This is a genomic window from Pseudoxanthomonas sp. CF125 (assembly GCF_900104085.1).
Taxonomy (GTDB): domain Bacteria; phylum Pseudomonadota; class Gammaproteobacteria; order Xanthomonadales; family Xanthomonadaceae; genus Pseudoxanthomonas_A.
The window spans coordinates 224,048-281,718 of sequence record NZ_FNLD01000001.1 but is presented as its reverse complement, the minus strand read 5'-3'; the positions used below and the strand labels follow the sequence as shown (position 1 = coordinate 281,718).

The 57,671-nt window shown below is 61.1% G+C and carries 52 protein-coding genes and 1 pseudogene (2 of these 53 running past the window's edge); 16 read left to right on the top strand and 37 right to left on the bottom strand.

Going from position 1 to position 57,671, the window contains the following annotated elements:
- From BLR66_RS19350 to BLR66_RS01330, 3 genes are all read right to left on the bottom strand, one after another.
- Positions 1-861 carry the 5' end (the start) of an RHS repeat-associated core domain-containing protein gene (locus BLR66_RS19350; RefSeq protein WP_093279836.1) on the bottom strand. The gene continues 2,325 nt to the left of window position 1, outside the view, so 861 of the gene's 3,186 nt are visible here — the first part of the coding sequence; the start codon lies at positions 859-861; its stop codon lies beyond the left edge, outside the window.
- A 47-nt stretch (positions 862-908) separates the two neighbouring features.
- Positions 909-2,855, bottom strand: coding sequence for a hypothetical protein (locus BLR66_RS18760; RefSeq protein ID WP_143014517.1), 1,947 nt, complete (start codon positions 2,853-2,855; stop codon positions 909-911).
- Between the two features lie 595 nt (positions 2,856-3,450).
- Positions 3,451-3,798, bottom strand: coding sequence for a helix-turn-helix domain-containing protein (locus BLR66_RS01330; protein WP_093279835.1), 348 nt, complete (start codon positions 3,796-3,798; stop codon positions 3,451-3,453).
- Between the two features lie 991 nt (positions 3,799-4,789).
- Between BLR66_RS01330 and BLR66_RS19345 the strand changes: the two are divergent.
- Positions 4,790-5,026 (top strand): annotated as a pseudogene (locus BLR66_RS19345) (energy transducer TonB); the annotation flags it as partial.
- Between the two features lie 824 nt (positions 5,027-5,850).
- Here the strand turns inward: BLR66_RS19345 and BLR66_RS01320 are convergent.
- Positions 5,851-6,471, bottom strand: a complete 621-nt coding sequence (locus BLR66_RS01320) for a hypothetical protein (RefSeq protein ID WP_143014516.1) — start codon at positions 6,469-6,471, stop codon at positions 5,851-5,853.
- A 600-nt stretch (positions 6,472-7,071) separates the two neighbouring features.
- Positions 7,072-8,154: a hypothetical protein gene (locus BLR66_RS01310; protein WP_093279832.1), complete on the bottom strand. Its 1,083-nt coding sequence runs from the start codon at positions 8,152-8,154 to the stop codon at positions 7,072-7,074.
- A gap of 1,464 nt (positions 8,155-9,618) precedes the next feature.
- On the opposite strand from BLR66_RS01310, the gene BLR66_RS01300 reads away from it, so the two are divergent.
- On the top strand, positions 9,619-9,966 hold the full coding sequence (locus BLR66_RS01300) for a hypothetical protein (protein ID WP_093279831.1): 348 nt from the start codon (positions 9,619-9,621) through the stop codon (positions 9,964-9,966).
- Here BLR66_RS01300 and BLR66_RS01295 read toward each other — a convergent pair.
- From BLR66_RS01295 to BLR66_RS01225, 14 genes are all read right to left on the bottom strand, one after another.
- Positions 9,963-10,307, bottom strand: coding sequence for a hypothetical protein (locus BLR66_RS01295; protein WP_093279830.1), 345 nt, complete (start codon positions 10,305-10,307; stop codon positions 9,963-9,965). The genes BLR66_RS01300 and BLR66_RS01295 overlap by 4 nt on opposite strands.
- A gap of 169 nt (positions 10,308-10,476) precedes the next feature.
- Complete coding sequence (locus BLR66_RS18755; protein WP_143014515.1) at positions 10,477-11,220, bottom strand: hypothetical protein; 744 nt, start codon at positions 11,218-11,220, stop codon at positions 10,477-10,479.
- A 631-nt stretch (positions 11,221-11,851) separates the two neighbouring features.
- Positions 11,852-13,063, bottom strand: coding sequence for a site-specific integrase (locus tag BLR66_RS01285; RefSeq protein ID WP_093279828.1), 1,212 nt, complete (start codon positions 13,061-13,063; stop codon positions 11,852-11,854).
- A 205-nt stretch (positions 13,064-13,268) separates the two neighbouring features.
- Complete coding sequence (locus BLR66_RS01275; protein WP_093279827.1) at positions 13,269-14,522, bottom strand: glutamate-5-semialdehyde dehydrogenase; 1,254 nt, start codon at positions 14,520-14,522, stop codon at positions 13,269-13,271.
- Positions 14,523-14,662: 140 nt separating this feature from the next.
- Positions 14,663-15,808 (bottom strand): glutamate 5-kinase, encoded by a 1,146-nt coding sequence (gene proB / locus BLR66_RS01270; protein ID WP_093279826.1) that lies wholly within the window; start codon positions 15,806-15,808, stop codon positions 14,663-14,665.
- A gap of 10 nt (positions 15,809-15,818) precedes the next feature.
- Positions 15,819-16,091, bottom strand: coding sequence for a YciI family protein (locus BLR66_RS01265; RefSeq protein WP_093279825.1), 273 nt, complete (start codon positions 16,089-16,091; stop codon positions 15,819-15,821).
- A gap of 82 nt (positions 16,092-16,173) precedes the next feature.
- Complete coding sequence (gene argH / locus BLR66_RS01260; protein ID WP_093279824.1) at positions 16,174-17,478, bottom strand: argininosuccinate lyase; 1,305 nt, start codon at positions 17,476-17,478, stop codon at positions 16,174-16,176.
- Positions 17,475-18,434 (bottom strand): N-acetyl-gamma-glutamyl-phosphate reductase, encoded by a 960-nt coding sequence (argC, locus tag BLR66_RS01255; protein ID WP_093279823.1) that lies wholly within the window; start codon positions 18,432-18,434, stop codon positions 17,475-17,477. The genes argH and argC overlap by 4 nt, the downstream gene beginning before the upstream one ends.
- On the bottom strand, positions 18,424-19,047 hold the full coding sequence (locus tag BLR66_RS01250) for a GNAT family N-acetyltransferase (RefSeq protein WP_093279822.1): 624 nt from the start codon (positions 19,045-19,047) through the stop codon (positions 18,424-18,426). Before BLR66_RS01250 ends, argC begins: the two co-directional genes overlap by 11 nt.
- Before the next feature lies 1 nt (position 19,048).
- Entirely contained in the window at positions 19,049-20,365 is a 1,317-nt protein-coding gene (locus BLR66_RS01245; RefSeq protein ID WP_093279821.1) for an acetylglutamate kinase, read from the bottom strand.
- Positions 20,366-20,369: 4 nt separating this feature from the next.
- On the bottom strand, positions 20,370-21,458 hold the full coding sequence (locus BLR66_RS01240) for an acetylornithine deacetylase (RefSeq protein ID WP_093279820.1): 1,089 nt from the start codon (positions 21,456-21,458) through the stop codon (positions 20,370-20,372).
- Positions 21,459-21,617: 159 nt separating this feature from the next.
- On the bottom strand, positions 21,618-22,856 hold the full coding sequence (locus tag BLR66_RS01235; protein WP_093279819.1) for an argininosuccinate synthase: 1,239 nt from the start codon (positions 22,854-22,856) through the stop codon (positions 21,618-21,620).
- 69 nt (positions 22,857-22,925) lie between these two features.
- Positions 22,926-23,951: an N-acetylornithine carbamoyltransferase gene (locus BLR66_RS01230; protein ID WP_093279818.1), complete on the bottom strand. Its 1,026-nt coding sequence runs from the start codon at positions 23,949-23,951 to the stop codon at positions 22,926-22,928.
- Positions 23,952-24,166: 215 nt separating this feature from the next.
- Positions 24,167-24,598 carry a glycine zipper 2TM domain-containing protein gene (locus tag BLR66_RS01225; RefSeq protein ID WP_176943718.1) on the bottom strand — a complete coding sequence of 144 codons (432 nt, stop codon included), beginning with the start codon at positions 24,596-24,598 and terminating at the stop codon, positions 24,167-24,169.
- Between the two features lie 190 nt (positions 24,599-24,788).
- Here BLR66_RS01225 and cysS point away from each other — a divergent pair, with 190 nt between their 5' ends.
- The 4 genes from cysS to BLR66_RS01205 all read left to right on the top strand — a co-directional run bounded on the left by cysS (position 24,789) and on the right by BLR66_RS01205 (position 28,666).
- A complete protein-coding gene (gene cysS, locus BLR66_RS01220) occupies positions 24,789-26,156 on the top strand; it encodes a cysteine--tRNA ligase (RefSeq protein ID WP_093279816.1) in 1,368 nt (455 codons plus the stop codon).
- Positions 26,157-26,281: 125 nt separating this feature from the next.
- Positions 26,282-26,719: a SufE family protein gene (locus BLR66_RS01215; protein WP_093279815.1), complete on the top strand. Its 438-nt coding sequence runs from the start codon at positions 26,282-26,284 to the stop codon at positions 26,717-26,719.
- A gap of 14 nt (positions 26,720-26,733) precedes the next feature.
- Positions 26,734-27,969 (top strand): MFS transporter, encoded by a 1,236-nt coding sequence (locus tag BLR66_RS01210; RefSeq protein ID WP_093284135.1) that lies wholly within the window; start codon positions 26,734-26,736, stop codon positions 27,967-27,969.
- Between the two features lie 55 nt (positions 27,970-28,024).
- Complete coding sequence (locus tag BLR66_RS01205; RefSeq protein WP_093279814.1) at positions 28,025-28,666, top strand: CDGSH iron-sulfur domain-containing protein; 642 nt, start codon at positions 28,025-28,027, stop codon at positions 28,664-28,666.
- Between the two features lie 372 nt (positions 28,667-29,038).
- Here the strand turns inward: BLR66_RS01205 and dksA are convergent, their stop codons facing one another.
- On the bottom strand, positions 29,039-30,142 hold the full coding sequence (dksA, locus tag BLR66_RS01200; RefSeq protein WP_093284131.1) for an RNA polymerase-binding protein DksA: 1,104 nt from the start codon (positions 30,140-30,142) through the stop codon (positions 29,039-29,041).
- Between the two features lie 107 nt (positions 30,143-30,249).
- On the opposite strand from dksA, the gene yidD reads away from it, so the two are divergent.
- The 3 genes from yidD to BLR66_RS01185 are packed head-to-tail and all read left to right on the top strand — an operon-like array spanning position 30,250 to position 32,674.
- A complete protein-coding gene (gene yidD, locus BLR66_RS01195; RefSeq protein ID WP_093279813.1) occupies positions 30,250-30,501 on the top strand; it encodes a membrane protein insertion efficiency factor YidD in 252 nt (83 codons plus the stop codon).
- Positions 30,501-31,847, top strand: a complete 1,347-nt coding sequence (locus tag BLR66_RS01190) for a dihydroorotase (protein WP_093279812.1) — start codon at positions 30,501-30,503, stop codon at positions 31,845-31,847. The genes yidD and BLR66_RS01190 overlap by 1 nt, the downstream gene beginning before the upstream one ends.
- 14 nt (positions 31,848-31,861) lie before the next feature.
- On the top strand, positions 31,862-32,674 hold the full coding sequence (locus BLR66_RS01185; protein WP_255402366.1) for a M23 family metallopeptidase: 813 nt from the start codon (positions 31,862-31,864) through the stop codon (positions 32,672-32,674).
- A 293-nt stretch (positions 32,675-32,967) separates the two neighbouring features.
- Here the strand turns inward: BLR66_RS01185 and folE2 are convergent, their stop codons facing one another.
- From folE2 to efp, 6 genes are all read right to left on the bottom strand, one after another.
- The gene (folE2, locus tag BLR66_RS01180; protein ID WP_093279810.1) at positions 32,968-33,900 is read right to left on the bottom strand and encodes a GTP cyclohydrolase FolE2; all 933 of its coding nucleotides are present in this window, start codon (positions 33,898-33,900) and stop codon (positions 32,968-32,970) included.
- A 77-nt stretch (positions 33,901-33,977) separates the two neighbouring features.
- Positions 33,978-34,697 (bottom strand): phytoene/squalene synthase family protein, encoded by a 720-nt coding sequence (locus BLR66_RS01175; protein ID WP_093279809.1) that lies wholly within the window; start codon positions 34,695-34,697, stop codon positions 33,978-33,980.
- Positions 34,698-34,796: 99 nt separating this feature from the next.
- On the bottom strand, positions 34,797-35,501 hold the full coding sequence (locus BLR66_RS01170) for a phosphoglycolate phosphatase (RefSeq protein ID WP_093279808.1): 705 nt from the start codon (positions 35,499-35,501) through the stop codon (positions 34,797-34,799).
- Entirely contained in the window at positions 35,491-36,228 is a 738-nt protein-coding gene (ubiG, locus tag BLR66_RS01165; protein ID WP_093279807.1) for a bifunctional 2-polyprenyl-6-hydroxyphenol methylase/3-demethylubiquinol 3-O-methyltransferase UbiG, read from the bottom strand. The genes BLR66_RS01170 and ubiG overlap by 11 nt, the downstream gene beginning before the upstream one ends.
- Before the next feature lie 25 nt (positions 36,229-36,253).
- Positions 36,254-37,591, bottom strand: coding sequence for a TRZ/ATZ family hydrolase (locus tag BLR66_RS01160; RefSeq protein ID WP_093279806.1), 1,338 nt, complete (start codon positions 37,589-37,591; stop codon positions 36,254-36,256).
- A gap of 208 nt (positions 37,592-37,799) precedes the next feature.
- Positions 37,800-38,366, bottom strand: coding sequence for an elongation factor P (gene efp, locus BLR66_RS01155; RefSeq protein WP_093279805.1), 567 nt, complete (start codon positions 38,364-38,366; stop codon positions 37,800-37,802).
- A gap of 101 nt (positions 38,367-38,467) precedes the next feature.
- On the opposite strand from efp, the gene epmB reads away from it, so the two are divergent.
- Entirely contained in the window at positions 38,468-39,505 is a 1,038-nt protein-coding gene (gene epmB / locus BLR66_RS01150) for an EF-P beta-lysylation protein EpmB (RefSeq protein ID WP_093279804.1), read from the top strand.
- Positions 39,506-39,613: 108 nt separating this feature from the next.
- Positions 39,614-41,689: an EAL domain-containing protein gene (locus BLR66_RS01145; protein WP_093279803.1), complete on the top strand. Its 2,076-nt coding sequence runs from the start codon at positions 39,614-39,616 to the stop codon at positions 41,687-41,689.
- Positions 41,690-41,761: 72 nt separating this feature from the next.
- Here the strand turns inward: BLR66_RS01145 and htpX are convergent, their stop codons facing one another.
- A complete protein-coding gene (gene htpX / locus BLR66_RS01140; protein ID WP_093279802.1) occupies positions 41,762-42,643 on the bottom strand; it encodes a protease HtpX in 882 nt (293 codons plus the stop codon).
- Between the two features lie 132 nt (positions 42,644-42,775).
- On the opposite strand from htpX, the gene gluQRS reads away from it, so the two are divergent.
- From gluQRS to phbB, 4 genes are all read left to right on the top strand, one after another.
- On the top strand, positions 42,776-43,687 hold the full coding sequence (gluQRS, locus tag BLR66_RS01135) for a tRNA glutamyl-Q(34) synthetase GluQRS (protein ID WP_093279801.1): 912 nt from the start codon (positions 42,776-42,778) through the stop codon (positions 43,685-43,687).
- 48 nt (positions 43,688-43,735) lie between these two features.
- A complete protein-coding gene (locus BLR66_RS01130) occupies positions 43,736-44,476 on the top strand; it encodes a beta-ketoacyl-ACP reductase (protein ID WP_093279800.1) in 741 nt (246 codons plus the stop codon).
- Positions 44,477-44,818: 342 nt separating this feature from the next.
- Positions 44,819-45,319 (top strand): polyhydroxyalkanoate synthesis repressor PhaR, encoded by a 501-nt coding sequence (gene phaR, locus BLR66_RS01125; protein WP_093279799.1) that lies wholly within the window; start codon positions 44,819-44,821, stop codon positions 45,317-45,319.
- A gap of 97 nt (positions 45,320-45,416) precedes the next feature.
- Positions 45,417-46,157: an acetoacetyl-CoA reductase gene (gene phbB, locus BLR66_RS01120; protein ID WP_093279798.1), complete on the top strand. Its 741-nt coding sequence runs from the start codon at positions 45,417-45,419 to the stop codon at positions 46,155-46,157.
- Positions 46,158-46,227: 70 nt separating this feature from the next.
- On the opposite strand, the gene BLR66_RS01115 is transcribed toward phbB, so the two are convergent.
- Genes BLR66_RS01115 through BLR66_RS01105 form a run of 3 tightly spaced genes read right to left on the bottom strand, consistent with a single transcriptional unit; the run spans position 46,228 to position 49,591 of the window.
- Positions 46,228-46,770: an SRPBCC family protein gene (locus BLR66_RS01115; protein ID WP_143014514.1), complete on the bottom strand. Its 543-nt coding sequence runs from the start codon at positions 46,768-46,770 to the stop codon at positions 46,228-46,230.
- Positions 46,767-47,705, bottom strand: a complete 939-nt coding sequence (locus BLR66_RS01110) for a M48 family metallopeptidase (RefSeq protein ID WP_093279796.1) — start codon at positions 47,703-47,705, stop codon at positions 46,767-46,769. Before BLR66_RS01110 ends, BLR66_RS01115 begins: the two co-directional genes overlap by 4 nt.
- Positions 47,706-47,719: 14 nt before the next feature.
- Positions 47,720-49,591, bottom strand: coding sequence for a formylglycine-generating enzyme family protein (locus BLR66_RS01105; protein WP_093279795.1), 1,872 nt, complete (start codon positions 49,589-49,591; stop codon positions 47,720-47,722).
- Positions 49,592-49,693: 102 nt separating this feature from the next.
- Between BLR66_RS01105 and rnd the strand changes: the two genes are divergently transcribed.
- The gene (gene rnd / locus BLR66_RS01100; RefSeq protein ID WP_255402365.1) at positions 49,694-50,776 is read left to right on the top strand and encodes a ribonuclease D; all 1,083 of its coding nucleotides are present in this window, start codon (positions 49,694-49,696) and stop codon (positions 50,774-50,776) included.
- 10 nt (positions 50,777-50,786) lie between these two features.
- On the opposite strand, the gene BLR66_RS01095 is transcribed toward rnd, so the two are convergent.
- The 7 genes from BLR66_RS01095 to BLR66_RS01065 all read right to left on the bottom strand — a co-directional run.
- Complete coding sequence (locus tag BLR66_RS01095; RefSeq protein ID WP_093279793.1) at positions 50,787-51,722, bottom strand: MlaA family lipoprotein; 936 nt, start codon at positions 51,720-51,722, stop codon at positions 50,787-50,789.
- 299 nt (positions 51,723-52,021) lie between these two features.
- On the bottom strand, positions 52,022-53,452 hold the full coding sequence (locus BLR66_RS01090) for an efflux transporter outer membrane subunit (protein WP_093279792.1): 1,431 nt from the start codon (positions 53,450-53,452) through the stop codon (positions 52,022-52,024).
- A 91-nt stretch (positions 53,453-53,543) separates the two neighbouring features.
- On the bottom strand, positions 53,544-54,359 hold the full coding sequence (locus BLR66_RS01085; RefSeq protein WP_093279791.1) for a MipA/OmpV family protein: 816 nt from the start codon (positions 54,357-54,359) through the stop codon (positions 53,544-53,546).
- 156 nt (positions 54,360-54,515) lie between these two features.
- The gene (locus BLR66_RS01080) at positions 54,516-55,871 is read right to left on the bottom strand and encodes a HAMP domain-containing sensor histidine kinase (protein ID WP_093279790.1); all 1,356 of its coding nucleotides are present in this window, start codon (positions 55,869-55,871) and stop codon (positions 54,516-54,518) included.
- Positions 55,864-56,544, bottom strand: a complete 681-nt coding sequence (locus tag BLR66_RS01075; RefSeq protein ID WP_218119609.1) for a response regulator transcription factor — start codon at positions 56,542-56,544, stop codon at positions 55,864-55,866. Before BLR66_RS01075 ends, BLR66_RS01080 begins: the two co-directional genes overlap by 8 nt.
- Before the next feature lie 49 nt (positions 56,545-56,593).
- The gene (locus BLR66_RS01070) at positions 56,594-56,803 is read right to left on the bottom strand and encodes a hypothetical protein (RefSeq protein ID WP_143014513.1); all 210 of its coding nucleotides are present in this window, start codon (positions 56,801-56,803) and stop codon (positions 56,594-56,596) included.
- 39 nt (positions 56,804-56,842) lie between these two features.
- Positions 56,843-57,671: the end of an efflux RND transporter permease subunit gene (locus BLR66_RS01065; protein WP_093279787.1), read on the bottom strand. 2,285 nt of this gene lie beyond the right edge of the window; the window shows 829 of its 3,114 coding nt (coding positions 2,286-3,114); its start codon lies off the right edge, out of view; its stop codon occupies positions 56,843-56,845.

Below are 57,671 nucleotides of genomic sequence, written 5' to 3'. Positions count from 1 at the left end.
GGCTGCCAGTTCGCTGTCCTGGCTTACCGCAGTCACCCGTCCAAGTGCGTCATAGCTGGTCCAACTGCCAGTAGTGGGGTTGTCGACCGTACTGGGATACGAGGCGAAAGTCACCCGTCCGTCGTGATCGTAGGCAAAGCGTTGGAAGCGCTGAGTAGCCGGAATATCTGCGTCGTCATACTCGCGCACCACCAACGGGCGCCATAGCGCATCGAAGTAAGTGATCTTGTAAGCGTTACCCGTGCTAACCGTTTGCCGCCAATGACCGGCAGGAACGCCGTACTCCGCCGTGGTAACCGGCTCAAAAATCTGCGCTGTAGCGTTCCAATCGGATGTATCGCATGCACCCCACTCGGTGATCGGCGGCTGCACTTCAGAGGTATAGACAACCCGAGCAGGCCGTCCCATTGGATCGTACTCGTAGCACGTCCTCGCTCCGGCTTCATCTATATGGGAATAAATAAGACCTTCGGCGTTAACTGCCGCCCTCTCTGTTGTGCCGTCCGCATATTCAATAGATTGGGGAATTCCCCGCATCCAGGCGCGAAATATCGTGCGATTATTGTTGCCGTCCAGAACGTGAGAGATGGTGCCGTCACTCGTATAATATCCAATCGTCTGCTGAAGCTTGCCGAAAGCATATGTCTTGGTCGGACTTGCTTTCCATGCGTACTCTGTCCGAGAAGTCTCAGTGCCATTGGTGGTGGTGCGCTTGACCTGACCGAGCACCCATAGGGAAAGGTCATCGTGGTACTCGATCGTCTCTGTCTTGCTGTAAGTTTGGGCCTGCGAGACCAAGGGCAACGCCAGTGTTAGCGTGTACAGCAGCAACCCAAGCATCGGCCGTCGTGCATAAATCATCGCCTAGTCCTCGTGTTTAGTAGAACGGAGTTCGAGAATGTTGCAGCTTATGGAGCTGGCGAACTACTTCTAGTGACACTGGTAGGTCTGGCTAAACTGTCGAGACAAGGCGCAGCACCGGTATCGGAGCAGTTGTTGTTGACAGCCCATTTGAACAGGGTGGATTGCACGATTTTTGTCGAGCTCAGTTTGGGCCGCATAAACGCTTGCGCATACCTGTTATTGGCATCGGGGTGATAACCGATGAGTTTTGGAAAGCCGGGGGTTGATGTTCCAACCGCGTATACATTGGTCTCATTAAGCGAGGTCTGCTGATTGGCGGTGCGGGTGTGGGCTAATAGCAAGCCTTCATCCACGCCAAACGTATTCCCAAATGTATAGTTATCGAAGGCGCCTTCCGGGTCGAGCACCTTGGTTCTGGAACTACCGGCAGCCATCGGTGCAAAGCCAATGTCAGACTGATAGTGATATTTCCAGATCGCCGGCAGCAGGCCTGAGCCAGTGATTTTCTTGCCGGTCAGGGCGAGTTGATAGTCACCTAGAAAATAACGCGGGGCGGTAGATGGCCTCGTGGTGCTCGGGAGATATGCCCCGGTTTGATAGCACGATTCCGGCACACCTGAGCGTCCTAGCATAACGCCGTCCACCCGGAATACTGCCCGCGCTCCAGAAGGCGCCTCTACCGTATATCCCGTGAAATCAGTATCGCCAACGGCGGTAGCGTCCGGATTGACGTGCTGGGTCCAGGTCAGGTCATAGCAGGGGCCAAAGATACTCAGTTGAAGATCACCGCGTCGGGCGGGAGGGTATGGATGTGAATCGCCCGAGTATCGCCAACTGGATGAATCTGGATTACGAACTTCAGACAAATTAATCAGCACTTGCACGGGCACTGTCGTAGTAGGTTCGGCGTAGATGTATGACCACGTACGTCCATTGGCAGTAACCGTACTTATGCGGCCGTCGATGTATCCAATGTCAATAACCCTGCCATCGCTCGATTGAATCTTATCGAGCTTTACCATCTCATTACTCTTGTTTGAATACGAGTAGGCAACCCAATTGCCAAATCTATCCTCTATCCGAGTTGGATACAGAGCTAGAGTCGCTTGCTGTAAAACAACCTCATCAGCTTGGTAATCGCAGCCATAGGGTGAACCACCGCACGGAATTAATTGAGTCGATTTCGAAGGCAAGTTGCTTTCCAGCGCTATCCAATCAAACCAGTATTTGTTTCCGTCGGGACGGATAATCAGATATCCCTCTCCCTGACCGAAAATTCGCTCTTCGGCAAGGGGACTTGCGTCGTTCTTATTCTTCAGCACCGCAATGCATGAAGCCACATCTTGGCTTGAGGTGATCCAGAAATAGGGCCCGCCCGTAGATGGAACAGGCATCAACCCACTGTTATAGAGAAGCAGTCCGGAACTCCCATCCGGATACTGAACGGTTGGCGGATTCCAGAACATGTGCGCTCTAAAAGTTTCTGGGTACTGCGAGCTTGGAGGAGGCTCTATCTGGTAGGAAGTCGCAATGGAACAGTTTTTGGTAGGCCTGCTTGCGTCCCCGCTTATCCACCCAACCAGTGCGTCGAATGTACCTTGGATTTTCGGCAGTCCAATAGCCCAGTCGCCCAAGCGAGTCGCTGGATAGGTGAAAGTCGAACCACTGAGTTGTTTTTTTGAGTCTGTTGCAACGAGTGTTCGCCTGAACTCGACCGCGAGATCATCATTCCCGACTAAATCTACGTCGACTACGTTGAATGAAAGCGAGCCACTTTCGAGGCTGTGCTGTTCCCCAAACTGATTTCCTGCAGTTATATTGTTGCGATCCTGGCGTTTCAGCAAAGTATCGTAACGAAGATCAACCCCTTGCAGGCTCGACTGAGCAAAACATGGCACGGAAGCGACTAATGCGCCGAGACCAACGAAACATAGAACACCCGTCCACTTGATTGATCCATGAGTTTTAAATTTTGTTGAGCTATTTTTCATGACTTTCCTTAGTGTGGCGTCCCAGAGATAACCCTGCCGAATCGGGCGAGATTGGCGAGTACTGAGTCCATCAATGTGGCCCAAGCGAATAGTTTTGTTTCTCAATCTCCCAGGAACGTCGAGAGATACAGGCTTGCCAACCTGTTTCTCTCATCGGAAAATTCACTCTGCCCCTATTGCCGACTTTTAACGCTCTGGCTGCCCTTGCTGCCCCTGTATTCGTAGACAAGCGAGATGACCCCGCCACTTCGCATGCTGGGGTGGCATTAGATTGCTCCCCATCCCCGAGAACCCAGCCACGGCCGGAATTCTCAGATGGATATACCTTGCTATTGAGCTGGAAGCAATTACCTCCACGCAAGTGATAGCTTGATCACACCAAGATGAGGCGTAGCCCGGGTATTTGGGTGTGCCGGTGTGAATTATTTACGTTGTTGTAACCGGGCGGACTCGGAACGATGGCGGGGGCAGGGCTCCGAGGAAGGACTTTTTCCACCGCTCGCGCCGAGAGGGTGGCTGAGTTGGAGGGCAACCACGGACCTCTGCCCCGGTACGTCGCCCCATTCGGTTCGGAGCATCTACTGGATTGCGGGAGCTACTTTTCCGGCTTCAACAATTCAAGAAAGGCTTCCTGCCTTCGGGGCGATAGTGCCCGATAGCGAGTGAGCAACGCCCGCTCTTGAGGATTACGGGCCTTTAGCTCCGAGGTAGCCTCATTTTCATGACGAGGCCCGCTGCCGCCCCCTACTCCGCAGACCAACTCATCTAAAGAAAGCCCAAGCGCATGACGGAGTTCTGGAAGAACCCGGAAGCTCGGTGTCTCTCGCCCGTTCTCCCAAGCCGACACGGATGCTTTCGTAAGCCCGACCGAAAAGCCAAGTTGTTCTTGCGTCAAACCAGCCGCAATACGTGCCGCCCGAAGCCTGTCTCCAAAGCTCTTCATATCCTATAGGCCAATAGAAGTCGGCCCACCAAAATATGGCGAGTCCACACATCTGTCGTGTGGCTATGCCATACTCTATTGGTACTGATATTCCATACTACATTTGTACGGACTTACAGAACCAGTCAGACGGGGAGCGTGTATGCAAGAAGCTACTTATGCCTTCTAGCCAGTGTCTACAAGGGGAGACAACAGCGCGCACGCAGATAAGCCGGCCAACTTATGGGGAATGAAAATGAAAAGGATACCTACCGCACTCCTCCTTGCTGCAAGCCTTACGAGCTGCGGCGGAGATCAGATGACTAGCAGCGATATTAGAGAAGGCGCGCCGACGTTGAATGAGGAGGAAGCAGTCGTGTTCAAGGCTTTCCCTGATCCCCAAGGATTCGTTCGAACGTGGAATCTCTTGCACGGCGATAACGTAATAGACGGCCAGTTCGACCAGTCCAAGAGCATGTCGTCGATTCGGTTGGCAGATGGCCTAACGCGCATAACCTACATGACGGCGACTCATCCCAAGATCGCGGGGGCAAGCTTCAGCATCCATCCGCGCATTCATCCGTTCACCGGTGCAATGCCCCCCGGCACGGACGAGGAAATGATGTCGAGCGCGATGTACGAATCGTGTACCCATCTCTTCTCACTGTTCGTACCAACCGAACGAAGCTCAGAGTTGACCGAACAAATCATGTCAGATGTCTTTGCTGAGCAACGAGAAGTAGAAGCTTTCGGTTACAACTTCTATTACAACGAAGGATGCTGGGTTAGCAAAAAGGGTACGGGGATATTTCGGCAGGAAGGCCAGTCGAATGAACGCGCCCATGCAACCAATGAGCTTCAATCGCTGAAGCAAGAACAGGACGCCAGAATTGCAGCAATCCGGGGCATGGCATCAAGCAGTGCTGAAACTGTTGCTCCCATAAACGCTAACACGGTCACCTCACCCAAAAAGGTTCTGTCGGACGGCCCTGCGAAGATACTGTCAGCGCCACCGGCGAAGTATCCGCCCGCCGCCGCAAGGGCTGGTATCTCAGGTGAGGTAGAGGTGCAAATTGACCTCGACGGCTCTGGAAACGTTACGAACGTGTCCATTTCAAAATCGAGCCGTAATCGAGACCTTGATCGCTCCGCTATGGACGCGGTGAGGAAGTGGCACTTCTCCCCCAACATACTGGGCGGAGTCGGAGTGGCAGGGCGGATGCGCACTACCATCAGTTTTGATGTCAATTCAGCATCTGCTCCGGTTCCCAGCGTTGAGAGCAGCACGAGTGCAGAGACCGCGATTGCCGATGATACGACAGACGCAGCGGCGGAAGCCGACTAGGCCAGCATGCCATCGGCTGAGCTATTCCTACGGGACAAAGTGCAACCTATCTGCGCCCTAAGAGGACGCTACGACCACAGGAGTGAAGTATGCCTAGCGAAGTCACTGTAGAAATGTCTTTGCAGCCCTGCACAAATTGCGGGCATCCAATTAGCAGGGCTGCAACAGCCTGCCCTGCTTGCAAGGCATCTGCCAAGAAGATCGCCGAAGAACAGATTGAGGAAATAGCTTTCCCTCAGCCGCCTCAACTTCCCGGGACAGCAGTGGCACCTATGCCTAGTCAAAAGGAGGCGGAGATTCGTGAACGACTGCGCAAGCATCAGAGGCACTCGCATTTAACATGTCTTGAGTGTGGCTACAGTGGACTCATGGGTGTGGAGTCTGCCGTCGTTCCGTTCTACGCGTCTTGGTGGTTCGGCATCACAGTTGCGTTTGTACTAGCCTTCCTTGGTTCGCTTGGATTTGGCGCGTTTGGAGGCCTCAGCGGACTCGTCGTTTTGATCTTCTTCTTTTGGGCCACGCGCGGCATGGCGATTAAGCCGGTACTTCGTTGCCCTAGCTGCGACAGAGCCATTACCCCAACTGAGACTGGGCTTGTATAGCGCCGGGCAGGGATCACTCGATGTTCCTGACTTTCAGATTCTCAAGCACATAAAGGCTGCGGGATTGCCAGTGACCGTGCCACAGGAGCCAACCCGAGCAGGGGCCGGGATAGGGACGATGGTCCATTAGGACTCAGCGTCAAAGTCCTCGTATTGAGCCGAGCTAGATAGACCCTCCCCGTCAATGGTCATTCCCCCCGACTCTGGTAATCCTGCGAGGACTTCCATAAAGTTCGACGAGGTATAGGCCTCCCCAACTCGCAGGGCGTCTTGGTGCATTGGAACTCTGAATGGAACTACCAAACTCGGTTCAGAACCCGCACTCGTCAGTACCAACGCTCCAAGATGTCGCGACCTCGCGTCAAGGATGCTGGCCTCATAATTGTCAGAGATTTCCATGCCGTCAATTTTATCAATCACGGTGGAAATTACGTTCGCTTCGCCGGTCTGATTGTAGGAATCAATGATCAGCTTTCTGGCATTCTCATGCGTTATTGTGAATCCGACCGTCTGCCCACCTTGGGCAATTTGGTAATGCTGCAAGCCAGTGGCATGCAGCAGTTCCTTGATATCACTTACAAAGGGAAGCTCAGCAGTCTCTGCGAACGCAACGACAGGAAAGTTCTCGTGAACCTCAAGAGGACTCTCATATGCTCCAAAAGATACGATCGTATCTGAGAGAAAGTCCCCCAGCTGAGACGCAACTTGCTTCTGCATACCAGTTGGAATATCACGAAGTCGAGCCATCGGAAGCTACCTTATATTCATCCAAGTGACAGACCAACGCCCCTGCCCCAACCCATCTCTGAGATGGTCGGCAGTTACCCATCCCTCCATACCATATAGCACGGGTGCTGGGTCCAAGACATAGAACTTAGTTGCATCCGCGTTAACACCAGTGACGAGCACCACATGGCCGGACCTACCTGTCGTAATTCCGCACTGTACCGGACCGTCATTGAATATCTCACCAGCCAGTGCTTCAGCACTAATCGAGCTATTGACCTGCATAGCGCTGAACCCCAACGAATGCCAAAGTGCAGTTATCTTTGTGGCGGGAATTCCTTTGTCGCAATTGGGACCTGCAGGTCCGGAAATACAACATCTCTGAGAGAGCTGAACCGATGCGTGGTCACATTGCCCGGTAGCCCCGCCTCGTTCGCGCCGATCCTCGACCATAAAAGCACAAGCCGCCCAGCACCAGTTCTGAGCGCGTTGCGCCGCCAGCACAATGCCAAGTTGCGCTTGAGTTCCCCCAAAAATAACGAGTGGGTTCACGGCCAACGGAACAACTTCGTAGTTGGAGCTTCTCAACGGCATTTTCTTCTCCGTCAACTATGAAAACGTCTACTCAACTACACTCGTAGTAATGCTAATTTCTGAAGTAGTAGCTTTATGAAGCCGCCCTAGATCGAGGCTGGCCTTTTCCCCGAGACGAAACGCGTTGATACCTTGGAGTCCGTCTCCGGGCACAAGGAACGCAACGTTCACTAAGCCCGTGTAGTAAAGATGAGCCTTTCCATTCTTATTGAATAGGCGCGATGTGGTAATAACGTAGCCGGTAGGCTTTACTGCGGACACGTATAGCACGCCACCACCATCATTTATGGCTTTCGACATCTCGATAAGCAATGCTATCTGCGCGGCGGGAGATATCCCCGATTCACCCGGCTTTGAGAGCGCCGCCACTATCGTGTCCGTGGCCGCAATGAACTTTGCATATGGAGAATCCGCTTTGGAGTCACCTTGAGAAATTACGTTTCTCAGGCTAGATAGGCTTTGAAGACACTTTCCAAAATCGGATTTACTCTGCATGTATAGGTCAAGTCCATCGATGTAACCAGTTCCCAGCTTCTTTCTAATGGCGAGTTTTAGTCCAATCTCATTTGCATCCAGTTCGTTGCTACCGATGGAGTAATCAGTACGAAAGAGACCCACAAGACCCTCCACGGCGCCCGCTATGGCTAGCACGGAAGCCATCGTCAAGGAACCAAATGTCGCCTGTGGGTCCGGGGGACTCGAAGGACAATCAATTGACTGATACTTCGGATCGAGCTTTTTTGCGAGTTTGTTTCCTTCTAAAACCAAGTCTTCTACTTGCAGCTTCACCTGCTCAGCAGTGGAAATGAGTATCCCCAGATTTGGCCTTCCAGTAATTACCAGATTCTGAGGTTTCTTGATTGTCGTCGGTATGCTTATAAGTTTCGCGAGATTTTTGTAAGCATCTGGTTGCAACACCAACGCCATGTTTCCTAGTTTGTCGGCGTTCGTAATTGCTCCGGTTTTCGGTGTAGCTGGCTCACCGTAGCGAGCCTTGGCTTTCTCGTTACTTGCGTTCAACGCCTCAGTCTCTGTCGGCTTCTTATCTTCTGCGCGGGAATTCTTTGGCAACATGATTGTTAACGCCAATAGAGTCAGGATGGCTGCCATGGTTCTGGCAGGCGGATTGCATAACCCACAAGAAAGCCGGGCTGGCATAAGCATAAAAACTCCCCTTCATGTCGTTCGTCAGTAGGAGCGCCCCCCCAAAGCGCCGAATGAACCTTGTTCATTTGGACTGCATGGCAACAAACCCAAAACTGCCAGAAGTAGAGCGGTCTTCTCTGGCACTAAACTTGTGAACCGCCCCCTCTTAATGATTTCCGAGAGCTAATCTGCGCTCGCACCAGCTCCGCGGCGGCAACCCTCTGATGTCTCTCCACGTCATATTGCTACAGCTATATCAGCCCAGCCGCAACGTAAATAGTTCACACCTAAATGTGACCAGTCCGGACCTGTCCTGTCCAATAGTCGACAGCACAATGGTTCTACAACGAACCACGAGACGTTTCGCGCCTTGTCGAAGTGAACGAGGACCTTGCTCGCCTGCAAAATGCGCTAGCCAATCTATGAGATGCCGAGGCGGAGTTTCGCGGTTGAGCTGCACTCCATCCACCTATAGGCATCCTTGTGGATTGCCCCTGCTGAGCCGAAGTTCTGTTCTTCCTCAGATACCTCGCTGAAAGTGTCTGTCGCCGGCTTGCTACCTAGTCCGCTCAGGACTATGGTGGGTCCGCGGGATGGGGGCTGCTATGACGCGTTGCACAGCCATTATTGGCTGCACTCGATTTCTCAGGTTTATTTTCGCGGCTGCTGTACTGGCAGCGGTGACCGATGTGGCTGCTCAAGTGCACGTCAAGGGCTACACACGCAAAGACGGTACCTATGTGGCGCCCCATGTCAGAAGCTCACCCAACTCCACTACTAGCGACAACTACAGTACACGTGGGAACTACAACCCATACACCGGCAAGAAGGGGTCTATTAATCCTAATCCCGTGCCAGCATTCGCTCCCTACTATGTTCCAACTCCGTTACCGTATCTCGGAACCAGACCCACCACACTTGAAGAGTCGCGTGCTGCAACTACTTCGGACAGCGCCAGCGGTCAGCGTTCCGTTGAGTCTCTCGATCTCCGCGGCGGAGTAGTTCTAACAAACCGGCTGGCTGGGCTACTAGCCCTTCAGGAACAACTGAAAATCGCCATCGCCGCAGAGCGGTCAGCAATCGCTGCTCAGCAGCGCCGGGCGGTGATAGCCGACGACGCCGGCGGCGTGTGGAAGTGCATAGGATTTGACGGTGTTACTCACTACTTAGCCTATCCTCGCGCCGGGTGTGAACAGCTTTCTCCATCTCGCCCATCTGCGAATGCGGCCCCAACTACGCTGTCGTGGCAGACCAGTGGCACATTTGGAGGTTACCCATGCAGTGTTGATTGCAGTGGCCACGAGGCCGGTTACCAATGGGCCAATGACAACGGAATCACCGACCCCGACGACTGTACAGGCAATTCACAGTCTTTCATCGAAGGGTGCGAGACGTGGGTCGACGAGCAATAGCCCGTGAGGAAAAGACATGATTGATGTCACCAAAGGAGCCGACGCCACCAAGAGCAAGAAGTGGCCATGGGCCGCCGGGCTGCTAGCGGCCGCTTTTGGGGCCTTCTACCTGTTCTGCGGCTTCTACTCAGTGCAGCCTATAGGTGCGCTGCCAGAGGGCGTTACGGCCGTCGTATGGCGAGAGAGCGGCGAGCCGTTCTTCAACTCTGCCGATGCGTTGTGCCTCGAACGCGCCGACGGGGTTTCCCTCTTATGCAGGGGAATGGCCATGGCGCAGGCCCCAACCGACCGAATCATACTCCGCCTGCCTTACTGGCGATTCGCATACCTAGAATCCACCGATGGTCGAGAGTACGACCGTTAATAAGTCGCCGTAACCGGCAGCAACTCGTCTTCACCGCTCATTCCGAGGTATGTGGCGAGCTTAGCGTTGATGGCCCGGACGAAGTCTAGGACTGTGACACTGTGCTGGCCAGCCCCGTCAGGTTGCAGACAGGCAGCTATGGACAGCGCAGTGGCTTTCTCATCACTAGACATCAACTCGCAGTCCTTTATGTGCCCCGCATTGCAATGGATCAAGAATAGCTCGACGTCGGAATCCACATCGTTTGGCGCAGCGGGGGCACTTGATGTGTCGCGTGGGGTTTGCACGCTCTGTTTGAGACTGTTTTCCAGTAGTGCCAACTTCAATGGTTTAATCTTCATGCTGTACGATCCGTTGTGACAACCGACTTAGGCTTCGCCTGTCGGTAACTGCACACATGGCAGGACCACACCACGCCATGTGTACATAATTGATTACAAAGTGCTCCGCCAACCATGTACTGAGAGGCCACTAAGTAGTTCTGGTCTGTGTAGACCTAATTAGCTTGCTTTAGTGCTGACGCCGTAGCTGAGCTGCCGTTCGTGGCGGCATCACATTACAATCGATACCTTCCGGACGGATGAAAAACACGTTGTCACCGCGATTCCAGTCACTACACTGAAGTTCTTTAGTCAGGTAGCCGACTACCCAGTCGATGTTTTCTATCGGCTCGTTATATAGGCGGTCAGTGGCTGACATTTGACGCTTGCTGGCGTCACGCAATTTAAGGACGGCACTTGAGAAACAACTCTGGATGCTATTGTCGTCAGCGATTCCCGTAGGGCGTTGGAGCAGCAGATTGAAATGGAGTCGGCCCCGTAGGTCGCGACTCAACCTGTGTCGTTCTGCAACAACTGTCCCACGAAGTCCGCAGCCCTTACTCTTCCAACGAGGTCCCCACAAGGCTCGATTGAGAAAGCGGAGCAGTTGATCCAATGCCTCTGTTGACTGCCTATCGCTGTAAGGCCGTAGGAAGCTAAGCACAGCATAGTATTCATAGGGACCACCGGCTTTTATTACTTGCTCCCATGCCTCGTACGACTTGCTTATTTCCTTTTTGGCTAGCAGCGCTAGTTCAGCTAACTCATGTTCAAACCGACTTTCTCCGACCGGTACATCGTAGGCTAGCTCATCTAGAGCTACACAATTGTCGCCTGACACCCCGTCTTGTAGCTCCAACTGAGCTAGTTCTGTTACAGCTATGCTGCCACGTTCTTTTGAATAGTTTGATACCCGCTCCGCAATATTGCCCATGTCTGTTCTTCCTCAATTATATTGTCGCTTTTATGCACTCTCCTTTTTGTTGGATTGTCTCCAACAGTAAGTTACGAGGCTGATTGTTGGCGAGTGAACGCCGGTCTTGTCCACGAGACTTGCTCAGTGGATAGACATATTTATGGGAAGCTGCCTTAGAGCAACCTTGGACAGAAAGGCAACCGTTCAGCTTCACGCTGACAGAGACAATCACCAGCTCACGCCTGACGTCAATGCCAGACGTGAGCAGTGATGGCCTAGTTACGCCAGCGGGACGGCGATTGAAGTTCCCAGCGAACTCACAGACGACCTCCCGACGAGCGACGTTCTAGGAGTTGAGCGTACTCATGCAACGCTTCGTGAGTGAATCGTCGCAAGCGTCCTATCTTGATGGATCGCAGCTCGTTCTTTGCAATTGCCGTGTACAGATGCGTGTGAGATACCGCAACTGCAACTTTTGCTTCTTCAACCGTATACAGAATCTTGTTCTTAATCATTGCCATAATCCCCGTGCGGTGCCTGCTACTAGCGCGGCCGTTTACTTCTCCTCGGCACCCAGAGGCACACACTACGACACAGAGTTCGCAGTAGAAAAGCCTCTAAAATCCATTATGTTTATCTCCCATTTTTACTATGTTTTCGCGACCGCCTTCTTCTTCACCAATGACTCCACGGCTTTCATTCGATACTCCGGTGCCAAATGCGCATAATGCAAAGTCATGCTGATGCTACCGTGCCCCATCAAATCACGGACCGTATTCAGATCAACGCCGCTCATAACTAGATTGCTTGCGAACGTATGACGAAGATCGTGAAACCGAAACTTTTCAATCTTTGCTGCCTTGAGGACGGTTTTCCATGCTCGCTTGGGGTCTACGACTGGAAATGGTCGCTGTCCATTCGAACTAGCCCTATGCTTGACTAGGATCGATACGGCCTCAGAGTTGAGTTGGACGTGGCGGGTGGTCGCGGACTTAGCGTAGCCGGCATGGACAGTGAGCCGCTGCGCGGTCAGATCAATGGCGCTCCATTCCAACGTAGTTAACTCGCCCCTCCGCAGTCCCGTGTTCAGCGCTACGAGCACCATGGGCATCAGGTGATCCGAGAACCCGGTAATTTCCGCCAGCTTTGGCTGGCCTGTCGTATTCCGACGCTTGTTCGAACTTTTGATTGCTTCCTTGGCAGCCATTTCGCGATCACTCAGCGCTTTCCTTAGTCGACTTTCCTCATCGTGAGTGAGGTATCGAATATGGTTATCTGAAGACTGCTTTAGCTTCTTTAAGCGAGCAAGCGGATTACTGTCTATTAACCCCCAGTGCACCGCCTGCCCAAGTGCGGCTCTGATGCGATCCATATCACGATTGACGGTGGAGGACGCCCTGCCCTGCTTCAGTCTGCTGGCAGCAAAACCAGACAAGACATTTTTGTCGATGTCGGCGAGATTCTTAGAGTTTAGGAAAGAGAATTGAAGTTTGAGTGCGGCCAGTGTCGCCCCGCCAGCTTTATGCGCCTCACGAATGTAGGGGCCGTACTTTTGCTCTACGAATTGTCCCCATGTTTGTATTTTTGGCGATGTTGACGGTTTTATTGAGCCGCTCTCTTGCACCTCCCCAAGTAGCTTGATTGCTTTTAAGCGCGCACCCTCTAGCGTCATCGCGCCTCGCGGCCCTATTGCGGTGGACTTCCCCCTCTTCCAGTGCAGTTCGTAAGTACCCTTCCCGCTGGTTAACACCCGCAGAGCAAGCCCCGGCACTTTCGAATCCCAGAGACGATATGGCTTGTTCTGGGGACGCGCTGTCTCAACTAGCTGCTTGGTAAAGTTTTGACGCGTCGTTTTCGGCATGGTGTGTCAACAAGATGTCTGCAAAATACAGAATATCATTGGATATGGCTGCCTCCAACTACCTTGGTATATAAAGGTTCTAGCGATATGTCAGTGCACGGAGGCCAGTGACCTCTACGTTCGGGACGTAGAGGTCGCAGGTTCGAATCCTGTCTCCCCGACCAGGAAGACCAATAACCGGCCCCGCGCCGGTTTTTTGTTGCCCTCAGGGCAGGTTGCGGGTCTGGCCGCTGCCGCGCACCACGAAACGCTCCACCGTCAGCGCCTCCAGCCCCATCGGGCCGTAGGCATGCAGGCGGGTGGTGGAAATGCCGATCTCGGCGCCCAGCCCCAGCTCGCCGCCGTCGGAGAAGCGCGAGGAAGCGTTCACCATCACCACCGCCGAACGCAGCGACTGCACGAAACGCTCCGCATTGCCTTCATCGCGCGTGGCGATGACCTCGGTATGGTCCGAACCGTAGCGGCGGATATGGGCGATGGCATCGTCCAGACTGTCGACGACCCGCACGGCTATCACCAGATCGAGGAATTCGGCAGCGTAATCTTCCTCGCTGACCGGCTTGGCTCCCTGTATGAACTCCCTGCTGCGCGCGTCGGCCCGCAACTCCACTCCACGCTCCGCCAGCGCCGATGCGGCGGTGGGAATGAAATCGCCGGCGACATCCACATGCACCAGCAGCGTTTCCAGTGAGTTGCAGGCGCTGGGGCGGGAGACTTTGCCGTCGATCAGCAGGCGCAAGGCGAGGTCCGGATCGGCGCTCGCGTCCACGAAAAGATGGCAGACGCCCTTGTAGTGCTTGATGACCGGCACGCGCGCATGTTCGGCAACGAAATGGATCAGTCCCTCGCCGCCGCGCGGAATGGCCAGATCGATGATGTCGGTCAGTTGCAGCATTTCCAGCATGGTTTCCCGGCGCAGATCGGTGACCAAGGTCAACGCCGCATCCGGCAATCCGGCTTCGCGCAGCGCGCGCTTCAGCGAGGCGGCGATGGCGGTATTGGAATGAATGGCCTCGGACCCGCCACGCAGGATCACGCCATTGCCGGCCTTCAGGCACAGGGCAGCGGCGTCGGCGGTGACGTTGGGCCGCGCCTCGTAGATCATCGCAATCACCCCCAGCGGGGTGCGCACGCGCTCGATGGCGATGCCATTGGGCCGGGTTTCCCTGCGGGTCACCTGTCCGACCGGATCGGGAAGTCCGGCAACCTCGCGCAATGCGTCCGCAATGACCGCCAATGCTTTGCCGTCCAACTTGAGCCTGTCGAACATGGCGCCGCCGATGCCTTTGGCCGTAGCGGCGTCCAGATCCTTGCGATTCGCTTGCAGAATCGGAGCTTCATCCTCTTCCAGCGCCGCGGCCATCGCGCGCAGCAGATCGTTCTTCGCGGAAGTAGGAAGCTGCGCGACGTATCGTGCGGCGTCGCGGCAGGCTACGGCTTGGGATCTGATGTCGCTCATGTATGCATTCCTGTTTTACTGGCCATCAGCGTATTTTTTGTAGGAGCTGCGCAAGCTGCGACCGGAAGAACAAACCTCCCGGCAAGCATCCGGAAACTCATCGACCGAGGTCGCAACTTACGCAGCTCCTACAGCAGCTCCTACAAAAGCACCAGATCGTCTCGGTGAATCACGTTTTCGCCGTAGTTGTAGCCGAGTATGGATTCGATGTCCCGCGAGTGCCGACGTGCGATGCGCCGGATATCGACGGCCGAGTATTGGCAGACGCCGCGGGCGATGCCGTGGTCGCCGTTTTCGTCGCGCAAACGCACTTCGACCATGTCGCCGCGCCGGAAATCGCCTTCCGCGGCGACCACGCCGCCCGGCAGCAGCGAGGCGCCCTTCTCGCCCATCGCGCGCGCCGCGCCCGCGTCCACGATCACTCCGCCCGCCTCCAGCGGCACGTTGCGCAACCAGTATTTACGCGCCGCCACGCGGTTCTGCGCGGGGCGGAAGCGGGTGCCATGAAAGCGGTCGTTGGCCAGCGCACGCACGGTCTCGGCGCGGGTGCCGTTGAACAGGAAGGTCTCGATGCCCGCTGCCGCCGCTTTCGCAGCCGCTTCCAGCTTGGTGCGCATGCCGCCGGTGCCACTGCTGCTGCCGGCATCGCCAGCCATGGCGAAGAATTCCGGCGTCAACGCCTCCACGTCCTCGATGGGCCGGGCGTCGGTATCGACACGCGGATTGGCGGTGAAGAAGCCATCGATATCGGTGGCGACGAACAGGACATCGGCATCGACCAGCGCGGCGATGACCGCGGCCAGGTTGTCGTTGTCGCCCAGCTTCAACTCGTCGACCGATACGGTGTCGTTCTCGTTGATCACCGGCAATGCGCCCAGGGCCAGGAGCTCGTTAAGCGTGGCCCGCGCATTGAGGTAGCGCCGGCGGTTGCGCAGGTCGTCGTGGGTCAACAGCACTTGCGCCACGGGCCGTTCGAAGAAACGCTGCCACAGCCCGATCAGCTGCGCCTGGCCGAGCGCCGCCAGCGCCTGGCGCTCGGCCATGGCCGCACCGGCATGCGCCTTGCGATGGATCACCGCCCTGCCCGCAGCGACCGCGCCCGAAGACACGATCACCACTTCCCTGCCCGCAGCCAGACTGGCGGACACGAACTGCGCCAAGCCCAATGCGTGACGCGGGCTCAAACCTTCGCCTTCGGCCGCCAGCAGACTGCTGCCGACCTTGAGTACGGCGCGGCGCCAGGCAGGCAGGGTTTGTTCGGCGAAGGCGGACTCGGTCGCGTTCATTGCATGGGGCTCAGCGGGCGTTCCATTCGTAGACGGTCAAGGTAGAGGAATCCGAGGTGGCCAGCGGATCGTCGGCGGCGATGGCCAGCGCTTCGGCCAGCGTGTCCACGTTCAGCACATAGGCACCGCCGCTCTTGTCGCTGAAGCCCCCGGTCATTTCCAGCTTGCCGGCCAGACGCAAGCCGTCGAGGAATACCAGGTGCGGCGCCACCACAGCCTCGCTGAAGTCCGGCTTGCGCATTGCCATCACCAGGTAACGATTTGTTTTTGGCCTGTCGGACATCGGTATCCCCAACGTAGGAGCGACGTAAGTCGCGACTGGAACATCGGTTTTCAACAACACTTATTCGCGACTTACGTCGCTCCTACGCCCGCTTGCTCAGGGATTCCCATCGCTTACGCAATTCATCCAGGCGCAAGTCCGCCGCGGCGCCTGGCGACACGCGCGCGGCCAGGCTCGACTCCGGGGTGCGCCCTGTCCCGGCCTGGTCTGCGGACGCCGCCGCCGCGCGATAGGCTTCGCGGAACGGCACGCCCGCGGCGGCCTGTTCCACCGCGACATCGGTCGCGTACATGCCCGAATCCATCGCAGCGCGCATCCGGTCCTGGCGCCATTCCAGGTTCGCCAGCAGGTCCGGCAACAGCTCCAAGGCCGGCAGACCGCGACCGAATCCATGGAAGATGGCGCCCTTGCTACCCTGCAGATCGCGGTGGTAGCCGGACGGCAGCGACAGCAACTGTTCGATCTCGGTGCGCGCCGCCGCAACGCTCGCGTGGGTGGCGCGCATCAGTTCGATCACATCGGGATTGCGTTTGTTCGGCATGATCGAACTGCCGGTGGTGTACTGCGCCGGCAGCGAGACGAAACCGAATTCGGCGCTGGTGAACAGCGACAGGTCCCAGGCCAGTCTGCGCAGATCCAGCGTGGCGCTACCGAGTGCTTCGAGCGCCGCCATCTCGAATTTCCCGCGCGAAAGCTGCGCGTAGATCGGGCTCACCTGCAGGCGCGCGAAATCCAGCGCCTTCGTGGTGTGGTCGCGGTCCAGCGGCAGGTTGACGCCATAGCCGGCGGCGGTGCCCAGCGGATTGGCATCGATCAAGCGATGCGTGTCGTCGGCGCGGACGGCGTTGTCGATGAAAGCTTCCGCCCAGCCTGCCCACCACATGCCTGCGGACGAAACCACCGCGCGCTGTATGTGCGTGTAACCCGGAATAGGGAGGTCCTTCTCGGCTTCGGCGCGGTCCAGCGCGATTTTTGCTATCCGGCGACTCAGTTCCGAGACACGCGAGAGTTTCTCTTTCAACCACAGGCGCGTTGCCACCAGGATCTGGTCGTTGCGGCTGCGGCCGGTGTGGATCTTGCGGCCGGCGTCGCCCAGGCGCTCGGTCAGGCGCGATTCGATGGCCGAATGGCAGTCCTCGAAGCGTTCGTCGAGCACGAAGGCGCCGCTGCGGAAATCTTCGGCCAGCGTATCCAGTTCGCGCTGCAGTCCGGACAACTCGTCGGTCGAGAGAATGCCGATACGCTGCAGGCCTTCGGCATGCGCCTTGCTGGCGGCGATGTCGTGCAGGAAGAATTCGCGGTCCAGGATCACGTCGTCGCCGGCCAGGAACTTCTGGATGCGCGCATCAACGGTCACGCCGGGCTTCTGCCACAACAGGTCGCTCATGCGTCTTCTCCCAAGGGAATGCTGGTGTACTCGTCGAAACCTAAGGCCAGGTTGAGGTTCTGCATGGCCTGCGTCGCTGCGCCTTTGAGCAGGTTGTCGAGCGTGGCCACCACCACCACCCGCTTGCCGCCCGGCGCCACCGTGAAACCGCCGATCTCCACACCGTGCTTGCCGGCGATGTGGCTGACCCAGGGTGCTTGGTCGAGGATGCGGATCAGTGGCTCGCCCGCATACCGCTGCCGATAGAGATCGCGGATGGCTTCCACTTTAATCGGTTGATCCAGCCACAGATTGACGGTCATGGTGATGCCGCGGAAGTGCGGGGCCACGTGCGGCATGAACTCCACCGGCACTCCCAGATGGCGGGAGACCTCGCGCTCATGCATGTGGTCGGTCAGCGCGTAGGGCATCAGATTGTCGCGCAGCTTGTCGGTGTCGTTCTTGTCCGAAGGCGTGGTGCCGGCTCCCGAGTACCCGGAAACGCCGAAGCATTGCGGCGGCCCCGCCAGGCGGTCGAGCAAAGGCGCGATGGCAAGCTGCATGGCGGTCGCGTAGCAGCCCGGGTTGCTGATCCGTTTCTGCCCCGCATAGCTTGCTCGGGTAAGTTCGGGAAGACCGTAGTACCAGTCTTGGTTGAAGCGGTAGTCGGCCGACAGGTCCACGATCAGCGTATCGGGCGCCTGTGCCTCCAGCGCCGCGACGATGTCGCCTGCCTTGCCGTTGGGCAGCGCCAGGATCACCGCATCCACGCCGCGGGCGGCGACCTCCTCATGGCCAAGGTTCTCGTAACGAAGCTCGCCGACGAAACCGTCGATATGCGCACTGACGGGCTGCCCGGCGAGTTCCCGCGAAGACACGAACGCCAGCTCCAGTTGCGGATGCCGGGCGATGAGGCGGATCAGTTCGGCGCCGGTATGCCCGCGTGCGCCGACCAGGCCGACGGTCTTACTGGCCATGCGGACGATCTCCTTGTTGCAGCTTGTGGAGCAGATTGCTTTTCACCCCCGGCCATTCGCTGCCGAGAATGGAGAACACCACCGTGTCGCGCAGGCTGCCGTCGGCATGGCGGCGGTGGTTGCGCAGCACGCCGTCCTGCTTGGCGCCCAGGCGGGCGATGGCAGTGCGCGAAGCGTGATTGAACCAGCTCGTTTCCAGATAGACCGAGGCACAACTCAGGTTCTCGAACGCATGGGTGAGCAGCAGCAGCTTGGCCTCGGTATTCAAACCCGTGCGCTGCACCCTTGGCGCATACCAGGTGTAGCCGATGCTCAGCTTGGGCACCGACGGATCGACGTCGTAGAAGCGCGTGCTACCGACCACCGCGCCTTCGGCGTCGCGGACCACGAACGGCACTTCCAGGCCCTGGGCGTGCTTCTGCAGCGCCGTGGCGACCCAGGCCTCCGCGTCGGCCGCCTTGGGCACGTTGGTGTACCAGAGCTCGGAGAGCGCATCGCCTTGCAGGGCCAGTCGCAGCCCGGCGGCATGTTCGATGGCCAGCGCTTCAAGGGAAACGTGGCGACCTTGCAGGCGCGGCGCCTGCCAGTTGGCGGGAAGTGGCTGCAGACTCATCTCAATCCACCAGCGTGGGCACGCGCGTGCGGCAATGCGCCACGCAGCGCTCGATGTCGGCGAAATCCTCGATGCCGTACCAGAACACCTTCCACTTCTCCTGTTTGTAGCAGCCGTCGGATTCGGCGTAGTAGAAGATATTGACCTGGTTGTTGTGGCGCGAGCGCCAGAACAGCTGCGGATTCTCCTCGCGCATCACATGCCAGACCGCGCGGCCCAGGCCTTCGCCCTGGGCGTCGTCCAGCACGGCGAACTTGTCCAGGTAGGCGAAGCCTTCCTCACGGGTGAGGATCAGTGCGGTGCGGTAGTTCTCACTGATGTAGATACGGTATGGCGTGGTCTTTTCGAAATAGTCCGCGACCAGTTTGCGGCCGAAGCTGGATTCGATCAGCACGCGCATCCGTTCGAGATCCACCCCTTCCCACGAATCGAAGCGCAGCACGCGCTCGCCGCGGCGCACCAGGGTGCCCGAACCCCGGTGGGTGAACAGCTCCTTGGCCAATTCCGCCGGCTTGGTGATCGATACCGACGAAGTCAACGGCAGCTTGTCCAGCAGATCCTTGATCTGCTCGATCTTCACCCGCATGCCGCCGTTGATCCACGGCTGCGCCATCAGCTCGTCGTACTCGGTGGACAGGTTGATCGAGTCGATCACCGCGCCCTTGTCGTCCAGCAAGCCGCCGGTGCCGGTGAGGAAGATGATCTTGTAGGGCTGCAGCACCTGCACCAGTTCGTTGGCGGCGAAATCGGCGTTGATGTTGAGGATCTGCCCGCCCACCGTCTCGCCCAGGCTGGCGATGACCGGAATGGAGCCGGCTTTGAGGCTGGCTTCGATCGGCGACTGGTTGATGCGCTTCACTTCGCCGACCAGGCCGTAGGTCTGCTGGTCCTTGTATTCGGCTTCGAATACGCCCGAAACGATCGAAGTCGCGCGCGCCCCCGATTCCTGCAACGCTTCCACCAGCGCCAGATTCTGCTGCAGGAACACCTTGCGCACGATGGCCAGCACTTCCGGCGTGGTCACGCGCAGTCCATCGACGGTCTGCTTGACGATGCCGGCCGCAGTCATTTCCTCATCCAGCTGCGGACCTGCGCCATGCACAACGATGGGCGTAAGCCCTACTTCCTGCAGGAACGACAGCGACGAAGTCAGCGCTTCCAGGTCGTCGCGCAGCACCGCGCCGCCCACCTTGACCACGGCGAAGCGTTTGGCGTCGAGCTGCGAAAAACGCTTGACATACTGCGAGATCTCCTTCGCGCTGGCCATACTGGACAGCAGGCGGATGATGGTCTGCCGGGTCTGTTTGTGCGATTCCATTGTTCTATTCGGTTCCGAAAATGCGCTGCACCGTGGCGGCGTAATGTTGAAGTTGTTCGAGCGACACCCATTCGTCGGCGGTATGCGCCTGGGCGATGTCGCCCGGCCCGTACACCAGCGCGGTCAAGCCGGCGGCGGAGAACAGCGAGGCCTCGGTCCAGAAATCGACGGCGTTGCCGACCGGCAGGCCCAGTTCGTCTGCCAGGTCGCGCGCCGCAAGCCGTCGTTCTTCTGCGCGCGCCACGTCGCCCGAAGGCAGCGATGGTCCGCTGAAGGTCTCTTCGTACTCGGCCAAAGCGTCGGCATTGGCCAGCTCGCGGAAACTCGCATGCAATACTTCCGGGTCCTGCGAAGGCAGCGGACGGAAACCGAAGCGCACTTCGGCGCTGGGCGCAATCATGTTGGCCTTGATCCCGCCTTCGACCCGGCCGATGTTGAAACGCAAACCGGTCAACCCGCCGAAGCGGAGGTGGTGCTGGGACTGCACGAAATCCAGCGCCGAGGTGCCCCAGCGCATGGCGTTGTGCACGGCGCTGAGGGACAGCGCGTTCTCCGCCGACGCATGCCCGGCCTGGCCCTTGAACGCCATGCGAACCGCGCTGATGCCGCGATGGGCAAGCACGGCCTGGCCTTGGGTGGGCTCAGCGATGATGGCTTCGGTGAAACCGTGGTCGCGCGCCAGGAACGCGGCGATGCAGCGCGGATCGTTGGCTTCTTCGTCGCTGCTGAACAGGAAAGCCGCATCGCCTTCGGTGACCTGGGCCACCGCGATCAACGCAGCTGCGGCGCCCTTGATGTCGCAGGCGCCCAGACCGATGGCGCGGTCGCCGACGACACGCAGTTTCAGCGGATCGGCCGTCCAGGCAGGAGACGAAGGCACCGTATCGAGATGCACATTGAACAAGCGCCTGGGCTGTCCGCGCACCGCGAACAGCGAAACCGCGCCGGCGCCGTGGTCCACGACCTCGACCTGGAAGTCAGGCAAGTGCGCACGGATATAGTCGAAGATACCGCCCGTGGTGATGGCGCGCGGCGGATTGCGGGTGTCGTGGGACACCAGCGCTTCGAGGTGTTTGAGAACGGAGTTCAGCATTCGGGAGTTGTGCCTGTTATCGGTAAACCTTCGTTCGTCATTCCAGCGCAAGCTGGAATCCATTTGCTCTTGCTATTGCACTTCGACCTGCTGGCCACGGCAAAGTCAAAATGGATCCCAGCTTGCGCTGGGATGACGGCGTCGTGCTCGCTGATGTCGTCAACGGTTGATTTCAGCCCACAGCGTCGAGCTCATCCCGAACAGCTTGATGAAGCCTTCCGCCTCCTCCACGCCCCAGTCGGCCGACTGCGCATAGGTGGCGCCCTTGGCGTGCAGCAAGTGCGGCGACTTCACCGCCACCGCATCGACGCGGCCGCCACGGGTTTCCAGCACCACTTCGCCATTGACCGTGGCCTGCGACGATGCCAGGAAAGCCTCAAGGTCGGTCTTGATGGGATCGTGGTAGAAACCTTCGTACACCACTTCCACCCACTTGCGCGCCACTTCCGGCTTGAAGCGGTTCTGCTGCTTGGTCAGCACGGCCTCTTCCAGCGCGCGATGCGCGGCCAGCAGCGAGATCAAACCCGGCGCTTCGTACACGATGCGGCCCTTCAGGCCGATGGTGGTGTCGCCGGTGTACATGCCGCGGCCGACGCCATAGTGCGCGAACAGGCTGTTCAATTTCGCCAGCAGCTTGGCGCCTTCCATCGGCTGCCCGTCCAGCGTCACCGCCTCGCCGTTCTTGAAGCCGATCGTGACCTTCAACGCCTGCTCCGGCCATTCGCTGCGCGGCGCGCACCAGCCGCGCGCACCTTCGCCCGGGGCTTCCCACTTGTCGATCTCGCCGCCGGACAGGGTCACGCCCAGCAGGTTCTCGTTGATGGTGTAGGCCTTCTGCTTGGCGCGCACGCCGAAGCCGCGCGCTTCCAGATACTCCTGCTCGTAAGCGCGGGTCTGGGTGTGCTCTTTCTGGATTTCGCGGATGGGCGCGACGATCAGATAGTCGCCGGAAGCCTTCACCGCCAGATCGAAACGCACCTGGTCGTTGCCCATGCCGGTGCAGCCGTGGGCGATGGCGTTGGTGCCGAGCTCCTTGGCGCGCGCCAGCGCGGCGTCGACGATGAGATAACGGTCGGACACGAGCAAGGGATACTGGCCCTGATAACCCTCGCCCGCCCACACGAACGGCTTGACGAAGCCTTCCCAGATGGCGGGACCGCCATCGACGGTGACGTGGCTGGCGGCGCCCAGTTCGGCGGCGCGCTGTTCGATGTAGGCGCGCTCTTCGGCATCCACGCCGCCGGTGTCTGCGAATACGGTGTGCACGGCCCAGCCCCGCTCCTGCAGGTACGGAATGCAGAAACTGGTATCCAGGCCGCCGGAGAAGGCGAGAACGATGTCTTTGGGACCGGGATTCGGGATTCGGGATTCGGGATTTGAAGCAGGCTGTTGCGACATGAGGGGTAACTCTCTATAGATGAAATTTGAAGGCGTAGGGTGCGGGTGCGAATCACCAATCCCGAATCCCTAATCCCGGGCGCTCACCAGCGCGGCCATGATGGCCTTCTGCACATGCAGGCGGTTCTCCGCCTCATTGATAGCGATGCATTGCGGCGAATCCATGACGGCGTCGGTGGCTTTGACGTTCCGGCGCAGCGGCAGGCAATGGCTGAAGATGCCGTTGTTGGTCAGCGCCATCTTGCGTTCGTCGACGATGAAGTGCTTGTACTGGTCGCGGATGGGTTTCTCCGGCTCCCAGTTGCCGAAGTACGGCAACGCACCCCAGCTCTTTGCGTAGACGACATCGGCGCCGGCATAGGCGCTGTCGGTGTCGTGGCTGACGCGCAGCGAGCCGCCGTTTTCGGCCACGTTCTGTTCGGCCCAGCCCATGTAGCGTTCGTCCAGCACGTACTCGGGCGTGGGGCACAGCAAAGTCACGTCCATGCCCATGCGGGTGGCGATGGTCAGGGCCGAGTTGGCCACGGCGGTGTTCAGCGCCTTGGGGTGGTAGGTCCAGGTCAGCACGTACTTCTTGCCGCGCAGGTCATGAGTGCCGAAATGTTCCTGCAGGGCCATCACGTGCGCCAGCTCCTGGCACGGGTGGGTGATGGTCTCCATGTTGATCACCGGCACCGGCGAATACTTGGCGAAGCTCTTCAGCACGATGTCCTGGCGGTCGTAGGACCAGTCGACGAACTTCGGGAAGGCGCGCACGCCGATCAGGTCCACGTAGCGGCCCAGCACGCGGGCGACCTCGGCGATGTGCTCCTCGGTGTCGCCGTCCATCACCGTGCCCAGATTGAATTCGATAGGCCAGGCATCCTTGCCGGGCTGCAGCACCACGGCATGGCCGCCCAGTTGGAAAGCGCCCAGCTCGAAACTGGTGCGGGTGCGCATGGACGGGTTGAAGAACACCAAGGCAATGGACTTGCCCTTCAGAGCGTCGCCCAGCTTGTGCCGCTTGTACAGCGCCGCCTGCGTCAGCAGAGCGTCCAATTCGGCACGCGACCAGTCCTGCGTATTCAAGAAATGTTTGATTGCATCCGGCTTCATTGCGACTTCCTAAGGATCCAGAAACGAAAAAACCCAGCGTCAGGCTGGGTTCCGGTTGAACAAGCAGTAACGTCCGGCGACCCAGCTAGATAAGCGGTTCCGGTCGGCGGGCACGAGACGTCATTCCCGAGGCCATCCGGGCGGCGCATGCGTGCAGGTGGGTGTTCATCTTCATGGGCCCGCATCCTCGCATGCAGGGTGCTCTGGCGCAAGACTCAAGGCGTGGCGAGGTTCTGGCCGGGTACGTACGGCATCACAGAAACCCGGATCCGCAACCGGTTGCCGGGGTCCTCGGCCAGGCGCGAGCGGTATTTGAAGCCCTTGTAGACGTAATCGACGTCATAGGCGATGGGACGGCGGAATTCGCGCTCCACCGGCACCATGCGGCAGCTGGGCTTGGCCGGTTCGGTCTTGGGTGCAGGTTCCGGGTCGCGGGTGAATACGCCTTTCACCGAGTCCATGATCTTCGACCAGCGGCCTTCGTCCTGGGGCGGCGCGGGCTTGGGGGCCTGTATCTCTTCGCAACGCATCTCGGTGCGCGAGGCACGCAGAGTCTGGTAAACGGGCTCGACCGCCAGCACCTGGGCATAGTCCAGGCGCACGTTTTCCACTGGAAGCACCGTGAGCGGCGGGGCGTCCTGGGCCATGGCCGGCGCAGCTGCAAAGGCGGAAAGGCAGAACCCGAGTAAGGTGTGGCGATACAGGTGCATTAGGCCGCTTGACTGGAATCCCGGAGGCCAGTGTAGGGACCGCGCCTTGAGAGGGGCTGAATCGATGCTGTCGAAGCCAGGGGTGGGCCGGTAGAATCGTCCTGCTACCCCACTTGCTCCGATACCGATGACCCTGCGACTGCACAACAACCTGACACGACAGGTCGAAACCTTCGTGCCTATGGATCCGGCCTGCCCCACCATGTACCTGTGCGGGCCAACGGTCTACAACTACGTGCATATCGGCAATGCGCGCGGGCCGGTGGTGTTCGGAGTGCTGGCCGCCCTGCTCCGCCGCCGCTTCGGCGGCCTGCGCTACGCGCGCAACATCACCGACATAGACGACAAGATCAATGCGGCGGCGAAGGAACTCGGGGTGCCGATTTCCACCATCACCGACAAATACGCGGCGGCCTACCGCGAGGACATGGCCGGTCTGGGTGTGGTGCCGCAGGACCTGCAGCCCGAAGCGACCGCCCATGTGCCCCACATCATCGCCATGATCGAGCGCCTGATCGAGGCCGGCCATGCCTACGCCGCTGAAGGCCATGTGCTGTTCGCGGTGGCCACCTTCCCGGACTACGGCAAGCTTTCCCGCCGCGATCCCGAGGAAATGCTGGCCGGCGCACGGGTGGAAGTGGCTCCCTACAAACACGATCCCGGCGATTTCGTGCTGTGGAAGCCTTCCAGCGACGATCTTCCCGGCTGGGAATCGCCGTGGGGCCGGGGCCGCCCGGGTTGGCATATCGAATGCTCGGCGATGATCGAGGCGATCTTCGGCGAAACCATCGACATCCATGCCGGCGGCGTGGATCTGCAGTTTCCGCACCACGAAAACGAGATCGCACAGAGCGAATGCGCCCACGGCGGCAGGATCTTCGCCCGTTTCTGGGTGCACAACGGCATGCTGAATTTCGGCGGCGCCAAAATGTCCAAGTCGGTGGGCAATGTGGAGCGCGTGCATGAGCTGCTGAAGCAGCATCCGCCGGAAGCGCTTCGTTATGCGCTTCTTTCCGCGCATTACCGGCAGCCGCTGGAATGGTCCGACAGCTTGATCGAACAATCGGTGCGCACGCTGGACCGGCTGTATGGGACTTTGCGCGACCTGGCAGACGTCCAGGCCGAGGTCGGGATTCCGGCCGTTGTGGAAGCCGCCCTGGACGACGACCTGAATACTCCGCAAGCGCTCGCCGAACTGTCGCGCATCGCCGGCGAAGCGCGCAAGGCGGTCACGTCCGAGGACAAGGCACTCCTGAAGTCGGAGTTGCTTGGCGCGGGCCTGGCACTAGGCCTGTTGCAGCAGCAAGCGGCGGACTGGTTCGGTCGCGGCGCTTCCGGCGATGACGATGCGCGCATCCAGTCGCTCATCGACGAACGCAACGCCGCCAAGAGCAACCGCGATTTCGCGCGCTCCGACGCCATCCGCGACCAGTTGGCCGCTGAAGGCGTTTTGCTGGAAGACACGGCGCAGGGCGTACGCTGGAAGCGTGGTTGATTTCTATCACCGTCATTCCCGCGAAGGCGGGAACCCAGCGACTTTGCCTCTGCTCTGGTGCCAATGAGAGCGAAAGTCGCTGGATCCCCGCCTTCGCGGGGACGACGAATCTCTGAGTACTGTCGGTGAACACAAGTATCTTCCCCCTCGAATCCACCCCCGCCGAAGCCCAGCTCGCCATCAAGGAAGAGTTCGGCTTCTTCGGCGACTGGTCCGAGCGCTACCAGTACCTGATCGACCTGGGGCGCAAGCTGCCGGCTTTCCCTGAGGAGTGGAAGACGGAAGAAAATCGCCTACTGGGTTGCCAGTCGCTGGTCTGGATCGTGCCGCAAGGCGACGCGCAGCGGCTGGACTTCAATGCCATCAGCGATTCGGCCATCGTCTCGGGCCTGATCTACCTGGCGCTGCGCGTGTACTCCGGCCGCTCGGCTACCGAGATCCTGGCGACGCAGCCGGATTACATCGCCGACATCGGCCTGGCCAAGCATCTGTCGCCGACACGCAGCAACGGGCTGGCCGCGATTCTGGCCTTCATTCAGGACACCGCGCGAAACCACGCATGAGCGAGGCCGCCACGATGCCCGCTTCGCCCGGGCACGACTCACCCCTGCGCAACCGTGGCTTCATCGGCTTGCTGGTGTACCGCCTGCTGGCGATGCTGTCCTACCAGATCGTGGCGGTGACCGTAGGCTGGCATATCTATCAGATCACTCGCGATGCATTGGCCCTGGGTTTGATCGGGCTGACCGAGGTCATCCCTTACTTCTGCTTCGCTCTGTTCGCCGGCTATGCGGTCGACCACATGCGCCGGCGCAGGCTGGGCATGTACGCCTGCCTGGGCTTGCTGTTGACCACGCTGACCCTGGCGGGCGTGGCCAGCGGACGCATTCCTTCCTTCGGCACCCTCACCATCTATGCCGCCATCGCCGTCAATGGCGTGGTGCGCGCTTTCCTGGCGCCGGTGTACACGGCGCTGTTCGCGCGCGTGCTGCCGCGCGAGCAATACGCGCGCGGTGCGGGCATAGGCAGCGTAGTGATGCAGACGGGCCTGGTGCTGGGCCCGGCCATGGGCGGATTGCTGGTGGCTTGGGGCGGCAATACGCTGGCTTATCTGGTCGCCGCCGGTTTCGCCGCCGCCGCAGCGATCGCGATCGTTTCCCTGCGCGTCACCGAGCCGCCCGCCCCGCCGGAACGCGCGCCCATCTTCAAGAGCATCGGCGAAGGCCTGCGTTTCGTGTTCAACAATCAGGTCGTGCTGGGCGCGCAGGCGCTGGACATGTTCTCCGTACTGTTCGGCGGCGCGGTGGCGCTGCTGCCGGCCTTCATCCACGACATCCTGCACTACGGTCCCGAAGCGCTGGGCGTCCTGCGCGCTGCGCCGGCCGCCGGCGCGGTGCTGGTGGGCCTGTGGCTGGCGCGGCATCCGCCCAAACGCAACGCAGGACGCCTGCTGCTGTATGCGGTCGCTGGCTTCGGTTTGTGCATCATCGGCTTCGCGGTGTCGCGCGAGTTCTGGTTGTCGGTGATGATGCTGGCGCTTTCGGGCATGTGCGATGGCGTGTCGGTGGTGCTGCGCTCGACCATCCTGCAGCTGGCCACGCCGGACGAAATGCGCGGCCGGGTTTCTTCCATCAACGGCATCTTCATCGGATCTTCCAACGAACTGGGCGCGTTCGAGTCGGGGCTGGCGGCAAAGCTGCTGGGGCTGGTGCCCTCGGTGATATTCGGCGGCTGCATGACCCTGGCCGTGGTGGGCGTCACCGCATGGAAGGCGCCGAAGCTGCGGCGGCTGGATCTGCAGGACCTGCAGTAGTCCGCGGCAACTGCGGGCGTAGACTTAAGCCCTTCCCCCAAAGCCGAGTCATGCCATGGGTACCGAAACCGTTCGCGGCAAGCAGGTCGTCATCCATTTCGACGGCGCACGCTGCATCCACTCGCGCAATTGCGTGTTGACCCATCCGGACGTGTTCGTCCCCAACGTGGAAGGCGAATGGATCCATCCCGACGCCGTTTCCGCCGATGAAGTGGCGCTCACCGCCCGCCTCTGCCCTTCCGGCGCGATCCGCTACGAACGCCTCGATGGGCAGAATGAAGAACCGCCGCCGCTAGTCAACACGGTACGCATACGCGAAGACGGACCGCTGGCCTTCAACGCGCCGTTGCTTATCGCCGGCGAAGATCAAGGCTTACGCGCGACCTTGTGCCGGTGCGGCCTGTCGAAGAATAAACCCTATTGCGACAACAGCCATGTCGAAGGCGGTTTCCTGGCTACCGGCGAACCGGCGATCGAACCTTCCGAGGCATTAGCCGCACGCGCGGGCACGCTTGAAGTGGCGCCGCAACTCAACGGACCGCTGAAAGTAAGCGGCAATCTGGAAATCGTCAGCGGCACCGGCCACACGATCAACCGCGTCAGCGAAACCTGGCTTTGCCGCTGCGGACATTCGCAGAACAAGCCTTATTGCGATGGCTCGCATAAGAAGGTTGGTTTTCAGGCCGAGGGGGAATGAAGGATGCGTTCGGCTCTTGTTTTCAGCTTCATTACCCCGTGAGACGCGGCAAGCAGGCCGGGTAAAACCCCGCAGGGGCGGCGCACAGGGATGTGCGCCGTTTCCGTAGACACAGGATGTGTCTTACGGAAATTCCCGGCCTGCTTGCGGACCCCACGGCTTTATCGTGGGGCGCGACGTTAGGGCGGCTTTCTTTTGGTTACTTTTCTTTGCCGTTCAAAGAAAAGTGACTCGCGCAACGCGCGAAACGCTTTGCTTTGAAGGAAGAGCAAAGAACAAGATCAAGATGGATCCCAGCTTGCGCTGGGATGACGGCAGAAAAAAAGCCCCGCGATGCGGGGCTTTTTTGACTGTGCGGCAAGCGCCGAAACCTCAGTCGCCCTGCTGCTTCTGCAAGTGCTCCCAACGTTCCTGCGCATCGATGGTGCGCTCGGCGGTCAGACGCGCTTCCAGGCGCTCCAGGCCGATTTCCTCGCCCGTATCGGCGCAATAACCGTAGTCCCCGCCATCCAGGCGCTTGAGCGTACTGTCGATCTTGCCGATCAGCTTGCGGTAGCGGTCGCGGGTGCGCAGTTCCAGCGAATTTTCCGTTTCGCGGGTGGCGCGCTCTGCTTCATCGCCCACGTCGCGCACTTCGTCCTTCAGATTCTCGATGGTCTGCTTGGATTCTTCGACCAGATCGGCGCGCCAGGTGAGCAGCCGCTGGCGGAAATACTCCAGCTGCAGCGTGCTCATGTATTCCTCGTCCGCCGCCGGCCTGTAGCCATCGGGAATGAGAGGACGGCCGGTAGCTTCATCGGTCTTGTAGGGCACCACCCTGACCTTGCCGCGCGGTGCGGGCGTGGCCGAGGGTTTGGAAACCACGGCAACGGCCACCTTGCCCACGGGACGCGGGATGGGGGCCTTGGCGACGGGGGCCGGAACGGCGGCAGCGGATTTTGCGTTTTTGGAGGTTTTGGGGGAAGGCACGGTTTTTGTGGGAGTCGGTTGGACGGCTGGCGCCGGTGCCGGGGTTGCAGCAGCCTTGGGAACTGGCGCTTCGGCACGGCCAGCGGCCGGGGGGGCGGTCTTGGCAGGAGTCGCTTTGGCCGTAACCGGCTTGGCGGCCGGCTTCGGTACGGATTTGACGGAGGACTTGGAGGGAGCGGCAGGTTTGGCGGCCGCGGGCTTCGCAGCAGCCTTGGCTGCGGGCTTCTGCGCTACCGGCTTCTTGGCCGGTGCGACTTTCTTGGCGACGGGCGCCTTTTTGGCTGCAGCCTTCTTGACCGGGGCTGCCTTCTTGGCGACGGCCGGCTTGGCTGCGGCTTTCTTGGCAACCGGCTTGGTCACCGGCTTCTTGGCGGGCGCGTTCTTGGCAACCGGCTTGGCAGCCGGTTTCTTGGCCGCAACCGGCTTGGCGACAGGCTTCTTGGCGACGGGCTTGGCGGGTTTCTTGGCCGGCTTGGCGGCCTTCTTCGCAGGTTTCTTTGCAGCCACGAAAAGCGCTTCCTTCAACTTCCCGGGCCCGGGAAGGGGGCGTCTTTATAGCCTACCCGGCGAGGTGCGGCAACCACGCATTCACCCAACTCGCATATCATCGGGACATGGTCGGCCGTTTCCTCATCCTCATCCTGCGGTTTTACAAGCGCTTCATCAGTCCGCTCTTGGGGCCGCGCTGCCGCTTTGCGCCCAGTTGCTCGGAATATGCGATGCAGGCCATCGGTCGCTTCGGTCCGCTGAAGGGCAGTTGGCTGGCCTTGCGGCGCGTCGGCCGCTGCCATCCCTTCCACCCGGGAGGGCACGATCCAGTGCCCGAAAAACCCGTCCACCCTTCCCCGTCCACAGGAACCCCTTGATGCCCGGCACCTTGATAGTCAACGCCCGTCTGGTCAACGAAGGTCGCGAGTTCGACGGCGACCTGCGTTTCGCCAACGGCCGCATCACTCACGTGGGCGGACAGCTCAGCGCGCAACCCGGCGATCAGGTGATCGAGGCCGGCGGGCGCTGGTTGTTGCCGGGGATGATCGACGACCAGGTGCATTTCCGTGAACCCGGCCTGACCCACAAAGGCGACATCGCCAGCGAATCGGCGGCGGCGGCGGCCGGCGGGCTGACCACTTTCATGGACATGCCCAACACCAATCCGCCCACCCTGGATGCCGACGCGCTGCAAGCCAAGTACCAGAGCGCCGCGGGCCGCGCCTGGAGCAACTTCGGCTTCTACCTGGGCGCCAGCAACGACAATCTGGAAGCGGTGCGCACGCTGGACCCCAAGACTGCGCCGGGCATCAAGGTGTTCATGGGGGCCTCTACCGGCAACATGCTGGTCGACAATCCGGACACGCTGGACGCCATCTTCCGCGAAGCGCCCACCCCCATCATCACCCACTGCGAAGACACACCGACCATCGACGCCAACCTGGCGTTGTTCAAGGTGCGCTATGGCGAAGACATTCCGGTGGAGTGCCATCCGGACATCCGCTCGCGCGAGGCCTGCATCAAGTCCACGCGGCTTGCGCTGTCGCTCGCGCGCAAGCACGACACCCGTCTGCACGTGCTGCATATCTCCACCGCCGACGAGCTGGCGCTGTTCCAGGCCGGCCCGCTGGTGCGCAGCGACGGCGTGCGCAAGCGGATCACCGCCGAAACCTGCATCCACTTCCTGCGCTTCGACCGCAGCGATTACGGACACCTGGGCAACCTGATCAAGTGCAATCCTGCGATCAAGGACGCCAGCGACCGCGAAGCGCTGATCCGCGCGCTGGCCGACAACGTCATCGACGTGCTGGCCACCGACCACGCGCCGCATACCCTGGAAGAGAAATCCAGGCCCTATTCGCAAGCGCCTTCCGGTTTGCCGCTGGTGCAGTACGCGCTGGTGGCGGCGTTGGAACTGGTGCACGAAAAGAAATCGACCGTCGCGCAGATCGTCAACAAGGTGGCGCACGCGCCGGCGCAGCTGTTCGACGTCAAGGAGCGCGGTTACCTGCGTGAAGGCTACTGGGCCGATTTGGTGCTGGTGGAGAACGACCCGTTCACCGTGCGCCGTGAGGATGTGCTGTCGAAGTGCGGCTGGTCGCCTTTCGAAGGCACCACTTTCCAGTCGCGCATCGGCGCGACCTGGGTCAACGGACGCATGGTGTGGAATGGCGAGCACCTGGTGGGCACGCCGAACGGACAGCGGTTGGAGTTCGATCGTTGAAGGCGGCTTTCGCTTTGTTGCTTTGGCTGGCTTTGCTTCCCTCCTCGGTTTCCGCGCAACAGGATCCGCTGCAGGACTCGAAGATCGTCTTTCCCGCCAGCGTGCAGCAAGGCGCACTGGTGCTGGGCAAGGTGCCGCCCGGCAGCAAGGTGCGCTATGCCGGGCGCGACCTGCGGGTCAGCGGCTATGGCACGGTGGTGTTCGGCGTGGGCCGCGATGAATCCGGGCCGCTGGAAATCGAGATCAAGCGGCCGGATGGAATCCGCGACGCGGCGCAGATCGTGGTGACTCCCCGCCAGTGGCCCGAGGAAAAAGTCGATGGCGTGCCGCCCAAAACCGTTAACCCGCCGCCGGCCATCGCCGAAAGGATCAAGCGCGAACAGGCGCTGGTGACCGCCGCCAGAGCACGCGACGACGACCGCACCGATTTCGCCAAACCTTTCGTGTGGCCGGTGCAGGGACGTATCAGCGGCCGTTTCGGCAACGCCCGCGTCTACAACGGGCAACCCGGTGCGGGACATTCCGGAATGGATATCGCGGCACCCGCCGGCACACCGGTCAAGGCGCCCGCGGCCGGTGTAGTGACCTTTGCCGCGCCCGATCTCTATCTCACCGGCGGCACGCTGCTGCTGGACCACGGTTTTGGCGTCAGCTCCAATTTTCTGCACCTTTCGCGTATTGGCGTGAAGGTGGGCGACCGGGTCGAGCAAGGCCAAGTGATCGCTGCGGTCGGTGCGACCGGGCGTGCAACCGGGCCGCATTTGCATTGGGGGATGAATTGGTTCGATGTGCGCATCGATCCGCTGCTGGTTTTGGAGCGGAAATAGCCTTCACGGCGGTTCATCTTCACCGCGCGCTGCGGCGCGTTCGTCATCACCAACACATCAAGATCCGGTGGGCGCGGTTCGATGTGCGCATCGACCCGCTATTGGTGCTGGAGCGAAAGTAGAGCCGTAGGAGCGACGTAAGTCGCGAATGGGCCTTTCGAAACAAAAATCCTTCGCGACTTACGTCGCTCCTACGCCACATCTATGCACACCATGCATCCGGACGATGATGGCTGTCAGCTCTTCGCAAACTGGCGATAAAGCCGTTGGGGATGTAACCCCGACCTACGGGATCAGGGATTCGTGCCGCTGACGCGGGCCACCGCATCGTGCGGATGCAGGCTTTCGAAATGCGACACGGTCGCTTCGTAGCGCTCCACGCGAGCATCGCTGGATAGCACCGAAGCCACCCGGCGCGCCGCGTCTTCGCAAAACATCAGGTTTTCTGCATTCAAACGCGCGAAGGCCTGCTCGTCGACGCGCTTGACCGCGGTCTGCACCGGCGTGGCCAGGGCCGCTTCCAATGCGTCGATCAACGGCACCAGCGGCAGTTCGTCGAACTGCGCGCGCAGGTCCACCCGCACCTGCGCGCGGCTGCGCTGCGCATGCGGCGTGGCGGCCATGCCGCGCTCGGATTCCAGCCAGTCGTGCACCACTTCCACCGACAGCGGACGCGCGGCGGCGAAATCCTCGGAAAAGCGCTCCGCGTTGGCCTGGCGCGACAGCGCAGCCGACGCCGGACAGGTGCTGGAGTATTCCAGCGAGAATCCCAGCGCCAGATGCAGATGGCCTTCGCTCAAGGTGGCTTCGATCTCCACCGGGTAGCGTTTCCAACCGGTGAATTCGCTCTCCAGCGCACGCCTCTGCAGCAGCGCTTCGTAGCGGATCTTCAGCCGCGCCTGCGAAGCCAGGCCCGATTGCGAGGCGATGCTTTCCTGCAGCAGATGGCGCAAGCCGGCCGGAGTGATGGCTTCGCGCGCCAGGCCTTCCTGCAGTTGCAGGTACAGGCGCGACATGTGGATGCCGCGCGCGTCGGGATTGGACAGGTTCACCGACAGATCGATATTGGCGGCGACCTGCAGCTGCCCGCCCGCACCATCGGACACGCGCACCGGCAAGGCGATGCCTTCCATGCCTACCCAGTCCAGCGGGCGCGCCAGAGGCACGGCATGGCCGGCGACATCGGGAAGGTCTGTACGTGGAACTAGGGGACGTGAAGCGGACATCTTGGCAAACCGTGGGGGCGGGTCAGGCGTGAATTGTACCGGCTGGGGGCCGGCCGCCCCTGCAACGGTCCGTTACGTCAGCGCCGCCTTGCCATGCGCCACCCCAGCCACAGTGCGCGCACCGGCGACAGGGGCGCAGAACCTTCCCCGGCAGCGGTGAAACGCCGCAGCCGCGACCGCGCCAGCGCCGACCAGAGCCTGCGGGGAACGGCGCCGCCGTTGCGTACGGGCCATTGTTCGAGCAACTCCTGGGACCAGCCGTGCTGGAAGAGGTCTGTCTGGCTACCGGAATGGACCGGCACCGCCGCATCCCCTGCCCCCTCCAGCCGAGTCGCCAGCCACTGGGCGCCGATCGACCGAACCAGCGGCTGCCCGACTACTGCCGCGGTGCCGAACAAGACGGACTCCACATTGGCGACCGCCGTTGCCAGGGGCCGTACCAGCTCGAATGCCGCCGCCGGGTCCTGGGGACGTTCGCGCAACCGGATCAAGACCGGAAGCGTCTCGGCCAGTTCGAACCAGGGCGCACGGCTGGGTTCCAGCACGCGGCCCAGGGGATGGCGGGAACGCTGCCTGCTCCAGTCGCGCAGTTCCTCGCCCCACCACGCCAGCTTGGCGTCGGCCGGCAAGGGATCGCCGGCGATGTTCATCGCATCGGTGAATTCCTGCAGCAAGGCGAACCAGGCGACGGCGAGCTGGCGTTGGGCAACGGGAACGAATACTTCGACCACGCGCCATTCCGGCCAGCGGGCGCGCCATTTGTCCAGGAAACTGTCGAGTGCAGTGGAGTCGGTCATATCGTAATTGTAGGAGCTGCGTAAGCTGCGACCGGCGCAATGGAAACCCGTCGATTCTTCCGGGGCACTTCGACGCTCCGGTCGCGGCTTACGCCGCTCCTACGGGGATTGCGGCCAGTTGCGGGCGTCCAGCAGATCGGAGGGAAACTGCAGCATTGCGTCCGCGCCCCACTTCGCAGGGTCTTCGTGATCCTGGCGGTATCCCCACAACGCGGCGATCGACGGCATGCCCGCAGCGCGCGCGGCCTGGATATCGCGCTCGTCGTCGCCCACGTAGACGCATTGGCCGGCAGCGAAGCCCATGCGTTCGGCCGCGACCAGCAACGGCAGCGGATGCGGTTTTTTTTCGGCCAGGGTGTCGCCGCCGATCAACACCGCGCAGCGCGTTTCCCAGCCGAGCTGCGGCAGGATTTCGCGCGCAAGGTATTCGGGCTTGTTGGTGACGATGCCCCAGGCCGCGCCATCGGCTTCCAGCGTCGCCAGCATCGCTTCGATATCTCCGAACAGCACGCTATGCCTGCCCAGTTGCTGCAGGTAGATTTCCAGAAACAGCGGCACCATCGCCTCGCGCGCGGCCACCTCGATATGCGGAAAGGCCGCAGCCAGCATCGCCCGCGAACCCTTGGAAACGTGCGGACGTATCTGCGCCAGCGGCATCGGCGCCAATCCGTGCGCATCGCGCAGGAGGTTGGCGGTGGCCAGCATGTCCGGCGCGCTGTCCAGCAGCGTGCCATCCAGATCGAACAATACCGCGCGAGGGAACGGAAAGCCGCTTGCCTGCCTCTCCAATTCCCTATTCTCCATTCCCGATTCCCGGCTTCACCGCACAGGCCAGGTAGTTCACATCGGTGCGTCCGATGATGCGCGCGGCATTGCGCCAGGGCTCGTAGGCCAGACCGCTGACGTCTTCCAACTGCAGCCCAGCAGCGCGCAGCCAGGCAGCCAGCTCGGAAGGCTTGATGAAATCCTGGTAGTGGTGGGTGCCTTTGGGCAGCAACCGCGCCACGTATTCCGCACCGACGATGGCCAGAGCGAAGGCGGCCGGCGTGCGGTTCAGCGTGGAAAGGAACAATTGTCCGCCGGGCTTCAGCAAGGTCGCGCAAGCGGCGACGATGGCCGAGGGATCGGGAACGTGCTCCAGCATTTCCATGCAGGTGATCGCATCGAAGCTGCCGGGCTGTTCCGCTGCCAGCGACTCGACCGACTGCAGCCGGTAATCGACGCTGACCTGCGATTCCAGCCTGTGCAGCTTGGCCACCTTGATCAGCTCCGGAGCCAGATCGGTGGCGGTGACCTGCGCGCCTTCCCTGGCCAGCGCCTCGCTGAGCAGGCCGGCGCCGCAACCCACGTCCAGCACTGCGGCGCCATGCAGCGCGACGCGCTGCTTCACGTAGTCCAGCCGTACCGGATTGAGTGCGTGCAACGCTTTCTGCGGACCCTGCGGGTCCCACCAGCGATTGGCCAGTGCGCCGAACTTGTCCAGTTCGGCCTGATCGAAGTTTTCCTTGGCGTGGGCGTTGGAACCGGTCATGCGTAGCTTCCTGAATCCGATGGGGTCAACGCAGGACGGCGGCGATGCGCGCCTGCCATTGTCTGGCGTTGGCCAGTATTCCAGTCATGTCCATGTCGACCAGCTCGCGCCGGGCCAGCCTGGGTTTGCCGGCGATCCAGACATCGCCGACCTGATGGCGGCCGGTGGCGTAGATGAGTTGCGACACCACATGGTGCAGCGGCTGGGTTTCCAGCGCGGAAAGGTCGACGCAAACCAGGTCGGCCTGTTTGCCTGGCTCGATCGAACCCACCAGATGGTCGAAACCCATCGCCTTGGCGCCGCCCAAGGTGGCTGCGCGCAGCGCGCTGAAGGCATCGAAGCCGGCGGCATCGTCCGCCACCGCCTTGGCCAGGATCGCCGCGGTGCGCGTCTCGCCGAACATGTCCAGATCGTTGTTGCTGGCCACGCCATCGGTGCCGATGGCCAGGTTCACGCCCGCCTTTTGCAAGGCGCAGGCCGGGCAGAAACCGGAGGCGAGCTTGAGGTTGGATTCGGGGCAATGCACCACCGATACACCGCGCTCGGCGCACAGATGGATCTCGGCTTCGGTCAACTGGGTCATGTGCACGGCGATCAGGCGGTCGTTGATCAGCCCCAGCCGGTCCAGGCGGGCGATGGGACGTTGGCCGTGCTTCTGCTGCGACTGCGCGACTTCCTGCGCGGTCTCGTGCAGATGCAGGTGCACGGGCAGATCCAACTGGTCGGCCAGCATGCGGATGTGCTCGAAATTGGCGTCGGACACGGTATAGGGCGCATGCGGGGCAAAGGCAGTGGCGATCAGCGCGTCGTCGCGCCACTGGTCGTGCACTTCGCCGGCGCGGGCGAAGTATTCGTCGTCCGATTTGGCCCAGGCGGTCGGGAAATCGATCACCGGCAGGCCCACGCGTGCACGGAATCCGTAGCGCTTGTAGGTCGCGGCCTGCACATCCGGGAAGAAATAGTTCTCGTTGCAGCAGGTGGTGCCGCCGCGCAGCATTTCGGCGATGGCCAGGGTCACGCCGTCGGCGACGAACTCCGGGCCGATCACCGCGCCCTCGATCGGCCAGATGTGTTCCTGCAACCAGACTTTCAGCGGCAGGTCGTCGGCGACGCCGCGCAGCAAGGTCATCGGGTTGTGGGCGTGGGCGTTGACCAGGCCGGGAATCAGGGCGGCTTCCGGCCGCGACACGATTTCCGCCGGGTCGAAGCGCGCACGCGCTTCGGCACGGGGCAGCACTGCGATGATTTCGCCATCGCGCACCGCCACGGCGTGGTCTTCCAGCACCACGCCATGCGGTTCGACCGGCACCACGAAGCCGGCTTCGATCAGGAGGTCGCAGGATTCGGGAGCGGTTTGGGTCATTTGCTTTTGCTTGTGTTCGTCATGCCCTCAAAGGCACTGGATCCCCGCATGGCCGAAGACCCGCCTGTCCTGAGCCTGTCGAAGGACGGAGACGACGATTCGGCAAAGCCGTGCGCCATGCGCACGGGCATTGCGGAGCCAAGACGCTGGATCCCCGCCTTCACGGGGATGACGCATTGGCAAAGCCGCGCTGGCGCGGGCCAATGCGTCATTTCACCCGCGATTCGTATTCGCCGGTACGCGTGTTGACCTTGATGATTTCGTCCTGGTTGACGAACAGCGGCACGCGCACGACCGCGCCGGTTTCCAGGGTGGCCGGCTTGCCGCCGCCGCCGGAGGTGTCGCCGCGCACGCCCGGGTCGGTCTCGACGATCTTCAGTTCGACGAAGTTGGGCGGCGTCACCTGGATCGGCACGCCGTTCCACAGGGTCACCACGCACTGCTCTTCGCCCTTCAGGTACTTGGCCGCCTCGCCCACGCCGGTCTTGTCGGCCTGGACCTGCTCGAAGGTCTCCGGCTGCATGAAATGCCAGTACTCGCCATCGGCGTAGAGGAACTGCATGTCGGTATCGACCACGTCGGCCGCTTCCACGTCGTCGGTCGCCTTCATGGTCATTTCCACCACGCGGCCCGACTTGATGAAGCGGTACTTGATGCGGGTGAAGGCCTGGCCCTTGCCCGGCTTGACGTATTCGGTCTCGGTGATGACGCAGGGCTCGTTGTTGACCAGGATCTTCTGCCCGGTCTTGACGTCGTTCATGCCATAGCTGGCCATGGGGAAACTCCTGAGGTGTGGCAAGCCCGCCGCGCAATGCGGCCGGCCGGATAGAATGGGAAGCCCGCCGGGACCGGCAGGCGCTTGTTTTCAGACCGCCAATGATACCCGCAGCCACCGTTTCCTTACACGTCAGCCCCCCATCCCCGCCCCACTTGCAGCCCGCCCGCTGGCAACAGTTGTGGCGCGAAGCGGTGCGCGACCCGCGGGAATTGCTGTCGATGCTGGGGCTGGAGGCGCTCTCCGGCCGGATCTCCGAGGCCGCTGCTGCGCAGTTTCCTCTGCGGGTGCCGCGCGGATTCGTGGCCCGCATGCGCAAAGGCGATGCCCACGACCCACTGCTGCGCCAGGTGTTGCCGCTGGACGACGAGATGCGGATGGTGGCGGGCTTCGTTTCGCTCGATGCCGTGGGCGACGCCGCGGCGCGGGCCGGCACCGGACTGCTGCAGAAGTACCGCGGCCGCGCCCTGCTGGTGGCCACCGGCAGCTGCGCGGTCAACTGCCGCTATTGCTTCCGCCGCCACTTCCCCTACGCGGAAGAAACCGCGGCGCGCGAAGGCTGGCGCGAGGCGGTGGAATCGATCCGCGCCGACGCCAGTATCGAGGAAGTGATCCTGTCCGGCGGCGATCCTTTGTCCCTGGCCACTTCCAAGCTGGCCGAACTTACCGAGGCGCTGAAAGGCATTCCGCACCTCAAGCGGCTGCGCATCCATACCCGTCTGCCGGTGGTCCTGCCGGAGCGCGTGGACGCCGGTCTGCTTGAATGGCTGGGCCGTCTGCCCTGGCCGGTAGCGGTGGTGCTGCACGCCAACCACGCCAACGAGTTCGACGCCCAGGTGGACGCCGCGATGGCCGGCCTGCGCGGTACCGGCGCGCAGCTGCTCAACCAGGCGGTACTGCTGCGCGGAGTCAACGACAGCGTCCAGGCCCTGGCCGAATTGAGCGAGCGCAGCTTCGCCGCCGGCGTGCTGCCCTACTACCTGCACCAGTTGGACCGGGTGGCGGGCGTGGCCCATTTCGAGGTTCCGGACCACCAGGCCAAGAGGCTGCATGCCGCCCTAGCCGCTCGCGTATCCGGCTATCTGGTGCCCAGATTGGTGCGCGAGGTGGCCGGGGACACCGGAAAGCGTCCGCTCTGACCCCGGCTGGCGCCGAAGGCGGGACTGATCGCCCACTTCGGCGAACTCCAAGATGGACGCCTTTGCACTCATCGTGTATTAAACCCGCTCCCCCGGCGGATACGCTGCATGCAGATCGGCAAAGACACCACGATTCGATTGATGATCGTCGACGATAGCGGCGAAGACGCCGAAGCGGTCGTCAGCGCATTCCGCAACGGCGGCATCGCCATCCGTCCCCACCGCCCGCTCGATTTAGCCGAACTGGCCGCCACGCTGGCTTCCCAGCCCATCGACCTGGTGCTGGCCGCCAAGTCCTCGCAGGCGATCTCGCTCGAGGCCGTGCTGGCGCAGACGGCTGCCAGCGGCAAAGACATCCCGGTGATCGCGCTGGCCGACGCCATCGACGAAACCGGATTCATCGGCGACCTGGCCCTGGGCGCCCGCGCCGTGGCCATACGCGGCCGCAACGAACATCTGATCAAGGTGCTGCAATCGGAGTGGGCGGACCTGGAAGCGCGCCGCGCCCTGCGCCTGCTGGAAGCCCAGCTGCGCGAGACCGAGCGCCGCTGCGATGCCCTGATCGCCTCCTCGCGCGACCCCATCGCCTACATCCACGAAGGCATGCACATCCGGGCCAACGAGGCTTACCTTGAGATGTTCGGCTTCGAGTCGTTCGAAGACGTGGAAGGCCTGTCGCTGCTGGACCTGGTTGCGCCGCAGTACGTGGCCGAGTTCAAGCTGCTGCTGAAGAAACTGAGCAAGGGCGAGGCGCCGGCGCGCTTCGAACTGGAAGCGCGGACGCTGGAGGGGCAAAGCTTCCCCGCCTCGCTGGAATTCGCCACCGCCAGCTACGAGGGCGAATCCTGCGTACAAGTGGTATTCCGCCGCCGCGAATTCGAGCAGGATCCGGAACTGGCGCGCGAAGTCGAAGGTCTGCGCCAGCGCGACATGGTCACCGGCCTGTTGAACCGCCCCACTTTCCTGCACGCGCTGGAAAACGTGGTCAGCGAAGCCGCGCGCGGCGAGGGCCAGCATGCGCTGCTGCTGATCGAACCGGACCACTACCAGCGCCTGCTGCAGGATTTCGGCATGGATTCGGCCGATGCGCTGATCGCCGCGCTGGCTGCGCGCCTCAGCGAGACGCTGACTGGCGAGGTCAGCGCCGCCCGCTTCGGCGAGCGCAGTTTCGCCGTGCTGCTCAAGGGCGACCACGCGCAAACCGCCGATCTCAGCGAGCGCGTGCGCGCCGCCTTTGCCTCGCACGTGATCAATGTCGGCGGACGTTCGGCCATCATCACCGCCAGTATCGGCGGCGTGCAGATCGGCGAGAAAATCGCCACCGTCGGCCAAGTACTCAACCGCGCCAGCGAAAGCCTACAGAACGCCAGCGCGCTGGGCGGCAACCGCAGCGAGATCTTCGACCCGGGCGCGGTGGATCGCGCCGAGGAAGAACGCGTGCAGAGCTGGGTCAGGCTGATGCGGGAAGCCCTGGAAAACGACGGCTTCACCCTGCACTACCAGCCGGTCGTCAGCCTGCAGGGCGAGCCGGGCGAGTTCTACGAAGCTTTCCTGCGCCTGGAGAACGAAGGCGAACTGGTGCAACCGCACGCCTTCCTTGGCATCGCCGAAGACGAAGGCATGCTGGATGCGCTGGACCGTTGGGTGGTGAAGCGTTCCATCCAGATCCTGGGCGAACGCATGCGCGCCGGCCACGAGACGCGGATGCTGGTCAAGGTCAGCCCGTTCTCTTTCGCCGACGATCGCCTGTTGTCGCTGATCGGGCAGCAACTCGCCGAACACGGCGTGCCTGGCGAACGGCTGTGGCTGCAAGTGCAGGAAGCCAAGGTGTTCACCCACCTGCGGCAAGCGCAGGAGTTCCTGGCCGGCGCTTCGCGTCTGGGCTGCAAGGTGGGGCTGGAGAAGTTCGGTTCCGGGTTGGATTCGTTCCAATTGCTTGCGCACTTCAAGCCGGCGTTCCTCAAGATCGACCGCGGCTTCACCGAAGACCAGACCAAGATGGCCGAACACCAGCCCAAGATCCGCGAGATCGCCGAACGCGCCCGCGCCGACGGCATGCACACCATCGCCGAATACGTACAGGACGCGGCCACCATGAGCTTCCTGTTCGGTGCGGGCGTGGACTACGTGGAAGGGTTCTTCCTGGCGGCGCCTTCGGGCCTGATGAACTACGACTTCTCCTGATCCTCGTGCCGCCAACCAAACAAAAAGCCCGCCTTGCAGCGGGCTTTTTTCTTGCCGAAACGGCCGTCCGGGTCAGCTGACTACGCTGGCCTGGTTGCGCAGAGCGGCGATCCGCTCCTGCATCGGCGGATGGCTCAGGAACAGCTTCTTCAGGCCCTGGCCGATGCCGCCGGCGATGCCGAAGGCCTCCACTTGCGCTGGCAACGTGCTCGGCCGGTGGCTGGCCTCCAGGCGCTCCAGTGCGGCGATCATCTTCTGGCGGCCGGCCAGCGAAGCGCCGCCGGCATCGGCGCGGAATTCGCGGCGGCGCGAAAACCACATCGCGATCATGGTGGCGAACAGGCCCAGCACCATTTCCAGCGCCATGACGATCAAGTAATAGGCCAAGCCCGGCCCGCGGCTCTCGCGGTTGCCGGAGATATAGCCGTCGATGATGCCGCCGACCACGCGCGCCAGCACGATCACGAAAGTGTTCAGCACGCCTTGCAGCAAAGCCATGGTGACCATGTCCCCGTTGGCGACATGGCTGACTTCATGGCCCAGCACGGCTTCTGCTTCGTCGCGACTCATGCTGCGAAGCAATCCCGTCGACACCGCCACCAGCGCATTGTTGCGATTGGCGCCAGTGGCGAAGGCGTTGATTTCCGGCGCGTCGTACACCGCCACTTCCGGCATGCCGATGCCGGCAGCCTGGGCCTGGCGCTGCACCGTGGCCAGCAGCCACTGTTCGCCCTCGTTGCGCGGCTGCACGATGACTTGCGCGCCGGTGGCGCGTTTGGCCATGGTCTTGGACAGCAACAGGGAGATGAGGGAACCGCCGAAGCCGAAGATCGCCGCCATCACCAGCAATCCGCTCATCTGGTTGGGGTTGACCCCCAGCAGGGACATGACCACGCCCGCCAACAGCATGACTGCCAGGTTGGTGGCAAGAAACAACGCGATACGGTTGAACACTACGGACTCCGGCAGATTTCGGTGACGAATGTGCGGACCGCAACGGCCCACGAACACCGATCTGCGGTTGTCGGCAGTTGAATTCAAGCGCGCAAGTGACCGACGATTCAGCTTTCGGAGAATCGCTTCCGCATGTCCGACTCCCCTTCCTACCGTGGACGCTTCGCGCCCTCGCCGACCGGTCCCTTGCATCTGGGATCGCTGGTGGCTGCGCTGGGCAGCTGGTTACTGGCCCGCCATGCCCGCGGAGAATGGCGAGTGCGGATGGAAGACCTGGACCCGCCGCGCGAGGTCGCTGGCGCGGCCACGCAACAACTCGCCACGCTCGACGCTTTCGGCCTGCGCCCGGACGGTACGGTGGAATGGCAGAGCCAGCGTTCGGCCCTTTACCAAGACGCGCTGGACCGTTTGCTCGCCGAAGGCAAAGCCTTCGCCTGCCATTGCAGCCGCAGCGACCTGGCCGCCGGCGATGGCGCCCATCACCGATGCACGGGCAAGGCGCAGCGCCCCAATCCGGCCATCCGCTTGCGCGTGCCCCCGGGCGCTACGATCTCTTTCGAAGATGGCCTGCAAGGCGGTATGGCTCAGGACGTCTGGCGCGAGGTCGGCGATTTCGTTCTCAAGCGCGCCGATGGTCTATGGGCGTATCAGCTGGCGGTGGTGGTGGACGACGCAGCGCAGGGCATGACCGATATCGTACGCGGGGCCGACCTGCTCGATTCCACGCCGCGCCAGATCCTGCTCCAACAGGCATTGGGACTTCCGACACCGCGCTATTTGCATCTGCCGCTCATCGTCGATGCCAATGGCCAGAAGTTGTCCAAGTCCTCCGAGGCCCCCGCGGTCGATGCGGACGATCCGCTACCGGCGCTTCATGCGGCCTGGCTTGCGTTGGGACAGGCTTCCGCAGCGGTCGCGGCAAGCTTCGATACGACTTCTTTCCTGGCGTCGGCGAAGCGGGCCTTCACCCCCGATCGACTGCCTCGCGTGACATCTTTATCACTCGCTGCACTGCACAACGCGGCTGACGCCAACGCTGTCTAGAATCCTTGCAGACCGTCGCTTTCCGGCGGGAAAAAAGGAAACCCCCACATGACAGCACGCGTCGCATTGGTGACTGGCGGCACCGGCGGTATCGGTAGCGCCATCTGCAAGAAATTGGCCGACATGGGCCACAAGGTGGCCACCAACTACCGCAATGAGGAAAAGACCCAGGCCTGGCTGCAGCAGATGCGCGACCAGGGTTACGACATCACCGCCGTCAAGGGCGACGTGTCCTCGCCGGAAGAAGCCGAAGCGCTGGTGCGCGAAGTCGAAGCCAAGCTGGGACCGGTGGACATTCTGGTCAACAACGCCGGCATCACCCGCGATACCACCTTCCACCGCATGACCGCGCAGCATTGGAACGAGGTCATCAACACCAACCTCAACTCCGTATTCAACATGACCCGTCCGGTGATCGAGGGCATGCGCGAACGCAAGTGGGGCCGCGTGATCCAGATCAGTTCCATCAACGGCCAGAAAGGCCAGTACGGCCAGGCCAACTACGCCGCCGCCAAGGCGGGCATGCATGGCTTCACCATTTCGCTGGCGCAGGAAAACGCCAAGTTCGGCATCACCGTCAATACCGTATCGCCCGGCTACATCGGCACCGACATGGTGATGGCGGTGCCGGAAGAAGTGCGCAACAAGATCGTCGCGCAGATCCCCACCGGTCGCCTGGGCAGCCCGGAGGAGATCGCCTACGCGGTGTCCTTCTTCATTCCCGACGAAGCCAGCTGGATCACCGGCGCCAACCTGTCCGCCAATGGCGGGCAGTACATGGGCTGGTAGGCGGCCGGTTCAGGGAGTCCAGCGCGGCGAATACCCGACCCCGTCATCCCAGCGAAAGCTGGGATCCATTTTGACCTGGCTCGGGATTTGCCGCCCCAACGTCAAAATCAAAATCAAGATGGATGACCAGCCATTCGGCTGTTGAAAAGCGCCTCCAGCTTTCGCTGGGATGACGACATAGGGGCTGAGGCTTTCTGAGCCTCCTTGGCAAAGGCAGGAGGATCAGAAAATGCTGCGCAGCATTTCCGCCCTTCCTGAACAGGCCTACCCCGCCCTCCGGCAGTTGCAAGCACTGCTGCGCTGCGTCATGCTGCACCTCAATTGATTTAGAGTGATTGCTCCATGGCTGCGATCCGCATCATCAAGAAGTATCCGAACCGCCGTCTTTACGACACCGAGATTTCCAGCTACATCACCATCGAGGACGTGCGCCAGCTGATCGTCGACGGCGAGGACTTCGAAGTCCGCGACGCCAAGACCGGCGACGACCTGACCCGCACCGTGCTGCTGCAGATCATTACCGAGCAGGAGCAGGACGGCGAACCGATCCTGTCCACCCAGCTGCTCAGCCACATTATCCGTTTCTATGGCGACTCCATGCAGGGCTTCATGGGCAACTACCTGGAGCGCAGCATGACCCTGTTCATGGAGCAGCAGCAGCAATTCCGCCAGCAAATGGGCGGCATGCTGGGGCAGACGCCCTGGACCATGATGAATCAGCTGACCGAGCGCAACATGGAGCTGTGGCAGGAATTCCAGCGCAACCTCAGCGGCGGGCTGGGCCGGCCGACGGTCAAGCCGGAAACGCAGCAGCGCGAAGCGCCGAAATCGCGCACGCGCTGAAAGTTCCGAATCGAAACCCCCGAACCGCAACGCCGGGCCCGCACATCGCTGTGCGGGCTTTTTTAATGTCAACGAAACAAGACCGGAAACGAAAAGCATGAGCAAGCGCGTAGCGGTGGTCACCGGCGGTATCGGCGGATTGGGAACCGAAATCTGCAAGGCCTTGGCGCAGGCCGGGCGCACGGTGATCGCGGTGGACCTGGATTCCCGTGAAGAGCGCGTTGCCTCTTTCAGGCAGGAAGTGGAAGGCCACGACATCCACTTCGCCGCCGCCGATGTCGCCGATTACCAAAACTGCGGCGCACTGGTGCGCGACATCGAAAGCCGTCACGGCTCGCTGGACATCCTGGTCAACAACGCCGGCATCACCCGCGACTCGACCCTGCGCAAGATGGACCGTTCGCAATGGGATGCGGTGCTGGACGTGAACCTGGGCAGCGCGTTCAACCTGTGCGGACATGCCGTGGAAGGCATGCAGTCGCGCGGCTTCGGGCGTGTGGTCAACATCAGTTCGGTCAGCGGCCAGACCGGCAATTTCGGCCAGACCAACTATGCGGCCGCCAAAGCCGGCCTGCACGGTTTCACCATGTCGCTGGCACGCGAAGTCGCCACCAAGGGCATCACCGTCAACAGCATTTCGCCAGGCTATATAGAAACCGCGATGACCGGCGCTATGCCCACCGAGGTGCTGGCCAAGATCACCACCGCCATTCCTGCCGGACGCATGGGCAAGCCAAAAGATATCGCCCGCACCGTCGCTTTCCTGACCGACGACGCAGCCGGCTACATCACCGGCGCCAACGTACCGGTGAATGGCGGCCTGTTCATGAGCTTCTAGTAGGTCGGGGCTACGTCCCCGACTGCAGGCGCGATCACGGTTTACGGAGAGTCGGCCACGTGGGGCCGACCTACGGACGCGGGTGCTGCTTCCGTAGGTAATCGGCCAAGCCGCCCAGCTGCAATCCCTGCACCTTGTCGATCACTGGCACGAACTTGCCCAGATCGTCGGGCGTATAACCACCGGCCCGATACCACAGGGTGATGCGCGTGCCGCCCTTTTCTTCCACGAAACGCCATTCCAGCGCGCCATCCAGACCCATGCCCTGCAAGGGGCCCAAACCGCCGGTCATACGCATCAGCTTGCCGGGATCGACGAATGTCACCGTCATGTGCCAGGCCTGCTGCGCGCCGTTGATTTCGCAGAAGCAGCCGCCGGCTTTTTCGGAAATGGAAAGCTTCGAGGCGTCGCCCCACCAGCTATGGTCGGCCGGCCACCATTTGCCCACATCGTGGACGAAGGCTTTCCAGGCGGTGCCGGGATCGACAGGCACCCATTGCGAGTTCTCCAGGGTGAAACCATTCGGCGCCTGGTCTTTCACTTCCGCATGCGCAGGCGCATGCAGGCCACCGAGAAGCGGGATGGCGAGCAGCAAACACCATGACCTGATCATGGCGCGCCCGTCGTTCCGGAAGCGCCGCTCTGCGAGCAATATTTCTGATAGAACTGCTTGGCCTGCGGCATCAGCGATTGCAGGTGCTGGATGCGGTTGGCCGGATCGGGGTGGGTGGAAGCGAATTCGGGCGGACGCTGGCCGCCGCCGAGTTCGGACATGCGTTCCCACAACGGAATCGCTTCTTCCGGATTGAAGCAGGCCGCCGCCGCCAGCATCAGGCCCACTTCATCGGCCTGGCTCTCATGCTTGCGGCCGTAGGGCAGCACCACGCCGTACTGGGTAGCGGCGCCGATGGCCGACATCATGGACTGGTCCATGCCGGACACGCCTGCCGCCACCTGCCCCATCTGCACCAGCTTCTGCTGCGCCATGCGCTGCGCGCCGTGCCGCTGCAGCGCATGCGCGATTTCGTGCCCCATCACCACCGCCATGGCATCTGCATTCTTGGCCACGGGTATCAGCCCGGTGTAGACGGCGATCTTTCCGCCCGGCAGACAGAACGCATTCGCTTCCTCGGACTGGATGACGTTGACGTCCCACTGATAGCTGCTCAGGTCCGGCGTCGGCTGCTGATGCAGGGCGGCCAGGTCCGCCGCCACCTGCGGCACTCGCGCCACCAGGCGCTGCGCGATCTGGCGGATCTGCTGGCTGGTCTGGTTATCGGCCGGCAGCAGCGCGCGCTGCGCCTGCGCCTCACCGAGTACCTGTTGATAGGCCTGGGCGCCAAGCTGGGATTCTTCCTGCGGTGTGGCTCCGTAGTGCGCATCCTCGCCGGTATAGGGATCGACTTCCTTGCTGCTGAACCAGCTGAAGGCCGCGTAACCAGCGAACGCGATCAGGATCCACCAGCGCACGTTGCCGAACAGCCCGCGTCGCCGGGGGGCGCCTTGCTGCTGTTCGTAGCGGCCTTGTCCGAATGGGTCGTTCCTCATTTCCCCTCTCCTGTTCAGATCCCACGCACCACGCGGAAACCCACCCGCGCACTAGTCATATCCGAATCCGACGCCGAACGCCATGCCGCACGCGCCTGGGTTGGCGAGCTGGCCCAGGAACCGCCGCGCACCACGCGCGAACGGCAGCCAGGATTGAACCACGATGCGCCGTCCGCCGGGGCGCGGCGATAACTGGCGTGCCAGCAGTCGCTGACCCATTCGCTGACATTGCTGCCCAGGTCGTACAGTCCGAAAGCGTTCGGCAGATAGCTGCCTCCCGGTGCGGGGCCCCAATAGCCATCGCCATAGGACACGAACGCATTGTTCCAATGCCGCCCGCTGGGCGAAACATCGTTGCCGCCGGTCAGATTGCCGAAACGCGCAGTGGGCACGCCGTCGCTGCCCCAGGGATAGCGTCCCTGGCTGCCCGCGCGCAGGACGTATTCGAATTCCGCCTCGCTGGGCAGGCGATAGCTCTTTCCCGTCTGCACGGACAGCCATTGCGCATAGGCCTCGGCATCGCGCACGCTGACGTGGAGGACCGGAAGACTGTCGGCGGCCCTCGCCCCGGCGTAGTCCGATTGCCAGTCCACGCCGCTGCGGCGCGCGAAATTGCCGCTGCGCTCGTCGTACACCACCGAATGCCCGCGCCGCGTTGCACGCGGCCGGTAGCGCGTGGCCTGCACGAAACGCCGGAACTCGCCCACGGTAATGGCTTGGCGCGACATGGCGAAACCGCGATCGAAGCGCACGTAGTGGGCGGGCTTTTCCGATTCCACCGAACCCAGTTCCGACTCCGTCGCGCCCATACGGAAACCACCATGCGGGATCACGATCATTTCCGGCGCGCGGCCTCCCGCGGTCATGGCATCGGTGAATGCCTGTCCGGGCCTGAACAAACCGTAGTGCGTGGCCAGATCGATACGCGTGCGGAAATCGGCGGCTACCGTATCGCCCGGCTCGGCGATGCGCAGCACCTCGGCCAGCAATACCCGCGCGGTGCGCTGGCCGCGAAGCGTGGTCAGGTCGCTGATGCCGCGCTCGCGCAAGGCGGCGATGCGCGCATTGCGGATGGCGCCGACACGCTGCCGCGCGTCCTCTACGGTGGGAGCCGAATCGCGCACCTGCGCCGCCCGCGCCAACCAGCGCGAAGCCGCCGCGAAATCGCTAGCTGCCGCCGCTTCCTCGGCCTGCCGGATCATCGCGCTTTCGCTCGCCGCAAGGCCTTGCAGTGCGCGTGCCTGCCCAGGCTGCAACTGCAGCACTTCCCGGAAAGGCGCCAGCACCGTCTCGCCCGTCTGGCCGATCTGCCCGTTGCGGAGCAAGCGTTCTCCTTCGGCATTCAACCGCCAAAGCTGGTCGGCGCTGTCCACCTGCACCAGATAAGCGGCAACCGCGGGATCGTCCGGGGCCAGGGCCCGCGCCACCGCCCCGATTTCGCCTGCCAGGCTCAGGGCATCGGCATCGTCGCCGGCATCGCGCAATGCTGCTGCGCCTTGCTTCAGCAGGGCCTGCAGCGATTTTTTCAGGCCTTGGGCGACCTGACGGTCCTCCGGCGCCAGCGTTCTCAACGCCAGGTACAACGGAATCGCATCGCCGGCCTCGGCATACAGCCGGTTCCGCGCCAACGCGCTCGCCGCATCGCGCTTGGCCGCCGCCATATCCTGAATGGTCAGTGCGCGTTGTGGCGGTTGCCAGTTCCATGCCGCCGCACCGGTCTCATCGCCGCTTACAGTGATGCTGGGCAGGCGCGGATCGACGGCTTCGGCGGCCGGGGGCGGCGGCGGCGCTGCCTCGGGCGTACGCGTACAGGCGGCCAGGCACACGGCAAGACACACGGCCAAAGCCGCCGTCGCCAACCGCATCGGATACCGGGTTGCGTGCATCTTCCTCCACAATGTCGGTCCCGAACGGTACGCCGGACGTTAGGCTATTGTCGCCCGAGCCGGCAACCGATGCATTCACGTGGAGATTTCGTGCCTCTTTGGATAGATGAACCCGCCGCCCTGCGTGCGCAGCTGCAATCCCCGCCCGACTGGGTGGGGCTGGATACCGAATTCGTTCGCGAGCGCACTTACTGGCCGCAACTGGCCCTGGTGCAGATGGCCATCGGCGACCGGATACTGCTGATCGACCCGCTGGCGCCCGGCATCGCCGAAGCGCTGCGGCCGCTGCTGGCCGACCCGGGCGTGCTGAAAGTGATGCACAGCGCCAGCGAAGACCTGGTGGCGCTGTCGCACGATTGCGGCGTGCTGCCTGCGCCGTTGTTCGATACCCAGATCGCCGCCGCGCTGTGCGGCCTGGGCGGCGGCATGGGCTACCAGAAACTGGTGCAGGAAATCACCGGCGTGGCCCTGGTCAAGGGCGAGACCCGTTCCGACTGGCTGCGCCGCCCACTCAGCGATTCGCAGCTGGAATACGCTGCCGACGACGTGGTGCACCTGGGAGCGATCTACCGCGAACTGGATTCCCGCCTGCGCGCGCTGGACCGGCGCGAATGGCTGGATCAGGACGGTTCCCGCATGCTGGCCAACGCCACCGAGGAAGGCGAACGCTGGCCGCATCTGTCCATGCGCAGCGCGCAGTTCCTGGAAGCGGACGCGCAGCTGCGCTTGCTGCGCCTGCTGCGCTGGCGCGATGCGCAGGCAAGGACCAGCGACAAGCCGCGCAGCTGGATTCTGGACAATGAGCTGGCCACCAACCTCGCACGCACGCCGCCGGCCGACCGCGCCCAGTTGCAGGCGCAGCTGGAATCCCACCCCAAGGCTCCGCGCAAACTCGGCGATGCCATCTGGCAGGCGCTCAGCACCCCGCTTGCCGATGAGCTGCAAGCCCCACGGGCGCGCAATGCGAGCAGCGACGACAAGAACGCCCTGAAACGCTTGCAGGACGTAGTCTCGGCACGCAGCGCGGAGCTCGGCCTTCCCGACGGCATCCTGGCTTCGCGCCGTTACCTGGAAGCATTGCAGGAAACCGGAAACTGGCCCGCGGCGCTTGCCGGCTGGCGCCGCGCCGAACTGGAGCCGCTGCTTTCGCCCCTGCTCGCCCCGCCGCGTGAAGCCGCGGGCTAGCCTCACCGGCTCATTCTTTCAAATAGTCAGGCAGCGACGCATCGCGGCCCGTGTCTTCCTTTATCCGAAAATTGCGATGCTGCGACCATGTGTCTCGAACCAACAGGTAGTCGTCGATGACTTCATCCTTCAACGAGTCGAAAGCCAGGAGGCGCGCGCGCATATCGATTAGGCCGATGGCTTTTAAGCCGAGACGGACCTTATCGGCCTCTACATAGGAGAGAGGCTGCAATGGCAAGTCTCCTGCGATGCCAAACGCATCGCGCACCGTGCTAGGACCGAAAAAAGGTAGTTCAAAGTAACGGGAGCGCCGCCAGCCCCAGGTGGCAAGCGTCTGTCCAAAATCCTCATCGCGTTCCGGAAGCTTCATGCGGCTTGCCGGGTCGAAGATTCCGGCCACCCCGATTGTGCTATTCACTACAAATCTCCCCAACGCTTGCGCCGAATGCTTGACCTTGCCTTGAAGCAGCGCATTCACCGCGGTAGCTGGCTGTCCCAGATTGTCAAAAAAGTTACTCACTCCAGAGCGCACTGGCGCCGGCACGACCTTCACATAGGCCCTGGCCACAGGCCGCGCCACTGACCGATCGGCCGCGATATTGAACCGATGCATTTTCCGGTTATACCGCTCCCATGGATCATAGATCCCAACCTTTCCGGCGGGCATCTCAAGGTTCTCACTCTTCTTATCACCCCCAGATTCCACAAACTTGGCCGCTACCCTTGTTTCATCACGCTCCACATCGACTCGGTCAGGAACCGTTGGCACAAAGTCAGGTGCAATCGGCACGGCCGCGGGCGCAGGGTCTGAGACAATCATCGACACTGGAGTGTCGGCTTGGGCAAGCGCCGAGTGAGGCTGCTTTTCGGAAACAGTTGCGCAACCCACCAAGCTCGCTACGAGTCCCAAGCTCAGCAGCACCTTCCAGAAGACCACGCGCGTCATGACCCTAATCCGATCAAGCTCAACCAAGCCGAGCGTGTGCCCAGAACCAGAGAAATCAACACGAACAACACCGACACCCGACGTAGCCATTTGGCGGGGGAACTGCGTTTGCTGCTTACCAAGGGGGGAGGCAAGTCAGGCAAGTCCTGCAATATCAGCATATGACGGCTCTTGCGCAACTCGTGCGCATTCCGAGTGTTGTAGGTGTGCATATCAGGGGTCTCGAAGCGGTGGGGACGCTTTTTTCTCTACTCATTTCCCTGGCCTGAAAGTTCGCTAGCCAAGGGGGCCTTGCCAATTCATCGAACCGACACCACATCGCCCGATAGTTCTCCCCGCCAGCCGCCGCCTAGTGCGCGAAATAGCGCCGACAGGGCGATCTGTCGTTGGGTATGAATTTCAATCAACGCAATCTGATTGGAATAGTCGGTGCGCTGTGCATCTAAGAAGCGGAGATGGTCGTCCAGTCCCGCGCGATAACGCGCTTCGGATAGCAGCATTGCGTTGCCCGATGCGACAGCCACTTCCGCCCGTGCAATCTCTTCACGTCTTAGCGTGTCAGTTGCTGCTAGTGCATCGGAGACTTCGCGGAAGGCGACCTGAATGGAATACTCATAAGCGGCCACGGCGATGTCTTTGCGGACATGCGCCAGATCCAGATTTACTCGGTTCGCACCCCCACTGAAGATGGGCAAGATAATCTGTGGTGTGAATGACCACGTACGTGTGCCAGAGCCAAAGAGACCTGAAAGCTCGGGGCTGCTGCTGCCCAATGAGCCTGTCAGTGAGATGCGCGGAAAAAAAGCGGCGCGGGCAGCGCCAATGTCGGCGTTGCGTGCTTTTAGCTGGTGTTCGGCCGAGCGGATATCGGGACGGCGCATCAACAGCGTTGACGGCGTTCCCGGTGCGATCTCCTGCGCCAGAAGAAGACGATCGCTATACATCTTCGGCAGGATCTCACTGACATTAGAAACTCCGACGAGCAAAGACAAAGCGTTGGAGGATTGCCGAAACTCGCGATCAATCCTTTCCCGATCTGCTTTTACCTGGTCGCGGAGGCCAATGGCCTCTTGATGGTCGAGCTCGTTGATAAAGCCGCGCGCGCGCAACTGCGCTAAAAGTGTCAAGGAAGTCTCGCGCGCTTCAAGGGCCTGGGTGGCGATGGCATAGCGTTGCTGCGCGCCATCGCGAGTCAGAAACGCTTGGATAACCTCGGCCACCAAGCTAATTTCGGTCGAGTGCCCCGCCCGCTCCGCAGCCAGATACTCTTCCAAAGAAGCTTCGGAAAGGTTCCGCACTCGTCCGAAAAGATCAAGCTCAAACGTGGTAAGTCCAATGCCGGCTTGATAGCTGCTCTCCACAGCCGAGAATTCACCCACTCGCTGACGAGTCGTAGTTGCGTCCAATGACACATGGGGCAATCGATCAGCCCGCAGGATCCGATACTGTGCCCTGGCGGCTTCAACATTCAGCAGGGTCTGACGTAGATCTCGATTATTGGCCAGCGCCAGGTCAATTAGATGCCTAAGCGATTGATCTTCAACAAAAGACTGCCATTCCAGTCGCGTAGCAGTATCGCTGCTTGCCTGGCCCTGCGTGCCGTCTGTCCACATTTCCGGCACAGGCGCTGGGGGCCGCTGGTAAGCCGGCGCCAGTGAGCAGCCCACCAGCAGGCTCGATATGAGCGCACCCACAAGCTTTGGTTGGATCACTTGAATACAGGCACGCATGGGAGGCTCGGATGGTTTCGGTGGACAACTCCGCGCCAAGTGTCGGGCGCTGGACCCAATGCCCCCGCGAGGGGGCACGTCAGGAGAGAACCTAGAAGCCGCGTGAGAAACCTACGAAGACGAAGAAGGCGCCGTTTGTATCTTTCTCGATCAACGGACTATCGCTGACCTCATTGGGCAGGAAGTTATAGTCGGCAAAACCAATGAACGACCACTTCTCGCCAACCGGACGGAAGTAAGACACGCCAACACTTGGAATGACGACCGAGCCGGGCTTGTAATTCACCACGCCTCGCGCTACCTCTTTATCCAGTGTGCCGTAGTAGTAATTGGCCGTATCCTTCGACAGCCACTTGACGCCCACATTTGGGGTCAGCTCTCCTTTACCGACTTCAAACTCATAGCTGTATTGCAAAGAAACCTCTTGTCCACTGCTGGTATTGGTGGCATCGGCCAAGATCTCCGTTTCCAGCTCGCCGAAGCCACCCTTCCATTTGGCGCTCAGACCTAGATCCAAACCACCATCGCGATCTTCAAGCAGTCGGTAGTCGATCCCGTTCGCCGCGAGCTCAGCCTTACCCAGATCCGCGACCTCGAAGCCATCAAACTTGTACTTTGCGATTGCCGCCAACTCGAAAGAGTCGTTATCAATGAACCGCCAGCCAGCCGTTAGACCCCTTACGTAGAACTTCTCGCCCTCAAAGCCCACAAATGGGATCGGCTGCACATCCGTCCCTTCGCCGGCGTATCCACTGTCTTCGATGATCACTCCGATACCCAAGCTCCAGCGCGGGGGGCCTTCTTGCGGACCATCCTCTTCCGGGAAGGCCTGTTCCGGATCTGCAGTCTGAGCCAAGGTGGCCAACGGCAAAGTGGATAGCAATACGGACAATAGAAGTTTCTTCATCGGACACCGGGTCTCTTCAATGATGGGGATTTGTCCTTTGCGAACGTCCCGTGTGCTTGCACGGCTCGCTGCAACCAACCCCAACAGAATGACGAGGCGATGTCGTCCAAATGTCGCGTGATCTGCCAATTGCGCTGAACGACGGCTGTCTACCCCTTAAAACTCGATGGCGCTTGCTCTTACATCCAAAGCCGCACGCGTGCCGCCGGGGGCAACCTGCTCAATCGTGAGTTTCCAGTTAAACCGATCGCAAATTCTTCCAATGAGAAACAGCCCCAAACCCTGCCCGCGAATGGGCACAGACTGGCGCAAGCTGTCGCGATACCTACGCGCCGCCTCGACGGGGTTAAAGCCACTTCCCGAGTCGGTTACCGAGATTACGAAGCCTTCGAGAGACAGCTCGACCTCTCCATCCTCTGTGCTCTCCACCGCATTGCGGATCAGATTACTCACCGCAATGCGAACCATGGCCTCCGGGGCCGCGATAAAAGCCGACTCGATCACGCCAATCCGCAGCCTTGCCGGCTTATCGCCCAGAAGATGCTCATGGTCGGCCAATATCCTGGGCAGCAGATCGTGCAGGGCGGTAATTTCTGGCGTCCCCGCCTGGTTCGAAGGCTCGCGGGCGAGATAGAGCAGGGCGACCATTGTTTCCGACAGATCTTCCACGGCATGCTCGATACGCGCCAGCACGGGCGCGGACGCGTCGGGCAACGAAAGCTGTTTGAGCACGTCCACCGCCCCTGCGATCACGGCAATAGGCGTCCGAAATTCATGGCTGGCTTGATCGAGCAAACTTCGTTCGCGCTCGATGAACTGCTCTACCCGCTCTAAATGCGCATTGCTCGCCTGGGCAATGACCTGGATCTCCTCTCTTTGATAGCTCGTGGGTAGGCGTCCGCCAGGCGCACCAGGCACAATCGCCTGCATGCGCCGGGCCAGGTCTCTTACAGGCCGGACAAGATTTAGATGCAGCCAGAAAATGAGCCCGCCAATGAACAATACGAGAAACGCCGCCCAAACTACCGTGACCACCGCATCCTGATTCTGTTGATCTTCAAGCTGGGCTATATCAATGACCGTGATAAGCCGGCCCGGAGGAAGATCTACAATCAGTGCGTGGAAACTGGACTGATCATCGAACGAATCATCCTCAGTGAACGTGCTAACGCCGGTAAAAAAAGAGCCCGCCTCGGTCGAATAAAGGCCCGGGGGATGATCAACTAAGTAGCTGGGCGCCTGTGAGGCGCCACGTGATTTGTCGACATACCATGATCGAACGATTCCGGAGTCGGGAAGCGCAACATTCGGATGCTCCCGCAACTGCTTGGCATGTTCGGCCGATGTGTCCCTAAGAAGGCTTGCCCAGAATTTGTGCTCGATCAAAGATTGACTGTTGAAACTCTGGATGGTGAGCGCGGCCATCATTGCCAGTCCGAAGAAAATCAAGGCCACGCTGATCCACCAGTGAACACTGCGCGGAGTGCTGATAAGCGCAGTGAGCCTACTCATTCTCACAGATCCTATAACCGGCACCCGAAACAGTATGCAGAAGCGGTTTGTCCGCGGCCGTATCAATTTCCCGGCGCAGCACGTAGATATGCGAGCGCAATAGATCGCCGTCGGGTACGATCTCGCCCCATCCGGCACGCTCTAAGCGGGACCTGTTGACGATGTTCGGACTCTCCCGCATCAAAAGCTCCAAGAGGCGGCGGCCAATCCGGGAAACTGCCACATTCCGATCGCCTCGACGCACTTGCAGTTTCCGCAGGTCGAAATGCAGATCACCCACAACAAGTACGTCATCGGGTGCCGCCGCCTGCCTCAAACGACTCACCACTGAGCGCAATCTAATCTCGATCTCCGGTAGTGCTACCGGTTTGACGAGATAGTCATCCAAACCGGATTCGAAACCATCGATCTTGTCTGCCAACTGGTCCCGTGCCGTCAGCATGATAATAGGCACTTTCTTCTTCGCCTCTTTTCTGATTCGACGCAGCACTGTCAGGCCGTCGAGCCTGGGCAAGTTCCAATCCAGCAAGATCGCGTCATAGTCCTTCGAGGACGCCAGGTGCAACCCAGATAGTCCGTCGGGGGCTGCGTCGAGCAGATGTCCGCAAGCGGCCAGATAGTCATACACGTTCGCGGCCAACTGAGCGTTGTCTTCGATGATTAAGATCGACAAGGGTTCCTTGTTCACTTTTCTTCCGTTTGTCATATCTTTTGATCCTCGATCACATCAACCCGGCCAGGCCGCTCGCCACAAACTTCACCACGACGCAGACCGTTTGAATATAGCCCAGCAGATGGAGTGCAACGGCGGCGTGAGCCATATAGAACCACGGGCGCTCCTGTAGCGTCGCCTCCCCGCCCTGCCCAATAAGTGCTTCGAGCACAAGCATCGTGATCAGCCATAGGAACTGTGAAAGACGCAGACCCGTCAAGGCCCTCTTCATAAGGCACATCGATGGTCGCCAAGAAACTCATGCCAAGCGCTCCGTGGTTCCAGCCACGGGTTTGCCCATGGAAATGCCCAAACGAGCCTTCATTGCCCCAATCGCGTCGTCGATGTAGCTGTATGCCACCGGTATTACCAGCAAGCAGAGCGCGGTCGAGGTGATCAAGCCTCCAATCACACCGATGGCCATGGGCGAGCGAAAGCTGGCATCGGCACCCAGGCCTAATGCAATGGGCAACATACCCGCTCCCATCGCGATGGTCGTCATGACGATGGGCCGGGCACGCTTGCGGCAAGCATCGATGATTCCGGACAACCGTTCCATGCCGTGATCCCGCCGCGCGATAATGATGTAGTCCACGAGCAAGATAGCGTTTTTGGTGGTGATCCCCATCAGCATAATCAAGCCGATCATCGAGGGCATCGACAGCGAGGAACCTGTCAGTTTCAGCGCCAGGAAGGCACCGGGCACCGATAGCGCCAGAGCCACTATGACCGTAAGTGGTTGACCAAAATCCTTCAACAGCAGTACTAGCACCATATACACACATAACACGCCAGCAAGCATGGCAATACCAAACCCGGCGGCCAACTCATCCATTTCCTCGGCATCGCCCGTGGCCGTAATTGTGACCCCCTTGGGTAGCTTCTTGAGGCTCGGCAGTTGGCCGGCCGCTTCCTCTACATCGCCCAATGGCAGCCCATTCAGCTCAGCAGTGAGATTGATGTTGCGTGCCCGATTATAACGAGTCAGTTCTGATTGTCCGCTCAGGATCTGCAGGTCTGCCACGCTTTCCAACGGCACCGACCCGCGCGCACCAGGCACGGGCAGTCGTCGCAGGATTTCAAGGTCG

Bases quoted from the DNA above. Each gene is read 5' to 3' on its own strand.
- yidD (WP_093279813.1), top strand. From the start codon at position 30,250: ATGGTCGGCCGTTTCCTCATCCTCATCCTGCGGTTTTACAAGCGCTTC.
- gluQRS (WP_093279801.1), top strand. From the start codon at position 42,776: ATGTCCGACTCCCCTTCCTACCGTGGACGCTTCGCGCCCTCGCCGACC.
- BLR66_RS01300 (WP_093279831.1), top strand. From the start codon at position 9,619: ATGATTGATGTCACCAAAGGAGCCGACGCCACCAAGAGCAAGAAGTGG.
- BLR66_RS01105 (WP_093279795.1), bottom strand. From the start codon at position 49,591: ATGCACGCAACCCGGTATCCGATGCGGTTGGCGACGGCGGCTTTGGCC.
- BLR66_RS01160 (WP_093279806.1), bottom strand. From the start codon at position 37,591: ATGACCCAAACCGCTCCCGAATCCTGCGACCTCCTGATCGAAGCCGGC.
- BLR66_RS18760 (WP_143014517.1), bottom strand. From the start codon at position 2,855: ATGAAAAATAGCTCAACAAAATTTAAAACTCATGGATCAATCAAGTGG.
- BLR66_RS01210 (WP_093284135.1), top strand. From the start codon at position 26,734: ATGCCCGCTTCGCCCGGGCACGACTCACCCCTGCGCAACCGTGGCTTC.
- BLR66_RS01115 (WP_143014514.1), bottom strand. From the start codon at position 46,770: ATGATCAGGTCATGGTGTTTGCTGCTCGCCATCCCGCTTCTCGGTGGC.
- BLR66_RS01285 (WP_093279828.1), bottom strand. From the start codon at position 13,063: ATGCCGAAAACGACGCGTCAAAACTTTACCAAGCAGCTAGTTGAGACA.
- BLR66_RS01240 (WP_093279820.1), bottom strand. From the start codon at position 21,458: ATGCTGAACTCCGTTCTCAAACACCTCGAAGCGCTGGTGTCCCACGAC.
- BLR66_RS01330 (WP_093279835.1), bottom strand. From the start codon at position 3,798: ATGAAGAGCTTTGGAGACAGGCTTCGGGCGGCACGTATTGCGGCTGGT.
- phaR (WP_093279799.1), top strand. From the start codon at position 44,819: ATGGCTGCGATCCGCATCATCAAGAAGTATCCGAACCGCCGTCTTTAC.
- BLR66_RS01230 (WP_093279818.1), bottom strand. From the start codon at position 23,951: ATGAAGCCGGATGCAATCAAACATTTCTTGAATACGCAGGACTGGTCG.
- BLR66_RS01310 (WP_093279832.1), bottom strand. From the start codon at position 8,154: ATGGCAGCCATCCTGACTCTATTGGCGTTAACAATCATGTTGCCAAAG.
- argC (WP_093279823.1), bottom strand. From the start codon at position 18,434: ATGGCCAGTAAGACCGTCGGCCTGGTCGGCGCACGCGGGCATACCGGC.
- BLR66_RS01095 (WP_093279793.1), bottom strand. From the start codon at position 51,722: ATGACGCGCGTGGTCTTCTGGAAGGTGCTGCTGAGCTTGGGACTCGTA.
- BLR66_RS01235 (WP_093279819.1), bottom strand. From the start codon at position 22,856: ATGTCGCAACAGCCTGCTTCAAATCCCGAATCCCGAATCCCGAATCCC.
- epmB (WP_093279804.1), top strand. From the start codon at position 38,468: ATGATACCCGCAGCCACCGTTTCCTTACACGTCAGCCCCCCATCCCCG.
- ubiG (WP_093279807.1), bottom strand. From the start codon at position 36,228: ATGACCGGTTCCAACGCCCACGCCAAGGAAAACTTCGATCAGGCCGAA.
- BLR66_RS01080 (WP_093279790.1), bottom strand. From the start codon at position 55,871: ATGAGTAGGCTCACTGCGCTTATCAGCACTCCGCGCAGTGTTCACTGG.
- BLR66_RS01110 (WP_093279796.1), bottom strand. From the start codon at position 47,705: ATGAGGAACGACCCATTCGGACAAGGCCGCTACGAACAGCAGCAAGGC.
- proB (WP_093279826.1), bottom strand. From the start codon at position 15,808: ATGAACGCGACCGAGTCCGCCTTCGCCGAACAAACCCTGCCTGCCTGG.
- cysS (WP_093279816.1), top strand. From the start codon at position 24,789: ATGACCCTGCGACTGCACAACAACCTGACACGACAGGTCGAAACCTTC.
- efp (WP_093279805.1), bottom strand. From the start codon at position 38,366: ATGGCCAGCTATGGCATGAACGACGTCAAGACCGGGCAGAAGATCCTG.
- BLR66_RS01295 (WP_093279830.1), bottom strand. From the start codon at position 10,307: ATGAAGATTAAACCATTGAAGTTGGCACTACTGGAAAACAGTCTCAAA.
- phbB (WP_093279798.1), top strand. From the start codon at position 45,417: ATGAGCAAGCGCGTAGCGGTGGTCACCGGCGGTATCGGCGGATTGGGA.
- BLR66_RS01085 (WP_093279791.1), bottom strand. From the start codon at position 54,359: ATGAAGAAACTTCTATTGTCCGTATTGCTATCCACTTTGCCGTTGGCC.
- BLR66_RS01170 (WP_093279808.1), bottom strand. From the start codon at position 35,501: ATGGAGAATAGGGAATTGGAGAGGCAGGCAAGCGGCTTTCCGTTCCCT.
- BLR66_RS01265 (WP_093279825.1), bottom strand. From the start codon at position 16,091: ATGTCCGACAGGCCAAAAACAAATCGTTACCTGGTGATGGCAATGCGC.
- BLR66_RS18755 (WP_143014515.1), bottom strand. From the start codon at position 11,220: ATGGGCAATATTGCGGAGCGGGTATCAAACTATTCAAAAGAACGTGGC.
- BLR66_RS01090 (WP_093279792.1), bottom strand. From the start codon at position 53,452: ATGCGTGCCTGTATTCAAGTGATCCAACCAAAGCTTGTGGGTGCGCTC.
- BLR66_RS01275 (WP_093279827.1), bottom strand. From the start codon at position 14,522: ATGAGCGACATCAGATCCCAAGCCGTAGCCTGCCGCGACGCCGCACGA.
- BLR66_RS01245 (WP_093279821.1), bottom strand. From the start codon at position 20,365: ATGGAATCGCACAAACAGACCCGGCAGACCATCATCCGCCTGCTGTCC.
- BLR66_RS01225 (WP_176943718.1), bottom strand. From the start codon at position 24,598: ATGGCCCAGGACGCCCCGCCGCTCACGGTGCTTCCAGTGGAAAACGTG.
- BLR66_RS01175 (WP_093279809.1), bottom strand. From the start codon at position 34,697: ATGACCGACTCCACTGCACTCGACAGTTTCCTGGACAAATGGCGCGCC.
- BLR66_RS01145 (WP_093279803.1), top strand. From the start codon at position 39,614: ATGCAGATCGGCAAAGACACCACGATTCGATTGATGATCGTCGACGAT.
- argH (WP_093279824.1), bottom strand. From the start codon at position 17,478: ATGAGCGACCTGTTGTGGCAGAAGCCCGGCGTGACCGTTGATGCGCGC.
- BLR66_RS01250 (WP_093279822.1), bottom strand. From the start codon at position 19,047: ATGAGTCTGCAGCCACTTCCCGCCAACTGGCAGGCGCCGCGCCTGCAA.
- BLR66_RS01320 (WP_143014516.1), bottom strand. From the start codon at position 6,471: ATGGCTCGACTTCGTGATATTCCAACTGGTATGCAGAAGCAAGTTGCG.
- folE2 (WP_093279810.1), bottom strand. From the start codon at position 33,900: ATGTCCGCTTCACGTCCCCTAGTTCCACGTACAGACCTTCCCGATGTC.
- BLR66_RS01130 (WP_093279800.1), top strand. From the start codon at position 43,736: ATGACAGCACGCGTCGCATTGGTGACTGGCGGCACCGGCGGTATCGGT.
- BLR66_RS01205 (WP_093279814.1), top strand. From the start codon at position 28,025: ATGGGTACCGAAACCGTTCGCGGCAAGCAGGTCGTCATCCATTTCGAC.
- BLR66_RS01190 (WP_093279812.1), top strand. From the start codon at position 30,501: ATGCCCGGCACCTTGATAGTCAACGCCCGTCTGGTCAACGAAGGTCGC.